Genomic DNA, 57,671 nt, shown 5'->3' with positions numbered 1-57,671 from the left:
GCACGTCGTTGGTGTGGGTCGTGGCCCGGAACCCGATGGCCCGTTTCAGGTCGGCCGCGATTTCCGGGGCGACCACGACCATGGCCGCCGCCCCGTCCGAGATCAGCGAGCAATCGGTGCGCCGCAGGGGCTGGGCGACATAGGGGTTCTTGTCGGTGACCCGGTTGCACTGCTCGACCGTGAAGGCCTTTTGCATGTGGGCATAGGGGTTCTGGGCGCCGTTGACATGGTTCTTCGACGCGATCATCGCCAGCGCTTCGGACTGGTCGCCGTATTTCTGGAAATAGGTCTGGGCGATGCGCCCGAAGAGCCCGGCAAACCCGCCGGTCACATCGGCCTCTTCGGCGCGATAGCTGGCGCCCAGCAGGATGTCACCGACCTCGGCCGTGGGCAGGGCGGTCATTTTCTCGACGCCGACCACCAGGGCGATCTTGCCCCGCCCGGCCTCGATGAAATCCAGCGCGGCATAAAGCGCGGCCGAGCCGGTGGCACAGGCGTTTTCCAGCCGCACGGCCGGGGTGTTGGCCAGGTCAGCCGCGACCATGCCGGGCAGTGCGCCGATGAAATCCTGCTTGGAAAAGCCGTTGTTCATGCAGCCGACGAAGATCCCGTCGACATCCGCCGCCGGCACGCCGGCATGGTCCAGCGCCGGCACGACAACCTCGGCCAGCAGCGATTCGGTGTCGGGGGAGTCGGATTTGCCGAAACGCGTATGCGCCCAGCCTGCGATTTGTGCGGATGTCATTGAAATTCCTCCGTGATTTCAGACGTTCTGTCGGTGGCCGGGCGCATTGCTTGGCGCCGGGCCGCGTGTGTTCTGGCGGGCGTAGAGCCGGGCCAGCCGGTGTTCGACCCCGGCCGAAGCCGCGATCAGCCGGTTGGCGATGTCGACCTGCCGGTCCGGCGTCATGCGGCTGTCGATGGCCGCGATGCTCAGCGCCCCGGCCAGCCGGCCGTCGGGCAGGTGCAGCGCCCGGCCCACGGCCCAGCTGTTGGTCAGCACCATGCCCGGGTTCAGCGCCCAACCCCGGTCGCGGGTCTGGGCCACGCCCTCGCGCAGCGATTGCTCGGTGGCGCGCGGGTAATCCTCGCGCAGCAGGCGGGCGTTCTGGTCGAGGATCTCGTCGACCTCGTCATCGGCCAGCGCGGCCAGCATCGACATCGACCCCGCGCCGACGCCCAGCGGGTGACGGAACCCGACCTGCAGGGCCTGCACCCGGATCGGAAAGCTGCCCTCTTCCTTGTGCACGCAAAGCGAAAAGGCATCGCGGCGCACGGACAGAAAGGCCGTGTCGCCGGTTTCGGCGGCCAGCCGGGCCACGGCGTCATGGGCCACGTCGAGCAGCCCGAACCGCTGCGCGGCCAGGGTACCCAGCACGTAGGTTTCCTCGCCCAGCATGTAGGCCTTGGTGCGCGGATCCTGTTCGACCATGCCGGAATGCATCAGCGACAGCAGCAGCCGCCGCGCGGTGGGCCGGCTGAGCCCGGTTTCCTCGACGATCTCGCCCAGGGCCGCGCCGCGCACCGGGTCGCGGCCCAGCAGGGGCAACAGGCTCAGCGCCCGGGTCACGCTCTGCGCGCCGGCGATCTGCCCCTGTTCGTCGGGGAGGCCTTGCCTGGGCTGTCTCATGGGGTGACCGATCCTCGCTCCCGTATCGCGCCTGGCGGCCGATACCTCCGATTCCCACTCAAAGTATCCATATCGTGGACGTGTCCAAATGATGATGGAAGGCCGCCCACCTCGTCAACAACATTTTTATGACCATGAAATACAGGGGTTTGATGCCAATTGTCGCCTCTGGTGAGGTTATTTTACCAATATGATCTTGAATCGAAGTCCACTTTATGGACACTAGGCGCAGCTGTTGGAGGACAGCTCCAGATTTCCAATCCAGGTTCACTCAAACGGGAGGAAGACCATGACCCTCATGCGTACGGCAGCCACGTTCATCGGCGTGCTGGCCCTGACCCAGTCCATCTCGGCCGCGTCGGCCGAAACCCTGCGCCTGTCGCACAACACCGGCGACACCACGACCTGGCACAAGGGGGCCGAGCGGTTCGGCGAGCTGATCAGCGACGGCAGCGACGGCGAGCTTGGCCTGCGGATCTTCCCCAATGCCCAGCTGACCGGCGGCGACCAGATGAAACAGGCCGAGATGGTCGGCCGCGGCTCGATCGATTTCGTCGTGACCTCGGCGATCAACGTCACGCCGCTGGTGCCCGAAATGGCGGTGTTCTCGCTGCCCTACCTCTATTCGAACTATGAAGAGGTCGATGCCACGACCGCCGGCGCGCCGGGCGCCAAGATGGCCGAGATCCTGGCCGATCGCGGGCTGCATGTCCTGGCCTGGGGCGAAAACGGCTTTCGCGAAGTGACCAACAACCGCCACCCGATCAAGACGCCCGAGGACCTCAAGGGCCTCAAGATGCGCGTGGCCGGGCCGATGTATATCGACGTCATGACGGCGCTTGGGGCCAACCCGCAGCAGATGCAGTGGACCGAGACCTTCTCGGCCCTGCAACAGGGGGTCGTCGACGGCCAGGAGAACCCGATCGGCGCGGTGATCATCCCGCAGCGGGTCTACGAGGTGCAGAAGTACATCACGCCCTGGCATTATTCCTACGACCCGATCTTCATCGCCGTCAGCCAGAAACGCTGGGACAGCTGGGACGAAGAGACCCAGGCGATGGTCGCGGATGCCGCACAGCAGGCGATGGACTACCAGAAGGACATCACCCGCGCGGCCACTGCCGAGGGGCTGGAAACCCTGGCCGCCGAGGGCATGGAGATCTATGAGCCCACGGCCGCCGATCTCGACGCCTTCCGCGCCGCGACGAAAGAGCCGTTCGACAAGTGGGCCGACAAGGTTGGCGCCGAGCTGGTCGAGCTGTTCCAGACCACGATCGCCGATCCCGGCGCAACGGCCACCCAGTAAGCCGACAGGGCGCGCCGCCGGTCCGTCCGGGCTGGCGGCGGCGTCATTCCCGTGGCATGGGCCACGGCATTCGGACAGGGCCCGGCCGGTCGCGAGGAGCGGCCAGCCGGGCGCGCCACCCCGGCCCCCCTGTCCGGATCGGCCGCCGTCGCGGCCGACTTGATCGGAGGGAGAGATGAAAAGACTGCTCGACAATTTCGAGGCCTGGGTCTGCACCGCGCTGTTCATCGGCATGACGGCGGTGGGATTCGCCAACGTGGTGGTGCGCTACCTGACCAGCTATTCCTTTGCCGCCACGCAGGAATTGCTGCTGACCGGCTTCCTGCTGCTGACCGTGTTCGGTGCCGCCCTGGCCGCCCGCGAAGGCCAGCACCTGGCGGTGACCTATTTTGCCTCGCTCTTCGGGCCCGGCGTGGAACGGGTGATCAAGATCTTCTCGGCCGCCGTCAGCATCATGCTGTTGCTGCTGGCCGCCTGGTATTGCTGGCAACTGGTCCAGAACCAGCTGGCCTCGGGTGTGACCTCGGCCGGGTTGCAGGTGCCGGCGTGGTATTATTCGGCCGCCCTGCCCTTTGCCTTCCTGCTGATCGCCTATCGCACGCTGGAATACGCGGTGAAGGATTTCCGCGACCCGCTGCTGGGCGAGGCCGCGGCCCTGAACGAGGCCGGCGTGCCGGCGCGGTCGGATGCGGCGACCGACGAGACCACGACGCGCAAGACCGGAGCCTATGCCGATGTTTGACATGACCGCGGGCACGCAGATGCTGGTGCTCTTCGCGCTGTTGCTGCTGCTGAGGGTGCCGGTGGCCTTTTCGCTGGGCCTGTCGGCGCTTTATGCCATGTGGCAGATGGGCTTTGGCCTGGACCTGGTGGGCGACCTGATCTCGTCGGGCATCACCAAGTTCTCGTTGCTGGCCATCCCGTTCTTCATCCTGGCCGGCATCCTGATGGGCACGGCCGGGCTGGCCGACCGGATGGTTCGGTTCTTCCGCATCCTGATCGGCTCGCTGCCCGGTGGCATGGGCGTGGTCGGCGTGGTCGTCAGCCTGTTCTGGGGCGCGGTGTCGGGCTCGGGCCCGGCGTCTGTCGCGGCCATCGGCCCGATGATCATGCGCGGCATGGTCGATGACGGCTATTCCCGGGCCTATGCCGCGGCGCTGGTCTGCACCGGGGCGGCCCTGTCGATCGTCATCCCGCCGTCGATCGGGCTGGTCATCTATGGCGTGATCGCCGAGGTCTCGATCGGCAGCCTGTTCATCGCCGCCATCCTGCCCGGCATCATCATGGGCCTGATGATGCTGGCCACCCTGCCCTTCGCGCAGCGCCACCGCCGGGCCGGCGCGCCCGAGGCCCTGGCCGCCCAGCACGCCCGCGACGTGTCCTATGGCGACCAGCCCTGGGCCACCCAGGTCTGGCTGAGCTTCCGCGAGGCCTTCTGGGGCCTGCTGACCCCGGTGGTCATCCTGGGCGGCATCTATGTCGGCATCTTCACCCCGACCGAAGCGGCGATCATCGCGGCGGTCTATGCCATGGTGCTGGGCTTCTTCGTCTATCGCACCCTGACCATCGCTTCGCTGACCGCGGCGATCCAGGATGCGGCCAAGGCCTCGGCCGTGGTTCTGATGGTCGTGACCTTTGCCAGCCTCTTTGGCTGGGTGGTCACCGTCGACGACGTGGTCGGGCGTTATTCCGAAGCGCTGATGAGCTTCTCGGACAACCCGATGCTGATCCTGATGGTCATTGCCATCGTGCTGCTGATCGCGGGCATGTTCATGGATGCCATCACCATCATGTTCATCTGCCTGCCGATCTTCCTGCCGGTCGTGCACCAGATGGGCTGGGATCCGATCTGGTTCGGCATCTTCCTGTCGATCACCCTGGCCATCGGGCTGTTCACCCCGCCGGTGGGCATCAACCTGTTCGTGGCCGCCAACATCACCGGGCTGACGCTGGAACGCATCGCCGGGGCGGCCGTGCCCTTCCTGGTGGCCAGCCTGATCGGCATTGCCGTGGTCGGCGGATGGTCGGACCTGACCCAGTACCTGCTGAACTGGATGAAATAGGCGGCAGGGCCCGGGCACACATCCCGGGCCCCGTTCAAACGCCGCCCGCATCCCGCTTGCAAACCGCCCTGAAGGGGCCCGTGCTGCCTGCGCGGGCCTCTTGCGTTACGGCACCGCATCGGTTGCGGGGCTTTCCCCATCGCCCGCCTTGCGCGATCTTGGGCCCGCTGCGTAATCTGGCGCGACGCCCGGCCAGCCCGGGGGACGGGACACGGAACGACCAGATGAGCACCACTTCGGAAACCACATCGGGCGCGCGCAGCCTGCACCGGTCGATCGGCCTTCTGCGCATGGTCGCCGCCCATGCCGCCGGGGGCATCCGCCTGGTCGAACTGTGCAAGCTGTCGGGCATGGCCCGGACCACGGTCTACCGCATGCTGATGGCCCTGCAGAACGAGGGCCTTGTCGAACAGGATCCCGACAACGACCGGTTCTACCTCGGCCGCGAGGCCTGGCTTCTGGGCCTGGCCGCCGAAAGCCGGTTCGAGATGTCGGGCATCGCCAAGGCCACGCTCTCGGCGCTCAGCCAGGCTTCGGGCGATATCTCGCTGTTCCTCGTGCGCACCGGGGCCCATGCCGTCTGCATCGCCCGCGAGGAAGGCAGCTATCCCGTGCGCACCCATACCGCCCAGGTCGGCGGGCGCTATCCGCTGGGCGTGGGCGGCGGCAGCCTGGCCATCCTGGCGGCCTGCCCCGATGACGAGGTCGACTGGCTGCTTGATCTCAACGCCGAAGAGCTGCGCCGCGACCACCCGCATTTCACGCCCGAGATCCTGCGCGAGCTGGTCGCCGAAACCCGGGCGCAGGGCTATGCGATCAACCCCGGCCGGGTCTATCCCGAAAGCTGGGGCATCGGCCTGCCGTTCTTCGACCCCCAGGGCGTCTGCCGCGGGTCGATTTCGCTGGCCGGGGTGCCCGCGCGGATCGAGCCGCGCATCGACGAGGTGGTCGGCATCCTGAAGGGCCAGCTGCCGCGGCTGGAAAAGCACATCTACGGCCGCGGCGCGACCAAGGGCTGAGCCGCGCGGCCGGGCGAGTCCTGCTGGCGGGGGCTTGGCGTCCGGCCTTGCTGGCCATCTGGCCGCTTTGCCATGTTTCTCCGGCCGCCCCCTGCCTGACCCGCCCTGCAAACCCGTCAAACAATCACGGGCCAGCCAGGTCACAAGACGCCCCGGCGCGTGTGGCAGCGCGATGGCAACCATTGCGCCCGACTCGCCCAAGCTTTCTCGTCAACCCATCGCGTCCCGACCGCCGACACCTCCGCACGGCGCGAGGTGGGTGTCCGGCGCACCAAACCTGCCAGCCCTGCCACCTCATCCTGCCCCCGCAAAGACCCGGCACACCCCATTCGCGCCACCGGCGGTCGATTTCCGGCGCGCAAATGCCGGTTGAGGTCTAGCGAGGCTGCCGCGCCGCGCTACTGTGCCCGTCAAATTCACCGGATCTAATGGAATCTGCCATGTCCTCCTTTCCTGAACGCGCCAAGGTCGTCATCGTCGGACTGGGCGGTATCGTCGGCGCCTCGGTCGCCCATCACCTGATCGAGCGCGGCTGGGACGACATCGTCGGCATCGACAAGTCGGCCATCCCGACCGACATCGGCTCGACCGGCCATGCCTCGGACTTCTGCTACGTCACCAGCCATGACCAGCTGAGCACCTGGACATCGATGTATTCCGTCGATTTCTACGAAAAGCTTGGCCATTACAGCCGGATCGGCGGGCTGGAAGTCGCCCGCGTGGGCGATGACGAGCGCATAAACGAGCTGAAACGCCGCTGCGATTCCGGCCGGGCCTTTGGCACCAACGTGCGCATGATCTCGGCCGCCGAGGCCAAGGAGAAATTCCCGCTGCTGGAAGAAGACCAGATCCAGGGCGCCATGTGGGACCCGGATGCAGGCCTTGTGGTGCCCCGGTCGCAGACCGTCGCGGGCAAGCTGGTGGATGCGGGCGAGAAATCGGGCAAGCTGCGGTCCTTCCCCAACACCCCGGCGCTGGAGCTGATCCAGGAAAACGGCCGTGTCGTCGGCGTGAAGACCCATCGCGGCACCATCATGGCCGAGCATGTCGTGGTCTGCGCCGGTCTCTGGGGCCGCCTGATCGCCGACATGGTGGGCGAAGACCTGCCCGTCATGCCCGTCGATCACCCGCTGACCTTCTTCGGGCCGTATGACGAATTCGCCGGCACCGGGCTGGAAATCGGCCGTCCGCTGCTGCGCGACCAGGGCAATTCGGCCTATATGCGCGACACGGGCGACCCGGCGACGACCGAGGGTGGCCAGATGGAATGGGGCTATTACTACGAGAAAGAGCCGCGCATGGTGCACCCGCGCGACATTCTCGAAAAGGGCCAGGCGCGGCTTGGGCCCTCGATGCGGGACCTGACGCTGGAAGACGTGATCGAGCCGCTTGAAAAGGCGATGGAGCTGACCCCGATCCTGGCCGAGCTGGGCTTCAACGAGAGCCATTCCTTCAACGGCCTTCTGCAGACCACCACCGATGGCGGGCCGTCGATGGGCGAAAGCCGCAAGGTGCGGGGCCTGTGGTACGCGGTTGCGATCTGGGTCAAGGACGCGCCGGGCATGGCCAAGCTGATCGCAGACTGGATGACCGACGGGCGCACCCATATCGACCACCACGGCATCGATTACGCCCGTTTCCAGGATTACCAGCTGACCGAGGAGTTCATCTGGGGTCGCTGCGAGGAAACCGCCAAGAAGATCTACAACCCGCCGGTCCACCCGCGCGAACCCTTCGGCAATGCCCGCGGCATCCGCCGCTCGCCCTTCTACGAGCGCGAGGTCGAGCTGGGTGGCTATTTCATGGAACTCGGCGGCTGGGAACGGGCGCATGGCTATGCGGCCAACGAGCACCTTCTCGAGAAATACGCCGACCAGGTGCCGGTGCGCGAGAACGAATGGGACAACCGCCATTTCTGGCGCGTGTCCAATGCCGAACAGCTGGAAATGAGCGCCGATTGCGGCATCATCAACCTGTCGCACTTCCACATGACCGACATTTCCGGCCCCGACCACGTGGCCCTTCTGGAATGGCTCTGTGCCGCGCGGATCGGCGGTGATGCCAATATCGGCAAGGGCATCTATACCCACATGCTCGATGACGAAGGCATGGTGCGCGCCGATTTCACGGTCTTCCGCATGGCCGACAAGTGCCGGCTGGTGAATGGCGCCGATGCCGGCCCGCGCGACCTGATGTACATGCGCCGTGTGGCCCAGGACCGGGGGCTGGACGTGACGATCACCGATGTCACCGAGGACAACGTGACCATCGGCATCTGGGGGCCGAACGCCCGCGAGACCCTGAAGAAGGTCGTGGCCGACCCCGCCGCGCTGGACCCCGAGGCCTTTCCCTTCGCCGCGATCCGGCCCATCGAGATCGGCGGCAAGCCGGTCTCGGCCTTCCGCATCTCTTATGTCGGTGAACAGGGCTGGGAGCTGCACATGGCCTATGACGACGGGCTCGCCGTCTGGGATGCCCTGCGCGAAACCGGGGTGATGGCCGTGGGCGTCGAGACCTATGCCAACTCGCGCCGGCTGGAAAAATCGCTGCGCCTGCAGAATGCCGACCTGCACACCCAGTACAATCTCTACGAGGCCGACCTGGCCCGGCCGAAGGTCAAGGAAGCCGATTTCCGCGGCAAGGCCAGGCACCTGGAATACCGGGCGCGTGAGGCACAGCCAGCGATGCTGTGCACGCTGGTCATGGTCGACAATACCGACAGCCAGGGCGTGGCGCGGTATCCGGTCAACACCATGCCGGTGCTGGACCCGGACAGTGGCGAGGTGCTGGTCGATGAGCTGGGCCGGCGGTCCTACACCTCGTCGGTGGCCTATGGGCCGACGGTCGGCAAGAACATCGCCCTGGCTTATCTGCCCGCGGCCCAGGCCCAGGTCGGCCGGCGGCTGAACGTCACCTATTTCGACGAGGTCTATCCCGTCGAAGTGGCCGGCGTGGGCTATCAGCCGCTCTACGATCCCGAGAACCTCAAGCCGCGCAGCTGAGCCGCGCCCGTAGGATGGGTGCTTGCACCCATCCTACCACCTATCCCGGATCGGCCAGCCAATCGGCGAACAGCCGGGCATTGGCCGAGGCCCGGCCATGGATGCGCAGGTAGAAAGGCGCCGGCGAGGCCATGGCCTCGGGCACCAGCTGGACCAGCCGCCCGGCCTCCAGCGCTCCGCCCAGCAGGCCCTCCCAGCCCAGCACCGCGCCGACATGGTCTTCGGCCGCCTGCAGGGCGATCAGGTAATTGTTGACGTGAAACCCCGGCCCGCGCGGCGCCGGACGGCCCAGCATGGAAAACCACTCGGCCCAGTCGGTCCAGCCATTGGCCCCCGACTGGGTATGGATCAGCGGCGCCTCGGCCAGCCCGTCGAGATCGCGCAGCCCCTGGGTCTCGGCCAGGGCCGGGGTGCCAAGCGCCAGGATCCGGTCGTGGAACAGCACCCGGGTCTCGTCGGTCTCCTGGTCGGGATCGCCGTAATGGATGCTCAGATCGACCCCCTGGGCCATGCCGCTGTCCTGGATGATCTGCGAGATCCCGACGCCGGGATAGGCCTTCCAGAAAGCCGCCAGCCGGGGCGTCAGCCATAGCCCGCTCATCGCCGTCGTCGCGGCCACCGACACCCCGCTGCGGTCCTGCCGCGTGCGGATGCGCCCGACACTGTCCGAAATCGTCTCGAACCCGCGCTGCAGTGACACGAACAGCAGCGCCCCGGCCTCGGTCAGTTCGACCCCCCGGTAATGGCGGGTGAACAGGGGTTGGCCCAGCTCGGCCTCCAGCGCCTTGATCCGGTGGCTGACCGCCGCCGGGGTCACGTTGAGCTCACTTGAGGCCAGCTTGAAGCTCAAATTTCGGGCAGCGGCCTCGAAACAGGCCAGGTCACCGAGCGAAGGCAGATCATAGGGCTTGGGCATAAGGCTTGTCGCTTTCCGGCCATGGATGTCGCTTGTGGATCAAATGGGCCATGACTTTAGCCAGGCTAATGCCAGTTGAGGTTTTTTCCAATTGCGAAATCGTGCGGGCAATGACTTCGTGCGGCCCAGCCCGCCCCTCCCGCGCCAGGATTTCCGCCATGAGTCGCCCGCACCTGTCCCAGACCCAGACGCCCCCGCTGTCCGAGCTGCTGATGCAGCACCGGCCCGGCCATGCCCTGCCCCAGCCGTTCTATACCTCGCCCGAGATCTTCGAGGCCGATATCGAGGCCTTCTTCTACCGCGACTGGCTTTATGCCTTCCCGGCCTGCCTGCTCGACAAGGCCGGCAGCTACCAGCGCATCCGCATGGGCGCCTATGACGTCATCGTCCTGCGCGACGCCCAGGGCGCCATCCGGGCGTTCCACAATTCCTGCCGCCATCGCGGATCGATCATCTGCTCGGCCGCACAGGGCCGCGTGGCCAAGCTGACCTGCCCCTATCACCAATGGACCTACGATCTCGACGGCCGCCTGCTCTGGGCCCGCGACATGGGCAGCGATTTCGATCCCTCGAAACACGGGCTGAAACCCGTGCATTGCCGCGACCTGGCCGGGCTTGTCTATATCTGCCTGGCCCCCGAGGCCCCCGATTTCGACCGCTTCGCCGAAACCGTCACGCCCTACCTGGCCGTGCACGACCTGTCGAACGCCAAGGTCGCCCACCAGTCGACGATCATCGAGAACGGCAACTGGAAACTGGTCTGGGAAAACAACCGCGAATGTTACCATTGCGCGGGCAACCACCCCGACCTGTGCCGCACCTATCCCGAAGATCCGACGATCTCGGGGGTCAGCGCCGACGGGGTCTTCCCCGAAAAGGTCGAATACCATTTCAACCGGCTCGAAGGCCTGGGCGCGCCATCGCGATTCCGCCTGGACGAGGCCGGCCAGTTCCGCGTGGCCCGCATGCCCCTGCTGGACGGGGCCCAGAGCTATACGATCAGCGGCAAGATCGCCGTGCGCAAGCGGCTGGGCCAGGTGCCGGTGCTGGATGCCGGCACGCTGCTGCTGTTCAACTATCCCACGACCTGGAACCACTTCCTGTCGGACCATTCGATCACCTTCCGCGTCACGCCCATCGGCCCGCAGCAGACCGAGGTCCAGACAACCTGGCTGGTGCACAAGGATGCCGTCGAAGGCGTGGATTACGACCTCAAGGACCTGACCGTCGTGTGGGAACACACCAATGACGAAGACCGCCGCGTGGTCGAGGACAACCAGCAGGGCATCAATTCGCCGGCCTACGAACCGGGTCCCTATTCGGCCAGCCACGAGGACGGGGTGATCCAGTTCGTCGACTGGTACCTGGGTCGCATGCGCGCGCGTCACCTGCCCTCCAGCCTGGCGGCGGAATAAGCCATGGCGCTGGACAGAACCGCCGCCGGCCCCTGGACCGACGAGGAAGAGCTGGAATGCGTCTCGGTCCTGCCGGAATCGCCCGACGTGGCCACGGTATGCTTTCAGGCGCCCTCGGGCCGGCCATTCGAATTCGAGGCCGGCCAGTTCATCACCCTGGAACTGCCGGTGCCGGGCGGGCCGCTCTACCGGACCTACACGATCTCGTCCTCGCCCTCGCGGCCGAAATCGCTGACCATCACGATCAAGGCCCAGCCCGACTCGATCGGCACGCGCTGGATCATCGACAACCTGCGCCCGGGCGTGATGGTCAAGGCCACCGGCCCGGCCGGGCGGTTCACCTCGGCCGCCCATCCCGCGCGCAAGCACCTGTTCATCTCGGCCGGGTCGGGCATCACGCCGATGATGTCGATGACGACCGAGATCTATGACCTGGGCCGGCCCTGCGACATCGTCTTTGTCAATTGTGCCCGCCGCCCGTCCGAGATCATCTTTCGCCACCGGCTGGAACACATGGCCACGCGGATCGAAGGGCTTGAGCTGAAATGGGTGGTCGAGGAAAACGACCGCTACCAGCCCTGGACGGGATACCAGGGCCGGTTCAACCAGCTGATGCTGGGCCTGATGGCGCCCGATTACCTGGAGCGCGAGGTGTTCTGCTGCGGGCCCGAGCCTTTCATGCAGGCCGTGCGCGAGGCGCTGGCCGGGCTGGGCTTTGACATGGACCGCTACCACCAGGAAAGCTTCCATGCCCCGCAGATGCCGGCGGCCGAGCTGATCGAGTTCCCCGAGGTCGAAGACGACCTGCCCGAGGAACACGTGCTGGCGGAAATCGCCTTCGAGGCCACCGGCGTGACCTATTCCTGCCCCGAGACCGAAACCGTCCTGGCCGCGGCCCGGTCGGCCGGTGTGGCGATCCCCTCGGGCTGCACCTTCGGGGTCTGCGGCACCTGCAAGGTCCGCAAGACCGCGGGCGAGGTGCACATGGTGCACAACGGTGGCATCACCGAGGACGAGATCGACGAGGGCTATATCCTGGCCTGTTGCTCCAACCCCCGGGGCAAGGTCGCGCTGGACATCTGAGATCCGGCATCGGGCCCGGGCGATGCCGGGCCCGGGCCAGCCATCAGGCCGTCAGCCCCTCGGGCTCGGGCAGGCCGTTGGCGCGGCAGCAGGCGGTCAGCGTATTGGCCAGCAGGCAGGCGATGGTCATCGGCCCCACGCCGCCCGGCACCGGGGTGATCGCCCCGGCCACCTGCGCGGCACTGTCGAACGCGACATCGCCCACCAGCCGGGTCTTGCCACCCGCGCCCTCGATCCGGTTGATGCCCACGTCGATCACCGTGGCCCCCGGGCCGATCCAGTCGCCGGGCACCATTTCCGGCCGGCCCACGGCGGCCACGACGATATCCGCCCGACGCACCACCTCGGCCAGGTCCCGCGTGCGCGAATGGGCGATGGTCACCGTGCAACTGTCGCCCAGCAGCAGCTGGGCCATGGGTTTGCCCACGATGTTCGACCGGCCGACGACCACCGCGTTCAGCCCCGACAGCGACCCCAGCCGGTCGCGCAGCAGCATGAGGCAACCCAGCGGCGTGCAGGGCACCATGGATTTCTGCCCGGTGCCCAGCAGGCCCACGTTCGACACGTGGAACCCGTCGACATCCTTGGCCGGGTCGATGGCATTGATGACCAGCTCGGAATCCAGGTGACCGGGCAGCGGCAGCTGCACCAGGATGCCATGGATCGCCGGATCGGCATTCAATTCGCCGATCAGCGCCAGCAGGCGCTCTTGCGAGGTATCGGGATCGAGCCGGTGCTCGACCGAATGCATCCCGGCCTCCTTGGTCTGCTTGCCCTTGTTGCGCACGTAGACCTGGCTGGCCGGATCCTCGCCCACCAGAACCACGGCCAGGCCCGGGGTGATTCCGTGATCGGCCTGCAACCGGGCCACATGGGCGGCCACGCGGCCCCTCACATCGGCCGCAAAGGCCTTGCCATCGATGATCTCTGCGGTCATTTCCCCTCACTTCCCTGATGTTTTGGATACCAGACTACCACGTACTGGTGTCTGAAAGCCAAAACGTCGCAGCTTAACATATTGATTATAATTGTTATTTCGCACTGATTGCGCTAGCCATTCGCCTCCGGCATAGCTGAAATGCGTCAGCATTGTTGCTTCTTTTGCCGCGATGCGGCATATCCCTTCCCAACGCTACTTCACGACTTCAAGAAAGGTGTCAGACATGGCCTTCGTTACGACTTCGACCCCCCGCACCGGCCTTGGTCACACCCTGCTGTGGCCCGTCCGCGTGCTGGCCCGCGCCATGGACTGGATCCGCGAATGCAACCGCATGGGCAGCGAATACGTGCAGCTGTCGCACAAGACCGACGCCCGCCTGGCCAAGCTGGGCCTGACGCGCCAGGACATTCCCGCCGACGTGCTGCGCCGCTCGGCCCTGTTCTGATCGCAGGTATCCCGGCGCCGGGGCGGGCCAAAGGCCACGCCCCGCGCCCACCCCTCAGGTGACCACATTGCTGGGCTCGCCACGGGCAAAATTGTCGAGGTGATCGCGGACCTGGTTCCACAGCGTCTGCATCGCCTCCTCGCTGGCCCAGGCCACGTGGGGCGTGACGATGACATTGGGCCGGTCCAGGACGGACAGCAGCGGATTGTCGGGCTGCGGCGGCTCGGAGGTCAGAACGTCGAACCCCGCGCCGGAAATCCAGCCTTCGTCCAGGGCCTTGACCAGGTCGCCCTCGTGCACCAGCCCGCCGCGCGAACAATTCACCAGCAGCGGTTTCTTCTTCATCTTGCGGAATTCCGGCTCGGCGATCATGTCCTTGGTCGCCGGCATCAGCGGGCTGTGCAGGGTGATCACATCGGCCGTTTCAAGCACCTGGTCCCAGGGCGTGTAAAGCGGGCCCAGCCCGTCGACGCCCTTGTGCGCCGCGAACAGGACCTTCATGCCAAAGGCCCGGGCCAGCGTGGCCACGCCCTGGCCCAGGACACCTTCGCCGACGATGCCGATGGTCGACTCCGACAGGTCCTTGATCGGGTGGTTGAAGAAACAGAACTGGCCGGATTTCTGCCATTCGCCGTCGATGACATCCTGGCGATAGCCGACGATCGACCGGCGCAGGGCCAGGATCAGGGCAAAGGTATGTTCGGGCACCGTGTTGATCGCATAGCCGCGCACGTTCGACACGACGATGCCGCGCTCGCGGCAGGCGTCGAGGTCGAAGGCATCATAGCCGGTGGCCGGGATGGCGATCATCTTCAGCTTGGGGCATTTCTCGATGCTGTCGCGGCGGATCGGCACCTTGTTGGAAATCGCGATATCGGCATCGGCCAGCCGGTCGGCCACCTGGTCGGGGGTCGTCTGGTCATAGACGACCCATTCGTGGTCGAAGGACGGGCGATGAAGGTCCACGGACGGCCCGATGGACCCCCGGTCGAGAAAGACGATACGCATGAATAGGGCTCTGTACTCTGGTCAGGTGGCAAGACGCGCCCCGGAGCGGGACGCGCCATGCAAAGGCTAGGGCAAGGTTACTCGGCGGCCAAGGCCGGAGCCTGTTCCGTCGCCGCATAATATTCGACGGCAGCCCCGACACCCGCGCCGGACTGGAACGGAATGCCCACGTCGCGCATGGCCAGTTCGGCGCCGGCCAGCGACTGCATGACCATCAGCTCGTTCATGTAGCCCAGGTGGCCGATGCGATAGACCTTGCCGGCCACTTTCGATAGGCCCGCGCCCAGCGACAGGTCATACTTGCGAAAGGCCGTCTGGATCACGTCATTGGCGTTGTACCCCTCCGGGACCACGATGGCACTGACGGTGTCGGAATTCCACTTGGGCTCCTTGGCGCAGACGGTCAGCCCCCAGGCCTCGACCGCGCGGCGGCAGCCCTCGGCCAGGCGGTGATGACGGGCCCAGACGTTTTCCAGCCCCTCGTCAAAGATCATGTCGAGAGAGGCGCGCAGGCCCCGCAGCAGGGTTGTCGCCGGGGTATAGGGGAAATAGCCGTCGGCATTGGTCTTGATCATGTCGTCGAAGTCGAAGAAGCACTTGGGGAAGCCATTCCTGGGCCGCTGGTCCAGCGCCTTCTGGCTGACCCCGACGATGCCCAGCCCGGTGGGCAGCATGAAGCCCTTCTGCGAGCCCGACACGGCGACATCGACGCCCCATTCCTCTTGCCGGAACTCGATCGAACAGATCGAGCTGACCCCGTCCACGAACAGCAGCGCGGGGTGGCCCAGGCTGTCCAGTACCTGGCGCACGGCCTTGACGTCACTGGTCACGCCGGTCGCGGTTTCGTTCTGGGTGACCAGGACCGCCTTGATCTTGTGATCCTTGTCGGCGGCCAGCTTCTGTTCATACAGCTCGACCGGCGCGCCGGTGCCCCATTCGCAATCGATGGCATCGACATCCAGCCCAAAGCGCTGGCACATGTCGACCCAGAGATACGAGAACTGGCCGAAGATCGAGGCCAGCACCTTGTCACCCGGCGACAGCAGGTTGGCCACGGCGCTTTCCCAACCGCCCGTGCCCGAGCTGGGGAAGACAAAGACCTGGCCCTTTTCCAGCATGAACGCCTTTTTCAGGTCCGCAAAGAGCGGCAGGGTGAATTCCGGGAAATCCGGGGCGCGGTGATCTTCCAGGGCCACGTCCATCGCCTGACGGACCTCGAAGGGCATGTTGGTGGGGCCGGGAACGGCCAGTCCTTTGAATCCAGACATTATTATTCCTCCGCTGTCCTGGTTCACATGTCACTGTAGATCGGGAAGGCCTTGCAGAGCGCCAGCGCCTCGGCCTTGACGGCCGCCTCCACGTCGCTGTTGCCCTCGGGGCCATTTGCCGCCAACCCGGTCAGGACCGTGTCGATCATGCGGCCGATCTGGACGAATTCCGCCGTGCCAAAGCCCCGGGTCGTGCCCGCCGGCGTGCCCAGGCGGATGCCGCTGGTCACCGTGGGTTTCTCGGGGTCGTTCGGCACGCCGTTCTTGTTGCAGGTGATATGGGCCCGGCCCAGGGCCTTTTCGGCCTCGTTGCCCTTGACGCCCTTGGGCCGCAGATCGACCAGCATCAAGTGCGTGTCGGTGCCCCCCGAGGTGATCGCAAAGCCCGCGTCGACCAGCGTCTTGGCCAGCACCTGCGCGTTCTCGATGACGTTGCCCGCATAGGTCTTGAACCCGGGCTCCAGCGCCTCGCCAAAGGCCACGGCCTTGCCGGCGATGGCATGCATCAGCGGGCCGCCCTGCAGGCCGGGGAAGATGGCCGAGTTGATCTTCTTCGCAATCGCCTCGTCATCGGTCAGGATCATGCCGCCGCGCGGGCCGCGCAGGGTCTTGTGGGTTGTCGTCGTGGCCACGTGGGCATGGGGGAAGGGCGACGGGTGCAGGCCAGCGGCCACGAGCCCGGCGAAATGGGCCATGTCGACCATCAGGTAGGCGCCGACCTTGTCGGCCACGGCCCGGAACCGCGCGAAATCGATCTGGCGCGGATAGGCCGAGCCGCCGGCGATGATGATCGCGGGCTTGTGCTCGGTGGCCAGGGCCTCCAGCTGATCATAGTCGATCAGGTGGGTTTCGGGATCGACGCCATAGGCCACGGCATTGAACCACTTGCCCGACAGGTTGGGCCGCGCGCCATGGGTCAGGTGCCCGCCGGCATCCAGCGAAAGGCCCAGGATCGTGTCCCCCGGGCGCGCCAGCGCGAGGAACACGCCCTGGTTCGCCTGGCTGCCCGAATTGGGCTGCACATTGGCGAAACCGCAGCCGAACAGCCGGGTTGCCCGTTCGATGGCCAGGGTCTCGACCTCGTCGACGAACTGGCAGCCACCGTAATACCGGCGACCCGGGTAGCCTTCGGCATATTTGTTGGTCAGCACGCTGCCCGCCGCATCCAGCACCGCCCGCGACACGATGTTTTCGGACGCGATCAGCTCGATCTCGTCGCGCTGGCGGCCCAGCTCGCGGCCGATCATGGCGGCCAGCGCCGGGTCTGTCTCGGCCAGGTGGCTCTTGAAGAAGGTCTCGGCCGCGTCCGGGGCCAGCGGGGTGTCCGCAAAATCTTCCATGTTCCCTCCGGGTGTTGGTGGCGCGTGCCGTTCAGGCGGCGGCGCGTTGATTTTCGGCCAGCCGGGCGGTGACGATCCCGGCGATGCGGTCCAGCTCGGGCGAGGACACGCCGACTTGGTCCGCGATCAGCTTGACCAGCAGGTCGACCCGTTCGATGGCATCCGCCCCGCCGTCGATGGCCCGTGCAGCCGACGACGGTTTCAGCAGCCCGTCCGCCGCCCGGGCGTATTTCTCAAAGGGCACCAGGTCGGCCGGATCGGCGCCCAGCCGGGTCACGATGTCATCGACCGTGGCATAGATCGCCTGCGACAGGGCCAGGTCGCCCTGCACCGCCTCGCGGATCGGACGCACACCGTCGGGCTGCACGCAGCGGTAATTGCCCGTCAGCAGCATCGACCACTTGGCGAAGGGCACGAAGAGCGACGAGAAGACCCGCAGCTTGACCGGCACCTCCTTGCCGTCGACGCGGATGGCATCGATGGCCTCGGCCATCTCGGTCAGCATGGCGGTATGTTCGGGCCGCTCGAAGGGCGCGGCCTTGAAATTCGTGGGCAGGCCGACATGCAGCACGTTGGCCGCCGCCTCGGGCAGGCGATAGGCCTGCGGATCGGGGCTGCACAGGGTCACGTTGCCCGGGGTGAAGGCATTCCAGGCCTCGGGACAGGAAAAGCTGGGTTCGAGCGGCGTGGTGTCCAGCCCCTTGATCCGCCGCAGGTAGGGCAAGGGCGGCATGTTCATGATCGACAGGCAGGGCAATTGCGCCTCGGCCACCCGCCGCAGCAGGTCGAGGATGGAATCCGTGCAATATTGCGGCTCGGACATGGCCAGGGCGCAAAGGTCATAGGCGCCGGGCTGGACCTCTTCGGGGGTCCGGGCATCCAGCCGCCCGGGCAGGTCGCCCGACAGGAAATGCCGGTGCTGGTCCTCGTCGCGCAGGCGGATGCGCACATCGGTGCCATGGGCGTTGATCAGGTCCGCGGTCTTGCGCCGGCAGACCAGGGTGACGTCATAGCCCGCCATCAAAAGCTTGGTCCCCAGCAGCGAGCCATATGACGCACCGAGGATAAGGATCTTGTAAGTCATCGTGAAAAGCCTCCCGCACGCTGCCGTTACTCGCCGTCCTACGGGTAATATAATTTCAAAGCCGATTCCCTCTACGAAAAGAGGGTTAATGTGTGTACAGTAAACGTTACTACCCACACATCTTGTAATGTTGTAAGGTTTTCCCATGTCCAAGACCCTGATCGGGCCCCGCCTGCGCCAGTTGCGCCGGGACAGGAAACAGACCCAGGCCCAGATGGCCCGGACGCTGGGGATCAGCGCATCCTACGTCAACCTGTTGGAAAACAACCAAAGATCCCTGTCGGTCCAGCTGTTGATGTCGATCGCCGACAATTACGACCTGGATTGGCGCGAGCTGACCCAGGACGACAGCAGCCGCCGCATCGCGGCATTGCGCAGCGCGGCCCAGGACCCGATCTTTACCGGCGACAAGCCCGACCTGCAGGAAATCCGCGGGGCGGTCGATCATGCGCCCCGGCTGGTCGAACAATTCCTGCAATTGCACCGGGCGCATCGCTCGGCGCTGGAAAAGGTCATGCAGATGGGCGGGTCGGACGCGGCCAGCGAGCTGCTCAAGACCTCGCCCGAAACGATGATCCACGATTTCTTCCGCGACCATCAGAATTACTTTCCCAAGCTGGAAAGCGCGGCCGAAGAGGTCTGGAACGGGCGGTTCACCACGCCCGAAAACCGCTACAACGAACTGCGCGAACGGCTGGAACAGGATCACGCGATCACGGTGGTGGTCCGGCGCATCGACGACATGGGCGATGCGCTGCGCTATTACGACGAGACGGACCGCGTGATCTACCTGTCGCAGGCGCTGAACGGGGCCAACCGGGTGTTCCAGCTGGCCCATGTGCTTTGCGCCGTGCAATTCCCCGACGTGCTGGCCGAGATCGCCGGATCGAGCGGCTTCACCTCGGCCCAGGCGCTGTCGCGGCTGCGGGTCGAGCTGGCCAATTATTTCGCCGCGGCCTTCCTGATGCCCTATGACGCCTTCTTCGCCGAGGTCGAAAGCACGGGCTACGACCTGGACCGCGTCGCCGCGGCCTTTGGCGCGTCGTTCGAACAGGTCTGCCAGCGGGTCACGGCGCTGAACCGCGAGGGCTCGCGCGGGGTGCCGTTCTTCTTCCTGCGGATCGACCGGGCGGGCAACGTGACCAAGCGGTTCAACTCGACCACCTTTCACCTGGCCGAACACGGCGGCTCCTGCCCGGTCTGGAACATCCACACGGCGTTTTACACGCCGGGGGTGATCATGCCGCAATTCGTCGAACTGCCCGATGGCGATCGCTATCTCACCATCTCGCGCACGGTGCACCGGCCGGTCTTCTCCGAGGAAACCCAGGACCGCCGGCTGACCCTGGCCCTGGGCTGCGAGGCCGGCTACGCCCACCGCATCCGCTATGCGTCCAGCTACAATTTCGACGACCCCAAGCTCTATGCCCCGGTCGGGATCAATTGCCATCTCTGCCCGCGCCAGGCCTGTTCGCAACGGGCCCACCAGCCGCTCTTTACCGAGCTGCCGATGGACGAGAACCGGCGCGGCAACACGCGTTACGAAAGCTGAGACGAAAAAGGGGGGCCCGAAGGCCCCCCGTTCAGTTGCTCCGTCAGGATGCCTATTCGGCGGCTTCCATCTCGGCGCGGCGGCGCCGCAGGAAGCCGGAAACGGCGGGATAGCTGACAAGTCCGACGGCAATCAGGATGCAGACCAGCGAGATCGGGCGCTCGAAGAAGGTCATCGCATCGCCCTGGCTGGAGATCAGCGACTGGCGCAGCGAGCGTTCCGTCAGCGGGCCGAGCACGATGGCCAGCACGGCGGGAGCGACGGGATAGTTCAGCTTGCGCATCAGGTAGCCCATCACGCCCAGCAGAAGCATCATCCAGGTGTCGAACATCCGGTCTGTCGTGGCAAAGACGCCGACGACGCAGAGCACGAAGATGACCGGAGCCAGCACGGTGAAGGGCATGGCCAGGACGCGGATGAAGATCGGGATCAGCGCGATGTTGAGCACGACGGTGACAAAGTTGGCCACGTACATCGAGCCGATCAGGCCCCAGACGAAATCCGGGCTTTCCGAGAACAGCAGCGGCCCCGGGCGCAGGCCCCAGATGATCATGCCGCCCAGCAGGATGGCCGTGGTCGGCGAACCGGGAATGCCCAGGGTCAGCATCGGCAGCATCGACCCGGTCGAGGCCGCGTTGTTGGCCGATTCCGGGGCGGCCACGCCGGCCACGTTGCCCTTGCCGAAACTGTCGCCATCCTTCGAGAACGACTTGGTCAGGCCATAGGACATCAGGGCGGCGGGGGTGGCGCCGGCAGCCGGCAGGGTGCCCACGAAGAAACCCAGGAACGAGCCGAGGAAGGTCGAGCCGATGTAATCCTTGATCTGGCGCAGGTTGTGCTTGATGCGCGCCAGCCCGAATTCGACCTTGTGCATCTGGATCGCACCCTTGGTGTGTTCCAGCGTCCAGATCATCTCGCCGATGCCGTAGATGCCGATGGCCAGGACCAGGAATTCGATGCCACGCTGGAATTCGACCATGTCGAAGAAGATCAGGCGCGGCTTGCCCGAGATGATGTCAAAGCCCACGGCGGCCAGGACCAGCCCGATCAGGATCGAGAAGATGGTCTTGGGTATGTCATCCCCGCCCAGCCCGATGAAGGTGGCAAAGGCCAGCAGCATCAGGGCGAATTCCTCCTGTGGTCCGAACTTGAGCGCAAAGGCCGCAAGCGGCGGGGCGAAGCCGGTGAACAGGATGACCGAGATCGTGCCGCCGATGAACGACGCCACGGCCGCGGCCATCAGCGCCTGGTCGGCCCGGCCCGACTGGGCCATGGGCCGGCCGTCGAACACGGTGGCCACGGCCGTCGAGGCCCCCGGGATGCCCAGGGTGATCGACGACACGGCCCCCCCGTACATCGCGCCGTAATAGAGCGCGGCCAGGAAGATGATGGCCGAGGTCGGCGGCACCAGGAAGGTGACAGGAAGCAGGATGGCCACACCGTTCACCGACCCGAGGCCCGGCATGGCGCCGATGAACAGCCCGGCCAGACAGCCCAGGAAGATCATGGCGAGGTTGAGCGGCTCGAAGGACTGAAGCAGCCCCGACGCCAGCAATGAGATTATGGAGTCCATTTGGTGCGTCCCCTGTTGGAAGACAGATTGGTTTTATGAGGGGCGGGCTCAGTACATGATCGAGTAGCGGAAATCGTCGATGTACAGGATGATGTTCTCGAAGAACGGCAGACCCCTTGGGAGGTACTTGTTCAGGGCCGCTTCGAAGAGCAGGTAGATGAGCACGGGCACGCCCAGCGTGACACCGATGGTCAGGCCCCAGCCGTGCCGGCCGATGCCCTTCACGTAGAAGAGCAGGAAGAGCATCATCGCAAAGTAAAGCCCGATGACACTGGTCAGCAGCAGCAGGAAGAAGATGGCGGCGATGGTGATCCCGACCATGAAGATGGTTTCGGGGTCGATATAGGGATCTTCGTTGCGCGATTCCGGGGTGGTGCCGTTGTACCAGCGCACCAGGGTCCAGACCGAAGCGCCGGCCATGCCGAAGGACAGCCAGAACGGCCACATCCCCGATCCCGGGCCACGTCCCGCCACCCAGCCGATGGCCAGATCGTCGCTGTAGACGGTCCACATCAGCCCCAGGGACGCCAGGAACATGGCGATGGCCATGAGCAATTCAGCCGTACGAACAGACATTTCATTCCTCCACTCCCGCACGGCCGAGTTTGTGTCGCGTCCTGTCCACGTCCCGGTTGCGCGCCGGAAAGCGCGTGGATCGGATCGGTTGCTGCGGGTTGTTGTCTGGTGGTCGCCGGGCCGCATCGGCGGGCCCGGCGGTGTTGGCGTGTTGGTCTTACTTCGACGTGATGCTGTCGGCGCCCACGGCTTCGATCAGCTCGACGTGACGCTTGAGCTGGGCATCGTGGAAGGCGGCCAGTTCGTCACCGGTGATCCACTTGTCGCAGGTCAGGCCGTCGGAGGTGCAGTAATCCTGCCATTCCTGGCTGTTGAACAGCTCTTCGAACAGGTTCTGGTACCAGGCCACGGCTTCCGGATCCATGCCGGCCGGCCCCGAGATCGAGCGTTGCATGTAATACTCGATGTCGACGCCAAGCTCCTTGGCGGTCGGCACGTCCATGAACGGCTCGGTCCGCTCGCCGTTGAACTGCACCAGCGGCTTGGTGTTCTTGGCGCGCCAGAACTCCATCTGCTCGGAGGGGTTGTTCACGGTCGAGTCGATCTGGTTGCCGACCAGGTTCTTGGCCACGGTGCCACCGCCCGGGAAGGGGATGTAGGTCACCTTGTAGCCCAGTTCCTTTTCCATCATCGCGGTCAGGATCGAATCTTCCTGACCCGACCCGGTGCCGCCGACCTTCCAGCTGCTGTCGGCAGCCTTGACGGCGGCGACGTAGCTGTCGAGATCGGTGATCTCTTCCTGTTCGGTGTTGACCCACAGCAGGAAGGTGTCCATCGCCATCCGGCCGATCGGCGCAAAGCTCGTCACGTCGATTTCCAGCTCATCCTGGATGATCGGCGTGGTGTAGAAGCTGTTGAGCGCCACGAGCAGCGTGTGGTTGTCGCCTTCCTTGTCCTTGATGTAGGACAGGGCCTCGGCGCCGGACCCGCCGGGCTTGTTGATCGGAATGAAGGGCCGCGGGCTGAGGCCCTTGGACTGGATCAGGCCCTGCAGCAGGCGGGCGATCTGGTCCGCGCCACCGCCGGTCCCGGCCATGATGATGAATTCGACGGGCTTGCGCGGCTGCCATTCGGCCATTGCCGCGGGTGCCATCATGGCCAGAGCGGCCGCACTCATCGTCAGAGTTTTCAAGAATTTCATGTAGTCCTCCCTAAGTTTCTTCCAGTTCGGGTTGCCGGGCCAAAAGGCCGGCTGCGCCATGGATATATTCGCTTATTGGTTGAACTGACGCGCCCGAAGGGTCTTCCTCGGTATTCCTGCGTATTCCTCCTTCCTGTTTATCCCATTGCCTTTTTCAGTGAACCATCACGACCGGAATGGTTGCTTCTTCTACGACTACCGCAGAATTTCCCCCAAGCAAGCTTTCCCGTTCATAGCTTTCGTGATAGGCCCCCATCACCAGCAGATCCGCGCCGATTTCGTCGGACTTGGCCAGCAGCTGACGCCCGGCCGTTCCGTGGACGTGGAATTCCACCACATCAGCCTGCACCCCCCTCCGCGCCAGGTAGTCCTGGAACTCCTCGGGCGAGGCTGAATGGTTGGACCGGCCGCCCGTCAGGATCGTGACCTTGTCGGCCTTTTCGATCAGCGGCATGGCCAGGGCCACGGCCCGCGCGGCCTGCAAAGAGCCGTTCCAGCCGATGGCCACGTTCGACCCGATGTCCAGCCCGACCTCGTCCGTCTCGGTGCAGATCAGCACCGGCCGGCCCGAGGTGAACAGCGCCTCCTTCAGCGTGTTGTAGCCGAGGTTTTCCGACGGGCTGGGCTTGGCCACGCAGATCAGGTCGGACAGGCGGCCGTAATGGCGCACGGCCTCGACCTGGCGGCCGGTGTATTCATAGAACCGGGCGGTGGGCCGCCCGAGTTCGGGTTCCTGTTCGTCGACACCGTGCCGGGCCGCATCGGCCGAGAACTTGGCCTCCAGGAAATCCTGTTCGGTATCCGCGCTGGCCTGCGACGCCTCTTCGATCTGGCGCCGCAGAAAGCTGGGGATGACCACGCCCTGGGGCATCAGGTCTTCGGTCTTGGGGTGGCAATGCACGACCTTGACATGCGCCCCGAAGCGCTTGGCCAGCGCCGCGGCGTGGGCAAAGAGCACGGGCCCCCTGCCATCGCCGCGGACCGGCATCATGATGGTATGCAACGTGCTGCCGGTCATCGGATCAGAACAACCCGTCGATCAGCCCGTCGTCATTGATGCAGATCATCTCGGCCGAGGGCACCTTGGGCAGGCCCGGCATGGTCATGATCTCGCCGCAGATGACAACGATGAACCCGGCCCCGGCCGACAGCCGCACTTCGCGCACCGGCAGGGAATGGCCCGTGGGCGCGCCGCGCTTGTTGGGATCGGTGGTAAAGGAATACTGGGTCTTGGCCATGCAGACCGGCAGGTTGCCATAGCCCTGTTCTTCCCATTCCTTCAGCTGGTTGCGCACCTTGCTGTCGGCCACGACCTCGTCGGCGCGATAGATCTCCTTGGCGATGGTCTCGATCTTCTCGAAGAGCGGCATCTCGTCGGGATAGAGCGGCGCATAGTTGGCCTGGCCGCTCTCGACCAGCTCGACGACCTTCTTGGCCAGGTCCTCGGTGCCTTTCGAGCCATTGGCCCAGTGCTTGCAGAGGATGGCCTCGGTGCCCTGGGTGGCCACGAAATCCTTGACCGCCTGCACTTCGGCATCGGTGTCGGTGACGAAGTGGTTGATGGCGACCACGGCCGGCACGCCAAACTTCTTCACGTTCTCGATGTGGCGGCCGAGGTTGGCGCAGCCGGCTTTCACGGCATCCACGTTCTCGGTGCCCAGATCGGCCTTGGCCACGCCGCCGTTCATCTTCATCGCGCGGACCGTGGCCACGATGACCACTGCCTCGGGCTTGAGACCGGCCTTGCGGCACTTGATGTCCATGAACTTCTCGGCACCCAGATCAGCGCCAAAGCCCGCTTCGGTGACCACGTAATCGGCCAGCTTCAGCGCGGTGGTGGTGGCGACGACCGAGTTGCAGCCGTGCGCGATGTTGGCAAAGGGGCCGCCATGCACGAAGGCCGGGTTGTTTTCCAGCGTCTGCACCAGGTTCGGCTGCATGGCCTGCTGGAGCAGCACGGTCATGGCACCATCGGCCTTGATGTCGCGGCAGTAGACAGGGGTCTTGTCGCGGCGGTAGGCCACGATGATGTCGCCCAGGCGCTTTTCAAGGTCGGCCAGGTCGGTCGCCAGGCAGAGGATCGCCATGACTTCGGAGGCCACGGTGATGTCGAAACCGGCCTCGCGCGGGAAGCCGTTGGCCACGCCACCCAGGTTGCAGACGATCTGGCGCAGGGCCCGGTCGTTCATGTCCATCACCCGGCGATAGGCGATGCGGCGGATGTCGACCTGCTGCTCGTTGCCCCAGTAGATGTGGTTGTCGAGCATCGCGGCCAGCAGGTTGTGGGCGCTGGTGATCGCGTGGAAATCGCCGGTGAAGTGAAGGTTCATGTCCTCCATCGGCACCACCTGGGCGTAACCGCCGCCGGCCGCGCCACCCTTCATGCCGAAGCAGGGGCCAAGCGAGGCTTCGCGGATGCACACGGCGGTCTTCTTGCCGATGGCGTTCAGGCCGTCGCCCAGGCCCACGGTCGTCGTGGTCTTGCCTTCGCCGGCGGGCGTCGGGTTGATCGCCGTCACCAGAACAAGGTGGCCGTCCTTCTGATCGGCCAGCGACTTGATGAAGGTTTCCGACACCTTGGCCTTGTCATGGCCGAAGGGCAGCAGGTGTTCGGTGGGGATATCCAGCTTGGCGCCGATCTCCTGGATCGGCTTCTTGTTGGCCGCGCGTGCGATCTCGATGTCCGAGCCCGGCTTCTTGGGGGCATCTGCGGATTTCGCGGCGGTGATCGTGTCGATGTCGTTCATGATACTCTTCCCGGTGTTGCGTTGCTTCAGTTGCCGAATGTGTCGCCGGCCTTCAGACCGACCGACGCGGCCCACTCGCTGGCAGGCATCTTGGCGCCGTCCGCAGGACGCACGCGTTTGACCAGAACACGCCCGCCCACAGCCTGGACGGAAATGCCTTCGTCGGTGATCTCGCGGACCCGTCCCGAAATCCCGTCGCCGGGCACGCGGACCGAGTCGAAGATGCCCAGCTCGTCGCCGTTGAACGTGGTCCAGGCCCCGGGCGCCGGGTTGGTGCCCCGGATCAGGTTGTAGACATGGGCCACGGGCTTGTGCCAATCGACGCGCGCATGGTTCTTGTTGCAGCGCCGCTCATAGGTCGCCTGGCTTTCGTCGGGCACGATGCGCGGCGGCTTGCCGTCGCGATAGAGGTCCACAACGGTCAGCACGGAATCGACGGCATGGGGATAGATCTTCTTGAAATAGAGGTCGATCACCGTGTCATCGGGGCCGATCTCGCATTCCCACTGCAAGAGGCTGTCGCCCTCGTCCAGCCCGTCGGACGGGTAGAACCAAGAATAGCCCGACTTGGTCGAGCCAAGGATGATCGGCCAGTTGACCGCCGAGGGGCCACGGTGCAGCGGCAGCAGCGACGGGTGAAAGCAGATCGACCCGTGGGTCGGGGTGTCGCGGGCGGCTTCGGGGACGAAGACGTTGACGAAGGCCATGACCATCAGGTCGGCGTTGAATCCGGCCAGCTTGTCCAGCGTGGCCTGGTCGTCGAAATTCGCGGGCTGCTCGACCGGCAGGCCCTTTTCCAGCGCGAATTCCTTGATCGGGTCGGCGGGCTTGCCCTCCTTGTCGGGCTCGCAATAGACCGCAACAACCTCGTCGGTCCCGGTCTCCAGTAACTTGGCCAGCACGTCCTTGCCGAACGCCTGCTGACCCATCACGATCAGTCGCATTGATGTCCTCCCTGGACATGGGGTGCCCGCTCTCCGGCGGTTCACCCCCTTTGGTTCACTTTATTCCGCGGCTTTCTTGTCCACGTTGCCCACCGCGCCGGATTCCACGACACGGGCCAGGGCTTCGCCGTCGTAGCCCAGAACTTGTTGCAGGATTTCGACCGTGTGCTCGCCCAGCAGGGGCGAACGTGTCACTTCGACCGGGCTGTCGGACAGCTTGATCGGGCAGCCGACGCTAACGTACCGCCCGCGCTCGGGGTGATCGACATCGACAATGGTCCCGGTCTGGCGCAGCCCGTCGTCTTCCATGATCTCCTTGGTCGACAGGATCGGCCCGACGGGAATGTCCAGCGGGTTGCAGATGTCCATGACCTCGAACTTGGTCTTGGTCATGGTCCATTGCTCGATCCGCTCAAAGATCGCGTCCAGCTTGTCCAGCCGCTCGGGCGGGGTGGCATAGCCCTCGGCGGTCTTCCAATCGGGCTCGCCGATCACGTCGCAGACCTTCTCCCAGACCGCGGCCTGGGTGATGAAGTAGGTGTAGGCGTTGGGATCGGTTTCCCAGCCCTTGCACTTGAGGATCCGGCCCGGCTGGCCGCCGCCCGAGTCATTGCCCGCGCGCGGCGTGGCCTCGCCGAATTCGATGCCCGCGCCGTATTGCGAATATTCCTTGAGCGGGCCGGCCGACAGGCGCTGCTGGTCGCGCAGCTTGACGCGGCAGAGGTTGATCACCCCGTCCTGCATCGGCGCCAGGACCTTTTGGCCACGCCCCGTCCTCGCGGTCTGGTACAGCGCCGTCACGATGCCAAGCGCCAGGTGCAGGCCGGTGCCCGAGTCACCGATCTGCGCGCCGGTCACGACGGGCGGGCCATCGAGGAACCCGGTGGTCGAGGCCGCGCCGCCGGCACATTGGGCGACGTTTTCATAGACCTTGCAATCCTCGTACTTGCCCGGGCCAAAGCCCTTGACCGAGGCCAGGATCATGCGCGGGTTGATCTCCTGGATACGCTCCCAGGTGAAGCCCATGCGGTCCAGCGCGCCCGGGGCAAAGTTTTCCACCATCACGTCGCAGGTCTCGATGAGGCGGGTCAGCACTTCCTTGCCCGTCTCGTTCTTCGAGTTCAGCTCGATCGACCGCTTGTTGTGGTTGAGCATGGTGAAATAGAGCGAGTCCGCGCCCGGCACGTCGACCAGCTGCTTGCGGGTCGCATCGCCCACGCCCGGCCGCTCGACCTTGATCACGTCCGCGCCGAACCAGGCGAGGAGCTGGGTGCAGGTCGGTCCCGACTGCACATGGGTGAAATCGAGGATCTTGACTCCTTCAAGGGCCTTCATTTGCGTGCCTCCCCTGTCGCTTGTGTCATTTTGCTGTGGGTCACTTGATCTTCCTGGCCTGCGGGTAACGCTGCTGCGCCACGACGGACGAGGGATTGAGATTGCCGATGTTGCCGCTTTCCTTGCCGGCGCCCTCGGCGATCACGGCGTTGATCAGCGTCGGCTTGCGGCTGTCAAAGGCCTCCTGGATGGCCTGGCGCAGGGCATCGGGGTTGTCGACCGTCACGCCGACGCCACCGAAGGCCTGGATCATCAGGTCATAGCGCGAGCCCTTGACGAAGACCGTGGTCGACGGATCCTCGCCGCCCGACCAGTTTTCACCGTCGCCGCGATAGATGCCGTTGTTGTTCATGATGACCGTGCAGACCGGCAGGTTGTAGCGGCAGACGGTTTCGATCTCCATTCCGCAGAACCCGAAGGCGCTGTCGCCCTCGACGGCCAGCACCTGGTTGCCCGTCTCGACGGCCGCCGCGATGGCCGAGCCCATGCCGATGCCCATGATGCCCCAGGTGCCCACGTCCAGCCGCTTGCGCGGCTTGTGGATGTCGACGATCGACCGGCACTGGTCCAGCGCATTGGCGCCTTCGTTGACCAGCACGGTGTCGGGGTTGGCCGCGATCATCTCCTTGATGACGCCCAGCGAGCCCTGGTAATCCATCGGCGAATTGTTGTTCTTGAGCCGCGGCGCCATCTTGGCCACGTTGGCCTCGACCTTGGCCCGCACCGCGCCGGTCCATTCGATCGACGGTTTTTCCCAGCTGCCGCCGATTTCCTTCAGCAGCGCCTCTGCCACGCTGCCGATGTCACCGATCAGCGGGGCCGTGATCTTCTGGTTGCTGTCCATCTCGGTCGGTTCGATGTCGATCTGGACGAATGTCTTGGCGCCCTTCTCGCCCCAGGCCTTGCCCTGGCCATGGCTCAGCAGCCAGTTCAGCCGGGCGCCGATCAGGAAGACGCAATCGCTGTCCTTCAGCACCAGCGACCGCGCGGCCGAGGCACATTGCGGATGGTCGTCGGGCAGCAGGCCCTTGGCCATCGACATCGGCAGGTAGGGGAAGCCCAGCGTTTCGACCAGCTCGCGCACGGCGTCGTCGGCCTGGGCATAGGCCGCGCCCTTGCCGATGATGATCAGCGGCTTCTTGGCCGATTTCAGCACGTCGACCGCCCGGGTGATTGCCGCCGGGGCCGGCACGCTGGCCGGGCTGGGATCGACCACCTGGATCAGCGACTGCGCGCCTTCGGCCGCGTCCATCACCTGGCCCAGCAGCTGGCCGGGCACGTCCAGGTAGACACCGCCGGGCCGCCCGGTCAGCGCCGCGCGCACCGCGCGGGCCACGCCCAGGCCGATATCCTCGGCATGCAGGATGCGATAGGCCGCCTTGGCATGGGGCCGGGCGATGGCCAGCTGGTCCATCTCTTCGTAATCGCCGCGCTGCAGGTCGACGATTTCACGCTCGGACGAGCCCGAGATCAGGATCATCGGCCAGCAATTGGTCGTGGCATGGGCCAGCGCCGTCAGGCCGTTGAGGAAACCGGGGGCCGACACGGTCATGCAGACACCCGGTTTCTTGGTCAGGAAGCCGGCCGCCGCGGCGGCATAGCCCGCGTGCTGTTCATGCCGGAAAGACAGGACCCGCAGCCCCTGCGCCTGGGCATAACGGCCCAGGTCGGTGATCGGGATGCCCGGGACGTTGTAGATGGTCTCGACACCGTTGAGCTTCAGCGCGTCGATCAGCAGGTGGAACCCGTCGGTCAGGGTCTCCGGCCCCGGTTCCATGCTGGTGCTGATGTCTTCTTTTGCAGTGGCAACGGCCATGTCTTTCTCCCCTTTGAGCCCGGCCGGCTGGTCCGGCCCGGACCCGCCCTTTCTAGGCGGTGTCCATCTTGTCCTTGAGATTGAATTCCAGCCGGACCCAGGTCCGGCGGACGTGTTCATGAAGACGCATCGTGTGTTCCCGCACCCGCTCGGCGGCCAGTTCGGGGTCACGCGATTCCAGTGCCTCGATGATCTCGGCATGGTCGACCAGGGACCGGCGCATGCGGTCCCCTTCCCCCATGGCCCGCAGCCGCACCGCATGCATGTGCAGGAACAGCCCGTCAGCCATGGTCTTCAGCATCGCGCATTTGGAAATCTCCAGGATGCGCTGGTGAAACTTGATGTTGTCGTCGGAATATTCCGAGATCTCGGCGCTGCCGGGCTCCCCGGAATATTTCGACGCGATCTTGCGCAGCGACGCGATCTCGTTGTCGGTCGCCCGGTCGGCGGCCAGCCGTGCGGCCATGCTTTCCAGCGCGGCCCAGGCAATGATCATCTCGAGCACTTCCTCGAGGGATTTGCGCCGGACATAGATGCCCTTGCGCGGCACGACCGATACCAGCCCGTCGCCTTCCAGCCGCGCGATCGCGTCACGCAGCGGCGTGCGCGAGATACCCAGCTGTTCGGCCAGCGACCTTTCGTCCAGCCTGAGATCGGCATCGCGTGCATAGATGTCCATTTCGGTAATGGCCTCGCGCAGGCGGTCATAGACATGGTCTTTCAGGGTGAAATTGGTCGCGATCGGTCGAAGCTTCATGCCTCTCCTCCAGTCTTGAGTGCGATCTGCGACGTGTTCCTGATCATGTGGTACACCATAGACCAGACACCTGAGGCGCGCAATTCCCTTTCGTCGCCATTCTTCGCTGCAGTTGCACAGTTTGTATTTGGTGTACCACCATAACACCGCGATATTTCAATGTCTTTCCTTCTTGGGTCATAGGACCTTTGCACATGCTGCAACGCAGAGTACCCCTTTTCACATCCATTTGATTAAAAAGGCGTAATTTTGTTTCTGCGCCTGCGGCATGACCGATTGGACAGGCAGGTGGCCGGCCGATCCTGTTGCGATGCGGCACGGATTTTTCCCGCCCCGCCGGGCGCTTTTGAACACCGGGAATCGTTGGCCGAATAGCCCGGAATTCGGACCACTTGATGTATCGCCTGCATCGTGGTATTTGGCATACCACTGCTTGCCGTTAACGCTTTAGAGCGCCAAAGCGCCATGCCCTGCGACCGGCGGCACACCAGGAAGGCCCAGGGGGAGGCACGGCACGCTCATGCTCATTCGCGCACAGGATTCCATCCTTGTCGTCATCGACATGCAGGAGCGGCTGGTGCCCGCCATGCAGGCCCCGGCCCGGACGATTCGCAACACCCGCACCCTGCTGGCCGCGGCCGGCGAGGTCGGCGTGCCGGTCCTGATGACCGAACAATATCCCAAGGGCCTGGGCGCGACGGTGCCCGAGCTGGCCATGCCCGGGGCGGTCGTGCTGCCCAAGATGCATTTCTCCTGCATGGAAGACGACGGCTTTGCCGCCGAATTCCGCCGCCAGGACCGCAAGCAGGCCGTGATCGCCGGGATGGAGGCGCATATCTGCGTGGTCCAGACCGCCGCCAGCATGATCGAAGAGGGCTACGAGGTCTTTGTGGTCTCCGATGCCACGGCCTCGCGCACGCTGGAAAGCGAACAGGCCTGCATCGCCCGGCTGAACGCCAGCGGCGTGGGCATCGTGACGACCGAAATGGTCGTCTTTGAATGGCTGGGCAAGGCGGGCACCCCCGCGTTCAAGAAGCTTCTGCCGCTCATCAAGTGATCCAACAGGAACCCCGGCCGCAAAGGCCGGCATCAAGGGAGGAACCCAAGGCGTGAACATCCATGAATACCAGGCAAAGGCCCTGCTTCGCGATTACGGAGCGCCGGTCAGCGACGGCCGCGCCGTGCTGAAGGCCGAAGAGGCCAAGACCGCCGCCAGCGCCCTGGACGGGCCGCTCTGGGTGGTCAAGGCGCAGATCCATGCCGGCGGACGCGGCAAGGGCAAGTTCAAGGAACCCAGCGCCGGCGAGAAGGGCGGCGTGCGCGTGACCAAGTCGGTCGAGGAAGCCGCCCACGAGGCGCAATGCATGCTGGGCCGCACGCTGGTCACCCACCAGACCGGGCCGGCCGGCAAGCAGGTCAACCGGATCTACATCGAGGACGGCTCGGGCATCTCGCGCGAATTGTACCTGGCGCTGCTGGTCGACCGCGTGACCTCGCGCGTGGCCTTTGTCTGCTCGACCGAGGGCGGCATGGACATCGAGGAAGTCGCCGCCGAGACCCCGGACAAGATCCTGTCCTTCTCGGTCGATCCGGCCACCGGCTACCAGCCCTTCCACGGCCGCCGCATCGCCTTTGCGCTGGGTCTGGAAGGCGCGCAGGTCAAGCAATGTGTCGGGCTGATGGGCATTCTCTACAAGCTGTTCACCGACAAGGACATGGACATGCTCGAGATCAACCCGCTGATCGTCAGCGACAAGGGCGATCTGAAATGCCTCGATGCCAAGATGGGCTTTGACAGCAACGCCGTCTATCGCCACCCCGACATCGCCGCCCTGCGCGACGAGACCGAGGAAGACGCCAAGGAGCTGGAAGCCTCGAAATACGATCTGAACTACATCGCGCTGGACGGCGAGATCGGCTGCATGGTCAACGGCGCGGGCCTGGCGATGGCGACGATGGACATCATCAAGCTCTACGGCTCCGAACCGGCCAACTTCCTCGACGTGGGCGGCGGGGCCACCACCGAAAAGGTGACCGAGGCGTTCAAGATCATCACCTCGGACCCGAACGTCAAAGGCATCCTGGTCAACATCTTCGGCGGCATCATGCGCTGCGACGTCATCGCCGAGGGCGTGGTGACGGCGGTCAAGGAAGTGGGGCTGAACGTGCCGCTGGTGGTGCGCCTGGAAGGCACCAATGTCGACAAGGGGAAAGAGATCATCAATTCCTCGGGCCTCAACGTGATCGCGGCGGACAACCTGCGCGATGGGGCGGAAAAGATCGTGGCCGCGGTGAATGGCACCGTAAAGGTCCTGGCAGCGGCAAAGGGATAAGACGAATGGCTGTACTGATCGACGAATCGACCAAGGTGATCTGCCAGGGGCTGACCGGCTCGCAGGGCACCTTTCACTCCGAACAGGCCATCGCCTATGGCACCAACATGGTCGGCGGCGTGACCCCGGGCAAGGGCGGCACCCAGCACCTGGGCCTGCCGGTCTTCAACTCGGTCCACGAGGCCAAGGCCGTGACCGGGGCCAATGCCACCGTGATCTACGTGCCGCCGCCCTTCGCGGCCGATTCGATCCTTGAGGCGATCGACGCCGAGATGGAGGTCATCGTGGCCATCACCGAAGGCATCCCGGTGCAGGACATGATGCGGGTGAAGCGCGCGCTGGTCGACAGCACCAGCCGGCTGGTCGGGCCGAACTGCCCCGGCGTGATCACGCCGGGTGCCTGCAAGATCGGCATCATGCCCGGCCATATCCACAAACGCGGCTCGGTCGGGGTGGTCAGCCGCTCGGGCACCTTGACTTACGAGGCCGTCAAACAGACCACGGATGTGGGGCTGGGCCAGTCGACCTGTGTCGGCATCGGCGGCGACCCGATCAAGGGGACCGAGCATCTCGACGTGCTGGAATGGTTCCTGGCCGATGACGAGACCGAGGCGATCATCATGATCGGCGAGATCGGCGGGTCGGCCGAGGAAGACGCCGCGCAATTCCTGGCCGACGAGAAGAAGAAGGGCCGCTGGAAGCCGACGGCCGGCTTCATCGCCGGTCGCACCGCGCCTCCGGGCCGGCGGATGGGCCATGCCGGCGCCATCGTGGCCGGCGGCAAGGGCGGCGCCGACGACAAGATCGAGGCGATGAAATCGGCCGGTATCATCGTCGCGGAAAGCCCCGCGGGCCTCGGCGAAGCCGTGCTGGAAGCCATCGGGTAAGACCAGCACGACCCAGACCACCGGGGTGTCCCGCACCAGGGGCACCCGTCACGACCAGGGATTTCAACGTGTTGCAGGGGCGCATCTGCCCCCTGCCTGCAAAACCGCCCCGTTGAAACCGACACGATCCCACCGGCCCCGACGAAAGACCAATAGTGACAACACCCCCTCGGATGAGACACTGTTGGCGCTAACAAGCAATTGCGAACGCGCACCGGGAGCCAGATCATGACCCTATCCCAAGTTCCGCAGGTCCCGCCCCAGGCCGGCACCACGCCGGCCGTGCCCAACGGCACCGGCGGACCCCATGCCGCCCGGCCGGCCGATGACGGCATCCGCTTCCTGGGCAAGATCCTGGGCCGCGTCCTGCACACCCAGGAAGGCGGGCTGGCCTATGACACGGTCGAAAGCATCCGCGTCGCCTCGGTCGAATATCACCGCAACGGCAGCGCCACGGCCTATGACAAGCTGCAGCGCACCATCGACGGGCTGGGCGAAAGCCAGACCCTGCATGTCGTGCGCGCCTTCACCTATTTCCTGCACCTGCTCAACATCGCCCAGGACCAGGAGATGCTGGCCTCGGGGCGCAACAAGACATCGCAGCTGGTCGACATGCTGGACGCCGTGCGCGCCACGGGCATGACCGATGAACAGATCCAGATGTTCTTCCGCGACGCGTTGGTCTCGCCGGTGCTGACGGCCCATCCGACCGAGATCCGCCGCCAGAGCATCATGCGCTCGGAATTCTCCATCGTCGAACTGCTGGACGAACGTGCCCGCGCCCATGCGGTGGGCGCGTCGGCCGACGACATCGACCTGGCCATCGAACGCGAGATCGCCACCCTGTGGCAGACCCACATGCTGCGCCGGTCCAAGCTGACGGTCAACGACGAGATCCGCAACGGGCTGGCCTATTTCGACCACACGTTCTTTCAGGCCGTGCCGCGCATCATGATGGCCGCGCACCGGGCGATGAACCTGGACAAGACGGCCGACGTGCCGCCCTTCCTGCGGATCGGCACCTGGATCGGCGGCGACCGCGACGGCAACCCCTTTGTCACCGAACAGGTGCTGCGCGATTGCTTCCGCATGCAATCGGGCCATGCCCTGCGCCATTACCTGGACGAGGTCGACAAGCTGGGCGGCGAGCTGTCGATGTCGACGCGCGTGGTGCCGGCCAGCGACGAGATCGAAGAGCTGGCCGCGGCCTCGCCCGACACGTCGCATCACCGCATGGACGAACCTTACCGCAAGGTGCTGGTCGGGGTCTTTGCCCGGCTGTCGGCCACGCTCAAGGACATCGACCCCGATGCCCCCCTGCCCCGGGCCACGCTGCCGGCCACGCCCTATGGCCAGCCGGCCGAATTCCTGCGCGAGCTGGACGCGATCGACGCCTCGCTGCGGGCCAACCACGGCGAGATCATCGCCAGCGGCCGGCTGCGCGACCTGCGCCAGAAGGTGCGCAGCTTCGGCTTTCACCTGGCCACGGTCGACCTGCGCCAGAACTCGGCCATCCACGAGGCAACCGTGGCCGAGCTGTTCGAGGCGGTGGCCCCGGGCACCGGCTATGGCGAGATGACCGAGGACGAGCGCATCGCCCTACTGCGGCAGGAACTGGATTCGCCGCGCTCGCTGCTGCGGCCATTCTGGGGCTATAGCGAGGCGACCGAAAAGGAACTGCGGATCTTCAACGCCGCCCGCGAGACGCTGGACCGCTTCGGCCCGCAGGCGATCACCACGGCGATCATCTCGAATGCCCAGTCGGTGTCGGACGTGCTGGAGCTGATGGTGCTGCTGAAACAGGCTGGCATCCTGGACACCGAAGGCCGCTGCACGGTGGCCGTGGTGCCGCTGTTCGAGACGATCGCCGACCTCCAGGAAGGCCCGCGCATCATGGCCGACCTGCTGGACCTGCCCGAATATGCCCGCGTGCTGGATTACCAGGGCGGGCGCCAGGAAATCATGCTGGGCTATTCCGACAGCAACAAGGACGGGGGCTTCGTGACCTCGGGCTGGGAGCTGCACAAGGCCGAGCGCGAACTGGTCAAGCTGTTCAAGGCGCGCAGCCTGAAGCTGCGGCTGTTCCACGGGCGCGGCGGATCGGTCGGGCGCGGGGGCGGCCCGGCCCGCGAAGCCATCGTGGCCCAGCCGCCCGGCGCGGTGGACGGCCAGATCCGGCTGACCGAACAGGGCGAGGTGATCTCGTCGCGCTATTCCCATTCGGTGATCGGCTATGACCATCTCAAGACGCTGGTGACGGCGACGGTCGAAGCCTCGCTGATGGCCGGGCCCGACCTGGTGGATGCCGAGGCCGAGGCGATCATGGAAAGCCTCTCGGCCCACGCCTTCCGGGCCTACCGGGCGCTGGTCTTTGAAACCGACGGGTTCGAGGACTTCTTCTGGTCCTCGACGATCATCAACGAGGTTGCGGCGCTGAACATCGGGTCGCGCCCGGCCTCGCGGTCGAAATCGCGCGAGATCACCTCGTTGCGGGCGATCCCCTGGGTGTTTTCCTGGGCGCAATGCCGGATCATGCTGCCCGGCTGGTACGGGTTCGGCACGGCGGTGGCCAAATGGCGGGCCGAGAACCCCGGCTCGGACGCGCTGGCGCGGCTTTATGCCGAGCTGCCGTTCTTCCATTCGATGGTGTCCAAGGTGGTGTCGATGATCGAAAAAAGCGACCTGTCGATCGCCGCCCATTACGCCGACCTGGTCGAGGATGCCGAGCTGCGCGAGCGGATCTTCTCGCGCATCCGCGAGGAATGGGAAGCGACGGTCGAGGCGGTCGAGCAGATCACCGGCGACCGGCCGGAATCCGGGGCCTCGGACCGCAGCCCCTACCTGGACCCGCTGAACCACATCCAGGTTGCGCTGATGAAGCGCTCGCGCTCGGGCGAAGAGGTGACCGAGCGGCTGCACCGGGGGCTGCTGCTGTCGATCAACGGGGTGGCCTCGGGGCTGCGCAACACCGGCTGAACCACCCGCCCTTTCGGGGTGTGTTGGCCCGTCCCGGCATCGGGGCGGGCGTTCTTCTGCGCCGATACCGGGCGCATCGGGCCGGCAGTCATGGCGCCAATGTGCGACCGCCAGGATCGCCCCGGCCCGGGTCCGGCATTCACCCGCCGGACACAGCGAAACCCCCGCCCGGGGATCACCCGGGCGGGGGTCTCTGCCCGCAGGGATCACTCCGCGGCGAGCAGCTCTGCCTTCTCGACCCGAACGGCAGAGAACTTGAACTCGGGGATCTTCCCGAAGGGATCCAGCGCGGCGTTGGTCAGGATGTTGGCCGCGGCCTCGACATAGGCAAAGGGCAGGAACACGTTGTTTTCCGCCACCGCCCGGTCGGCCCGGGCCATGACCGTGATCGACCCGCGCCGGGTGGTCAGCTGGATGTATTCGCCCGGCGCCACGCCCAGTTCGCGCAGCGTCCTGGGATGCAGCGAACAATTGGCCTCGGGCTCGACCGCGTCCAGGACGGTCGCCCGCCGCGTCATCGACCCGGTGTGCCAATGTTCCAGCTGGCGGCCGGTGATCAGCACGAAGGGATATTCCGGGTCCGGATGCTCGGCCGGCGGGATGACCGTGGCCGGGGCAAACCGGGCGCGGCCTTCGGACCGGGGGAAGCCGTCGCCGAAGACGATGGGCTGGCCGGGATCCTCGGGCGACAGCGACGGATAGGTGACCGCCGTGGTCTGCAGCCGGTCCCAGGTGATGTTGTCGAGCGACTTCATGTTGAGCTTCATCTCGGCGAAGATCTCGCTGGGATGGGTATAGCTCCAGTCCAGGCCCAGGCGCTTGGCCAGCTCGACCTCGATCCACCAATCCTCCTTGGCCTCGCCCGGCGAGGGCACGGCCGGGCGGCCCATCTGCACCTGGCGGTTGGTGTTGGTCACCGTGCCGGTCTTTTCGTACCAGGCCGAGGACGGCAGGATCACGTCGGCGTAATTGGCCGTTTCGGTCAGGAAGATATCCTGCACGACCAGGTGATCCAGCTTGGCCAGGGCATGGCGGGCATGGTCGACATCGGGGTCCGACATCGCCGGGTTCTCGCCCAGGATGTACATGCCCTTGATCTGGTCGTCATGGATGGCATCCATGATCTCGACAACGGTCAGCCCGCGTTCGTTCGAGAAATCCCCCGATTGCCACACATCGGTGAAGGCCGAGCGCACGCCGTCGTCGGTGACCGACTGGTAATCGGGCAGGAACATCGGGATCAGCCCGGCATCCGACGCGCCCTGGACGTTGTTCTGTCCACGCAGCGGGTGCAGGCCGGACCCGGGGCGGCCGACCTGGCCGCACATCAGGGCCAGGGCGATCAGGCAGCGGGAATTGTCGGTGCCGTGGATGTGCTGCGACACGCCCATGCCCCAGAAGATCATGCCCGCCCGCGCCGTTGCAAAGGTCCGGGCCACGTCGCGCAGGGTGTCGGCCGGAATGCCGCAGATCTTCTCCATCTCTTCGGGCGGGAAGTTCTTGAGGTGCTCCTTCATCGCCGGCCAGTTCTCGGTAAAGGCCTCGATGTACTGGCGGTCGTAGAGCTCTTCCTCGACGATGACATTCATGATGCCGTTGAGCATCGACACGTCGCCGCCGGCCTTGAACTGCAGCATGTGCGACGCAAAGCGCTTCATGCCGTGGCCGCGCGGATCCATCACGATCAGCTTGCCGCCGCGCTTGACGAACTGCTTGAAATAGGTCGCCGCGACGGGGTGGTTCTCGATCGGGTTGCAGCCGATGACGATGGCCACGTCGGCATTCTCGATCTCGTTGAACGTGGCCGTCACCGCGCCCGACCCGACGTTTTCCATCAGCGCGGCCACCGACGACGCATGGCACAGGCGGGTGCAGTGATCGACGTTGTTGTGGCCAAAGCCCTGGCGGATCATCTTCTGGAAGAGATAGGCCTCTTCGTTGGAACACTTGGCCGAACCAAAGCCGGCAATCTCGCGCCCGCGGCCCTTCATGCCATTGGCCGCGAAATCCAGCGCCTCGTCCCAGCTGGCCTCGCGGAAATGGGTCGACAGGTCGTTGGGATCGACGTTCAGCCCCTTGGCCGGCGCATCCTCGCGCCGGATCAGCGGCTTGGTCAGCCGGTGCGGGTGGTGGATGTAGTCAAAGCCGAAGCGGCCCTTGACGCACAGCCGGTTCTCGTTGGCCGGCCCGTCGATGCCCTCGGCATAGAGGATCTTGTCGTCCTTGATCTTCAGCGAGATCTGGCAGCCCACCCCGCAATAGGGGCAGACGGTGTTGACCTCGCGGTCGTAATCCTTGCTGTCGCCGACCTGTTCGTCGTCGAGCACGGCGGCCGGCATCAGCGCGCCGGTCGGGCAGGCCTGCACGCATTCGCCGCAGGCCACGCAGGACGACGCGCCCATCGGGTCGTCCTGGTCGAAGACGATCTTGCTGTCATGGCCGCGCCCGGCCATGCCGATCACGTCGTTGACCTGCACTTCACGGCAGGCCCGGACACAGAGGTTGCAGCTGATGCAGGCGTCGAGGTTGACGTTCATCGCCACGTGGCTGTTGTCCAGCAGAGGCACCCGGCTCTTTTCCAGCTTGGGAAAGCGGCTTTCGGTCACGCCGTTCAGCTCGGCCATGTCCCAGAAATGCGAGGACGCATCATGGGCCTTCTCGGGCTGGTCGGCGGCCAGCAGCTCGACCACCATCTCGCGCGACTTGCGGGCGCGCTCGGTCTCGGTCTTGACCACCATGCCCTCGGCCACCGGCCGGATGCAGGAGGCGGCCAGCGTGCGTTCGCCTTCGATCTCGACCATGCAGGCCCGGCAATTGCCGTCCGAGCGATAGCCGGGTTTCGGCTTGTGGCAGAGATGGGGGATGACCAGGCCGCGACCGTTGGCGGCTTCCCAGATGGTAAAGCCCTCGGGGACGGTCACGTCCTCGCCGTTGAGATTGAAAGTCACCGTGGCTGTCTGTGCTCCGTCGGGCATGTCAGACCTCGTCGCTGAAGTGTTTCATGGTAAGGCGGATGGCATTCGGGGCGGCCTGGCCCAGGCCGCAGATCGAGGCATCGACCATCAGGCCGCAGAGATCCTCGAGCAGGTCCTTGTCCCAGGTGTCTTCCTGCATCAGCTTGACCGCCTTCTCGCAGCCGACCCGGCAGGGGGTGCACTGGCCGCAGCTTTCGTCTTCGAAGAAGCGCAGGATGTTCAGCGCCGCGTCACGGCATTTGTCCTGGTCAGACAGGATCACGACGGCGGCCGACCCGATGAAGGTGCCGTGCGGCTGCAGGGTGTCGAAATCGAGCGGCACGTCATCAAGCGATGCGGGAAGGAGACCGGATGACGGGCCGCCCGGCTGGTAGGCCTTGAAGACATGGCCGTCCAGCATTCCACCGCAGGCCTCGATGATGTCGAGGATCGTCGAACCCGCGGGCAACAGGTGGACGCCGGGGTTCTTGACCCGGCCAGAGACCGAATAGTTGCGCAGGCCCTTGCGGCCGTTCTTCTCGGTCGAATTCATGACCTCGGGGCCGAAACGGGCGATGCGCGCGACCCAGTAGAGCGTTTCGACATTGTGCACGAGGGTCGGCCGGTCAAAGATGCCGACCTGCGCAACAAAGGGCGGGCGATGACGCGGCAGGCCGCGCTTGCCTTCGATCGATTCGATCATCGCGCTTTCCTCGCCGCAGATGTAAGCCCCGGCGCCCCGGCGCAGGTCGATATAGCCTTCGCGGACGATACCGGCCTTTTCCAGCTCGGCGATTTCATGGGCCAGGATCTTGAGCACGGCGGGATATTCGTCGCGCATGTAGATAAAGCATTTCTCGGCCTCGACGGCCCAGGCCCCGATCAGCATGCCTTCGAGGAACATGTGCGGATCGCGTTCCAGGTGGTGGCGGTCCTTGAAGGTGCCCGGCTCGCCCTCGTCGCCGTTGACGGCCAGGTAGCGCGGACCGGCCTCGGCCCGCACAAAGCTCCACTTCCGGCCCGAGGGGAACCCGGCGCCGCCCAGGCCGCGCAGGCCGGCATCCAGCAGGCTGGTCTGGACGGCCTCGGGGTCGCCGCCGGCACGCAGCTCGGCCAGCTTGCGATAGCCGCCATCGGCCTTGTACTCGGCAAAGCCCTGGTAATCGGGCAGATGCGGATGGGTGTCACCGGCATGCACCGCGGCGATGACCTTTTCGGGCGTGGCGAAATCGACGTGGTTGTGGCCCAGCTCGATCACCGGGGCAGTGTCGCAGCGGCCCATGCAGGGCGCGCGCAGCACGCGCACCTCGGCCGGGTCCAGCCCGTCTTCCAGCGCCGCCTTGAGCTGTTGCGCCCCGGCCATCTCGCAGGACAGCGAATCGCAGACCCGGATGGTCAGCGCCGGCGGCGGGGTCTCGCCGTCGCGCACGACATCGAAATGGGCATAGAAGGTGGCCACCTCATAGACCTCGGACTGGGCCATGCGCATTTCATGCGCCAGCGCACAGATGTGATCGGCCGACAGATGGCCGTAACGGTCCTGAATCAGGTGGAGAAATTCGATCAGCAGGTCGCTGCGCCGGGGTCGGTTGCCCAGCAGCGCCTGGACCTGTTCGAGCGCAAGGTCATCGACCTGGCGGCCTTTCGGCGTCCTGCGGCTTTTCCCGGTGCCTTTTTTCTTCCAGATGCCTTTTTGATCATCCAAAGGTGCCATGGTGTCCTCCCTTGCAGTGAAAACGGTGGCACCCGGCCTCCGTTTTGTAAATTTTCGACTCGTTAAGCCGCGATAAGGGCGGCTTATCGAGATTTGGTTACGACCGCCCTCAGGGCCTCCACGGTCGGCAATCCGGTGTCCCGGTTGGACGAGACGAGGCAGACCGAGCGTTCGTGGAACGGCTCGACCAGCGGCAGGGTCAGCGCGCCGTCGAACCCGCCCATCGAATCGGCCAGCACCCGGGGCAGCACCGTCGCGGCCAGGCCCTGCACGGCCAGAACGATGGCCGAGGTAAAGCCGCTGGTCTCGGCGATGACATGGGGATCGGCATCGACCTGTTCGAAGATCTGGTCGATGATCCGGCGGTTCTGCATGCCCGGTTCCAGCAGGCACAGCGGGATCGCCGCCGCCTCGGTCCAGGTGATGTTGCCCTGCGGCCGGGGCGCCAGGTGGGCCGGCACCAGCAGGACGTATCCTTCGTCATAGAGCGGCTCGACCTGCAGCATGTCGCGCGGCGCGCCGTCGGCATAGGTGATGCCCGCGTCGAAGATGCCGTCTTCCAGCCCCTGCTGGATGGCCAGCGACGAGGCGGATTCGATGCGCATGACGATATTGGGATAGGCCTGGTTCAGCTCGATCAGCATCAGGCTGGCATAGGCCACGGCCGAGGGGATCACCCCCAGCTTGAGCGCGCCCGAGACATCCCCCTTGGAATAGCGGAATTCCTGCTCGAAGACCTCGACCTCGTCCATGATCGCCCGGGCATGGCGCACGATCATCATGCCGTCCTCGGTCAGGCCCTGGAACCGGTTGCCACGCTTGACGATCGAGGTCTGCAAGCGCTCTTCGATGCGCCGGATGCGCATCGAGAAGGCCGGCTGCGAGATACCGCATTCATGGGCCGCCCGGGCAAAGTGCTTGTGACGGGCCAACACCGAGAGGCATTTCAAGTCCTTGAGATCAATCAAGTTTCCTCCTCCGCCCACGCTGGAGGACCGGGCGTTTGCAGGCTCTGCATGGCCCTTCGGTACAAGTCTGATCCGTGCCGGTTGCGTTGACATGTGACGATTTGTGGCATACCAAGTACCACATAGCAAGCATTCGGGGAGGAGTGCTGAAATGTTTTTGTCCGAGCATCAATCGAAGGAACTCCTGGCGCAATATGGCGTGCCCGTACCGTCGGGCCGGCTGGCGCGGTCGCCTGAGGAAGCGGAACAGCGGTGTTCAGAATTCCCGGCCCGCAAATATGTCGTCAAGGCCCAGATCACCGCCGGCGGCCGCGGATTGGCCGGAGGCGTGCGTTTTGCGGCCACGCCCTCGGCCGTGGCCGACGAGGCCCGGCGCATGCTGGGCACGACGCTGGTCACCGCCCAGACCGGGGCCGATGGCGAACATGTCGCGGCGGTGTCGGTCGAAGAGGCGCTGGACCTGGCGGCCAGTTTCTTCGTGGCCTTCGTGCTCGATCCGGCCAGCGGCCAGCCCATGCTGCTGGCCTCGTCGGAAGGCGGGGTCGAGTTCGAACAGCGCCAGCAGATGGACCCGGACACGGTCAAGACGATGATCCTGGACGAAGACGGCCCCGCCGCCCGCGATGCGCTGGCCGGCTTCCTGGCCCGCATCGGCATCGAGGGCGAGGCCCCCCAGGACATCCTGTTCGCCGCGCGCAAGGCCTTTGTCGACACCGACATGGCCCTGCTGGAAATCAACCCCTTCGCGCGCACCGGCGGCGGCGCCTGGGTGGCGATCGACGCCAAGATCACGCTGGATGGCAGCGCCCTGTTCCGCCACCCCGAATTCGAGTCGCTGACCGAGAAACAGGGGCTGTCGGCAACCGAGATGGAAGCCCAGAAGAACGACATCAACCTGGTGCGAATGGATGGCAACATCGGCGTGGTGGTCAATGGCGCGGGGCTGGGCCTGGCGACCAACGACATGGTCTATGACGCGGGCGGCACCCCGGCCAATTTCATGGACATCCGCACCACGGCCACCAGTTTCGACATCGCCAAGGGCGTGTCGCTGCTGCTGGACCAGCCCAGGGCGCGGGTCATCCTGCTGAACGTGCACGGCGGCGGCATGACCGCCTGCGATACCGTGGCCGAGGGCATTTCCTTTGCCTATTCGCGGTCGGATCGCAAGCTGCCCGTGGTCGCCCGGCTGGCCGGGCAGAATGCCGAATGGGGCATCCGCATCCTCAAGGACCGGCAGATCCCGGTCGAGGTCTTCGACACCATGTCCGGCGCGGTCGGCCGCGCCGTCGAACTGGCAGGCTGAGGGAGGCAACCCATGTCGATTTTCGTCAATTCCGAGACAAAGGTGATCGTCCAGGGCATGACCGGGCGGGCCGGAACCTTCTATACCGACCAGGCCGTGCGCTATGGCTCGACCTATGTGGGCGGCGTGCGCCCGGGCAAGGGCGGGCGGCGTCACCTGGACCTGCCGCTGTTCGACACGGTGCAGGAAGCGGTGAGCGAAACCGGGGCCAATGCCAGCCTGGTCATCGTGCCCGCCCCCTTTGCCGCCAACGCCATGATCGAGGCCATCGAGGCCGGCATCGGCACGCTGGTCTGCGTGACCGAACGGGTGCCCCAGCATGACATGAGCCGGGTCAAGGCCGCGCTGCGTGGAGCCGACACCATGCTGATCGGGCCCAATTCCCAGGGCATCCTGTCGCCCGGCCAGTGCAAGATCGGCGTCATGCCCACGGTCGATGCCCGGCCGGGCAACATCGGCATCGCCTCGCGGTCGGCCTCGCTGACCTCGGAAATCCTGGCGCAATGCAGCCGGGCCGGGCTGGGCCAGTCGACAACCGTCGGCGTCGGCGGCGACACCCTGCACGGGGTGGGCTTTGTCGATTGCCTCAAGCGGTTCCGCGACGACCCCGACACCGAGGCCGTCGTGCTGATCGGCGAGATCGGCGGCGCCGAAGAGGAAGAGGCCGCGGCCTATATCCGCGACAGCGGCTTTGCCAAGCCGGTGGTGGCGCTGGTCGTCGGCCGCCATGCCCCGCAGGGCCGGCGGATGGGCCATGCCGGCACGGTGTCGGCCCTGGGCCTGGGATCGGCCGAGGAAAAGATCGACCGCCTGCGCCGGGCAGGCGTGGCCATCGCCCGGACGGCCGATGACGTGGTGCAGGCCCTTGTCGGCTTCCAGAAGGCGGCGTGAAGCATCATGAAGGATCTGCCCGACACGATGCGCATCGTCGAGATGGACGGCGCCGGCGGCCCCGAGGTGCTGAGCCCCGGCAGCCGTGAAACAGTACACCCCGCCCCCGGCGAGGTGCTGATCCGCGTGGTGGCCGCCGGGATCAACGGCCCCGACATGGTGCAGCGGCGGGGCCATTACCCGCCGCCCAAGGGCGCGTCGGACCTGCTCGGCCTCGAAGTCTCGGGCCAAGTCGTCGGCCTGGGCGCAGGCGTGCAGGGCTGGGCCCCCGGCGACATGCTCTGCGGGCTGACCAATGGCGGGGGCTATGCCGAATACGTGGCCGTGCGCGCCGATCATTGCCTGCCGATCCCCGAGGGCGTCAGCGTGATCGACGCCGCCGGCCTGCCCGAGACCTTCTTCACCGTCTGGAGCAATGTCTTCCTCGACCAGGCCCTGCCCGAGGGCGGCCGGTTCCTGGTGCATGGCGGGTCCGGTGGCATCGGCTCGACGGCGATCCAGCTGGGCACGGCCATGGGGCTGGAGGTCTTCACCACGGTCGAGGCCGGCGAGGCCACCGACTTTGCCACCTCGCTGGGCGCGGCGCGCTGCATCGATTTCCGCAACGAGGATTTCGTGGCGATCTGCCGCGAGGCCGGCGGGGCCGACGTGATCCTCGACATCATCGGCGGCGATTACGTGGCGCGCAACATCAAGGCCGCCCGCCACGATGCGCGCATCGTCCAGCTGGCCTTCAACGCCGGCTCGAAGGTCGAGATCGACCTGATGCCGGTGATGCTCAAGCGCATTTCCTACACCGGCTCGACCCTGCGGTCGCGGCCCGATGGCTTCAAGGCCCGGGTCGCCGCCAGCCTGCGTGCCGAGGTCTGGCCGCTCTTTGCCAGCGGCGCCCTGCGCCCGGTGACCCATGCGGTGCTGCCGCTGGACCAGGCCGGCGAAGGGCACCGGATGATGGAAGCGGCGGGGCACCTGGGAAAGATCCTGCTGACACCATGAGACCATCGCAATGAGACACTGACCCCGACACCGGCCCGCAAAGAAGCCGGGCGGGGCACCAACCAGGGACACCCGGGACACCGCGGGGGGGGACAACATGAACAAGATCTGGAATTTCGTGGCGGAATATTCCGTCCTGCTGATCAGCGGGGCGATCCTGGCCCTGATCTGGGCCAACCTGGCCCCGGGAGCCTATCACCATTTCGTCGAGTTCGAGCTGTTCCACGGCGGACCGATCGGCCATCTGCATGACGACGGCCAGGGCCATGTCACCCGGTCCTTCACCCTGCATTTCCTGGTCAACGACGTGCTCATGGCCTTCTTCTTCGCCGTCGCCGGCAAGGAGGTCTGGGAGGCCATCGCCCTGAAGAACGGCTCGCTGCGCGGCAAGAAGGCATTCACCCCGCTGATCGCCACCGCCGGGGGCATGATCGGGCCGGTCACGGTCTACCTGCTGGGCGCGGCGGCCCTGGGCAAGTTCACCCTGCTGGCCAATGGCTGGGCCATTCCCACGGCCACCGACATCGCCTTTTCCTACCTTGTCGGCCGGCTGGTCTTTGGCCCCGGCCATCCGGCCATCGGTTTCCTGCTGCTGGTGGCCATTGCCGATGATGCCGCCGGCCTGGTCATCCTGGCCATCTTCTATCCCCAGGGCGACCTGGCCCCGGCCTGGCTGCTGATGTCGGTGCTGGCCGCCGTGGGCGCCTACCTGCTCTTCAACCGCCTTCCCCGGAGGCTGGACCGGGGGCGCCAGGACCGGCCCAATTCGACCTGGGTGCGCACGAAACTGTCCTACTGGCCCTATCTCGCGGCCGGGGCGATCAGCTGGTTCGCCTTTCACAAGGCCGGCATCCACCCCGCGCTCGGCCTGCTGCCGATCATCCCGGCAATGCCCCATGCCGAGGTCGATTACGGCATCTTTGCCGCCGAAGAGGCCCACCAGCACGATCTGCTCAACGAGGCCGAGCACAAGCTGAAAATCCCCGTCGAAGGCATCCTGTTCCTCTTCGGGCTGATGAATGCCGGGGTCGAATTCTCGGCCGTGGGCGGGGCCACGGTGCTGGTGCTGGCCGGGCTGCTGATCGGCAAGCCCATCGGCATCTGGCTGATGGGCTCGCTGGCGGCCAACACGCTCCGGCTGGGCTTGCCCGACGGCATGAAGACCACCGATCTCTTTGTCGTCGGCTGTGTCGCGGCGATCGGCTTCACCGTCTCGCTCTTCGTGGCCTCGGTGGCCTTTCCCGCCGGCCCGGTCCAGGACGCGGCCAAGATGGGCGCCCTGCTGTCCTTTGCCGCCGCCGCCATGTCCTTTGCCGCCGGCCGGGCGCTGGATGCCCGGGGCACGGGCGGGGCGCCCGCCGCGACGGACAGCGGCGCCGCCGGCCCCACCGCCGCCGAATAGGCCCGCAACCAGACCCCGTCGCGGGCCTGCCACAGGGCCCGCGGCCAATCCCCCCTTTCGGACAGGATGACCGGACATGAACACCCAGCCCCATTTCCCGCCGCAACCGCCCCAGCCCGGCGGGGCCAACCGGCTGCTGCTGGGCAATTACATCCGCCAGGCCGAGATCGGCGCCTTTGACGAGGAACGCGGCGTCGAACAGACCCTGCGCTTCAACCTCAGCGTCGAGACCACCGCGCCTGACGCGCCCGGCGGCGACGATGTCGACGGCATCCTCAGCTATGACACCCTGGTCCAGACCATCGACGCCGTGTTGGCCGGCGAGCGGCTGGACCTGCTGGAAACCCTGGCCGAACGGATCTGCGACCGGCTGCTGGAGCGTGATCGCATCAGCCAGGTGCGCCTGCGGATCGAAAAGCTCGACCGGGGGCCGTTTTCCTTGGGCATCGAGATCGAGCGCAGCCGGCCCGCCGCCACGCCCGAGTTGTGCGACCTGGCCCGGGCCATGGGCGAGGCCGCCGGTGCGCCGGTGGTGGCCGTCGTGGATGACGAGGCAGCCGGGCAGGCCCGGCTGATCGAGTGGTGCGACGCCCTGCTGGCCGAGGGCCGGCCGGTGATCCTGGCCCCCTGCCCGACACCCGGCGCCGGGGTCTATGCCACCACCCCGCGGCGGGCCGACACCGCCGCGGCACAGCGCCAGATCGACCTGCTGGCCATGGAACAGCTGGCCTGGGCCATCGCCGCCCGCGACCCGCGCTGCCGGGTCGTCGAAAGCCGGACCGAGCTGCAATATGCCATCGACAAGGCCTTCCTGGCCGTCTGGGCCCCCGCCCGCATCGTCCGCCGCGCCCGCGAGCCCGAGGTCCGCGACCGGCTCTCCGGCGCGGAGCTGGCCCATTGGTTTGCCGGGCAGCTGGGCGCCGAGCGAGTTGTCGCCCTGGGCCAGCCCGCGCGCACCAGCGGGGCCTCAACCGCCAAGGCAACCGCAGCCGCCGCCCCCGCCGCAGACCCTGCGCCCGCATCGCCCCCCGCTCCTGAATCGGCCGCGACTCCCACGTCGCCCTCCGCCCCCGCGCCGTCCGCCACCCCAGCGTCGTCCCCCGCCCCGGCGTCGGTCACCGCATCAGCCAAGGCCGGCCCCCTGCCCGCCGAATGACCCCCTCCCGCCCCGCGTCCCGGAAAATCGCGGGGCCGGGGGCAATTCCCGTTGCTTGTTCTTGGTATACCTAGTACCATGAACCTGTGAGAGCGGCTCCGCGCCGCCTTCACCGAACCGAGACCGAAAGAGAGGCCGCGGGTCTTGTCCGATCTGACCACCACCACGGGCCGGACGCCGTGTACGCCCCGGGATCTCCCCTCCTCCTTATCCTCCCGTAGCGGAGGTTTCGGAGGCGTGTGCATCCTGACCCCGGCCCGGCCTGACCGGTCCCGTACGGGCAGGGCGGCGCGACCACGACCCATCGGGTCCGGCGCGTCGCCCGACCCGACCCCAATCCCTTGCGGAGCGCCCAGATGAATACCCGCCCCCAGGATCTGCATGCTGTCCAAAACCCGGGCCAAAATTCGGGTCAAGACCCGGACCAAGGTTCAGGCCAAAACCCCAACCAACATCACGGCCAGGACCAGGACACGGGCCAGCAGGTGCGCCCCGAGTCAGCCCAGGACCCCCGCCCGAACCAGACCAACGCCCCCGCCGATGACCCCACGCGCCCGGCTGCGCCCAGGGCCGGGCCGGCCAGCCCCCAGGCACCCCAAGCCACCGCCGGCCTGTCGCCGGCCGATGCGCTGGACACGCTGCGCCACTGGCTGGCCGGCGCATCGGCGGCCGAACGCGCGGCGCTGGCCGACCACATCGCCCGGCAACCGCCCGCGGACAGGCCCGATCACACCGCCCCCGCAGCGCCGCCCTTGTCCCGCGACTACCCCGGCGATTTCACCGCCGATGCGGCCTATATCGCCCGCCTGCCCGACCTTCAGAACGGGCCGGGCAGCCTGATCCGCGGGGCCCGCGACCAGATCGCCCATGTCGGCATCTCGGGCTTTCGCCTGCCCATCCGCTACCGCCTGCGCGGCGGCGGCGAGACCACGCTGGAAACCGGGGTGACCGGCACGGTCAGCCTGGCCCCCGACCGCAAGGGCATCAACATGTCGCGCATCATGCGCAGCTTCTACCGGGCCTCGGAACGGGCCTTCAGCTTTGATGTCATCGAAGACGTCCTGGCCGATTACCTGGCCGACCATGACAGCGCAGATGCCCGGATCGCCCTGAACACCCGCTTTCCCATGCGCGTGACGGCCCTGCGCTCGGGGCTGGAAGGCTACCAGTATTACAACGTCACGCTCGAAGTCCTGGCCGATGGCGCCGCCCGCCGGCAGGTGCTGCACCTCGATTACGTCTATTCCTCGACCTGCCCCTGTTCGCTGGAACTGTCCGAACATGCCCGGGCCACGCGCGGCCAGCTGGCCACGCCCCATTCGCAACGCTCGGTCGCCCGGCTGTCGATGGTGCCCGTTCGCGGACCGGGGCCGCTGTGGTTCGAAGATGTCGTCGACCTGTGCCGCCGGGCCGTGCCGACCGAGACCCAGGTCATGGTCAAGCGCGAGGACGAACAGGCCTTTGCCGAGCTGAACGCGGCCAACCCGATCTTTGTCGAGGATGCCGTGCGGCTCTTTGCCCAGGCCCTGGCCGGCGACCGGCGGATCGGCGATTACCGCGTGCTGGCCAGCCACCAGGAAAGCCTGCACAGCCACGATGCCGTGGCGCTGATGACCCGGGGCCCGTCCTTTGCCGGGCCCAGCGTCGACCCGCACCTGTTCCAGGACCTGCGGATGCTGCGATGAGCAGCCCGCCGGCAGACCCCCGCCCGGCCCCTGCCCGCCCGACCGGCGGTGCCGGACCGGCGCGGGTGTGGCCTCGGCCGCCATGGCGCGCGCGGCCGAGGCCCCCGTTTGCCCCCTGTTCCGTGATGGCCGGCCCCAGGAGGCCGCGCCCGGGCAGAGGCACCGCCACCCGGCGGAACACGGCGGGCCGCGCCGGCCCTGCGATGAAATCCGCGCAATTGCCGGGCGGTAGGAGTATGCTTGTGGAATCACACTCGATTTTCCACCCGGCAGCAGCGCGCGCCACGATCCGCCGGGACAGCCCGGAGACCCCATGCATTCCGACGGAGCGCCGCACATGCTGATCCCCAACGAAACCGACGGCATCGCGCGCATCCAGCCCGACGCCGGGGTTGGCAGCTGGGCGCATGGCGAACGGGCGGCCGACCTGCAACGGCTGGTCGACCTGGGCCTGCCCTGCCCGGTGACCATCGCCCTGTCCTGCGCCAAGGTCCACGAGATCGCCGAGGGGCTGCGCTTCAACCCGGCCGGGGTGGTCAACGAATTCGGGCCGGACCCGCTGATGTCGGTGCAACCCTCCAGCGGCCAGAGGTCCTGGGGCGGGCCACGGGCCTTTCACGATGTCGGGCTGAACGCGGCCACCCATGCCCGCATGGCCCGACTGCTGCGCCGCGAGCGGGCCGACCGGCGGCGGCTGGCCTTCATCCTGCGCTATGCGACCGACGTGGCCTGCCTGGATGCCGAAAGCTTCGAAACGGCCGGCCGGGCCGCCGATCCCGTGGCCACGGCGCTTGCGATCTATGCCGACGAGGCGGCCGAGCCCTTTCCCGAAGACGCCGGGCTGCAGCTGTCCAGGGTGCTGTCGTCGATGGCCAAGGCCTGGGAAGGCGTGACCGCCCGGCTGCTGCGCCATGCCCAGGGCGCGCCGCTGGATGCCGGGCTGGGCCTGCTGGTCCAGGACAACGGCTGGGCCATGACCCGGGGCGAAATCGCGCTGATCCAGGCCCGCATGTTCGACCCCATCACCGGCCGTCAGCGGATCAACGGCCAGGTGCGGATCCGGGGTCGCCAGGCCCGGGACACGGCCCCGGATCCGGCCGGGGACACCCCCAAAGACACGGGCAAGGACACGGGCCATTCCCCGGCCCAAACCGGCGCCCGGATCACGGGCACGGCCGAGGAAGGGCTGGAAACCGGCTTTCGCGACCGCGCGCCCGATGCCTTCTATGAAATCGCCGGGGTGCTGGAAACCGGGCGGGGCGGCTTCCGCGAGGATCGCGACTACGACATGGCCCTGACCGATCGCGGCCTGCTGGTGCTGGACGCCCGGCCGGCGACCAGCAGCGCCCGGGTCGCCCTGAACAACGCCATCGCCCTGGTCGAAGCCGGGGTGATCAGCCGTGACGACGCCCTGCTGCGCATCGCCCCTCCGGCCCTGGCCGGGTTCCTGCATCCCCAGGTCACCCCCGATCCCGACCGCAAGCCCCTGTTTTCCGGCGTTGCCGCCTCGCCCGGCGGGGCGACGGGCACCATCGTCTTCACCCCCGATGCCGCCGCGGCCTGCGCCGCGCGGGAAGAGCCCTGCATCCTGGTCCGGCGCGAGACCAATCCCGAGGACATCCGCGGCATGCACCTGGCCCAGGCCATCGTGACCGAACGCGGCGGCATGACCAGCCATGCGGCGGTCATCGCCCGGGGACTGGGCGTGCCCTGCATCACCGGGGCCTCCAGCGTGACCGTCTCGGCCGACAAGGCCCGCATGACCCTGCGCGACGGCCGGGTGCTCTGTGAAGGCGACCGGCTAACCATCGACGGCACCAATGGCGAGGCCTACGAGGGCGAGATCGCCATGACCCCGCCCGACACCGATGCCTCCTTCCAGGAATTCATGTCCTGGGCCGATGCCGCCCGCGACATGGGCATCCGGGCCAATGCCGACACGCCCGAGGATGCCGCCCTGGCCCGGTCGTTCAAGGCCGAGGGCATCGGCCTGTGCCGCACCGAGCACATGTTCTTCGAACCCTCGCGCCTGATCGTCATGCGCGAGATGATCTTTGCCGGCTCGGAACAGGATCGCCGCGCGGCGCTGGACCAGCTCTTGCCCATGCAGCGCGCCGATTTCACCGCGCTCTTCGAAACCATGGCCGGCCTGCCCGTCTGCATCCGCCTGTTCGACCCGCCACTGCACGAATTCCTGCCCGCCGACCGCGAGGGCCGGATGAACCTGGCCCAGTCGCTCGACCTGTCGCTGACCGAGGTGACCAAGCGGATCGAAACCATTTCCGAGTTCAACCCGATGCTGGGCATGCGCGGCGTGCGGCTGGGGCTGATGCATCCCGAGATCTACGAGATGCAGGTGCGCGCGATCTTCGAAGCGGCCATCGAGGCCGGCGAGGCCGCCGGCACGCGGGTCGAGCCCGAGATCATGATCCCCCTGGTGGCCGGGCGCAGCGAGGTCCGGCTGGTCAAGACACGGATCGACAGCGTAGCCGCGGCGGTGCGCGTGGCCACCGGCAAGGACGTGACCTATCGGCTGGGCGTGCTGGTCGAAACGCCCCGCGCGGCGCTCTGTGCCGCCGAGATCGCCGAATATGCCGAGCTGCTCAGCTTTGGCACCAACGACCTGACACAGATGACCTATGGCCTGTCGCGCGACGATGCCAGCCGGTTCATGAAATCCTATGTCCAGCAGGGCGCGCTGACCCTGGATCCCTTCGAAACGCTGGATTTCAAGGGCGTGGGCGAGCTGATCCGCATCGGGGCCGACCGGGGACGGGCGGCCAACCCGACGATCGACCTGTCGATCTGCGGCGAACATGGCGGTGACATCGACACCATGGCCTTTTGCCGCGAGGCCGGGTTCAGCTATGTGTCATGTTCGCCCTTCCGCGTGCCCATCGCCCGGCTGTCGGCCGCCCAGCTGGCCATCCGGTCGCGGATGGAATGAGCCCGGAGCACGGCCCCCGATGACACCTGCCCCTGCCGCTTCCTCATCATGATTGCGCCTGGTTCGATAGGAATTTTCAATCATGCTCGACAAACTTGAAATGTTCATAGCCGTGGCGCGCGAAGAGCATTTCGGCCGGGCGGCCGGCGCCCTGGGCATCACCCAGCCCACCCTGTCCGCCGGCATCCGCCAGCTCGAAGACCAGCTGGGCGTGCAGCTGATCTTTCGCGGCTCGCGCTACGGCGGGCTGACGCCCGAGGGCCAGAACGCCCTGCAATGGGCCCGCCGGATCGTGGGCGACGCCCGCCAGCTGAAGGAAGAGATGCGGTTCAAGCGCCACGGGCTGGCCGGTCAGCTGCGGATTGCAGTGATCCCCACGGCCCTGACCTGGGCCGCCCGGCTGTCGGCCCGGTTCACGCGCAAACACCCCAATGTGCGCATGACCCTGCTGTCGCGGGCCTCGGCCGAAATCCTGTCGATGATCGAAGATTTCTCAGTGGATGCAGGCATTTCCTACCTGGAGAACGAACCGATGGGCAAGGTCAGCACCGCCCCGCTCTACCGCGAGCGGTTCATGGTGATCTGCCACCGCGACGCGCCGATGGCCGCCCGTGACCGGGTCGACTGGGCCGACCTGGCCGGCGAACGGCTGTGCCTTTTGACCCCCGACATGCAGAACCGGCGCATCATCAACCGCCATTTCCTGGCCGCCGGGGTCAGCGTCGAACCGGGGATCGAGGCCAATTCCACCGTCGTGCTGATCGCCAATGTCGAGGAAGGCGACTGGATGACCGTGCTGCCCGCCGACATGGCCCGGTTCCTCTGCGCCGGCAAACCGCTGCGCATGGTACCCGTGGGCGCGGCCGAAGTGTCGGAAACCGTCGGGCTCGTGGCGCCCTGGCGCGAGCCCCACACGCCGGTGATCAAGGCCCTGTTGAGCGAAGCCCGGCGCATGTCCGAGCTGGATTGATAGAAATCCTCTATCGAACAACGGATCTGCATTATTGATTCTGGTATACCACACGTGGTTCTGTGGTCTCAGCAGACGGCCGCTCGCCACGCGATCCGGCCAGCCCCCGCGCCACACCCTGAGCCAGCCTGCCGGCCCGTTCCGCCGGCCATGGCCGGGGTCGCGCCGAGACACGGAGAGACACATGCCCATTCTTGATCCGATCCTCGACCCCGCCCTCCGGGGCACCGGCACATCCGCATCCGCCCCCGTCACGCCGGCACAGGGCCGACAGACCCCGGCGCGCGGCACCGCGCGGGCCCTGGCCCGGGCCCTGTCGCAGGGCGCTGGCTGGCGTCGCTTCATGGCCCATGACGAGGCCGGCGGCGCCGGGCTGGACCGGCTGATGCAAGCCGCCCGCGACGGCAATTGAGATACTGAAGTCCGGGGACGATCTCCCCCTGTCCCGGCCGGCGGTGCGGCCGGCGGGTCCGGCCTCCCGGCCCGTCAGCCGCTCCGCCGCTTTTCCATTCCGCGGGCCAGCGCATCCATCGCCCGGTGCAGCCCGATCGTCAGCAGGGCGACAACCAGCACGGCGGCGAACATCAGGTCGATCTTGGCCCGGCCATTGGCCAGCAGCATCAGGTAGCCCAGCCCGCGCGACGCGCCGACCCATTCCCCGATGATCGCCCCGATGGGCGCATAGACGGCCGCCAGGCGCAGGCCCGACAACAGGCCCGGCAGGGCCGCGGGCATGCGCACGTGCCACAACATGCGCAGCGGCCCGGCGCCCATCACCCGGGCCTGTTGCAGGTAGGCCGGGGGCGTGTTGACCAGGGCATCGTGAAAGGCCGAGGTCACCGGGAAATAGATGATCAGCAGGGCCATGGCGATCTTGGACGCCAGCCCATAGCCGAACCACAGGGTAAAGATCGGGGCCAGGGCAAAGACCGGCACCGACTGGCTGAGCACCAGCAACGGGCGCAGCAGCCGCGTGGCGGCGGGCGACAGGGCCAGGCCGATGGCCGTGATCCATCCAAGCGCCGCCCCCAGGGCCAGGCCGACCAGGATCTCGGCCAGGGTGACCAGGGCGTTCTCGGCCAGCAGGGCGCGGCTGGTCCAGGCGGTTTCGGCCACGCGCAGCGGGCCGGGCAGGATGAAGGGCGGCATGTCGAACAGGCTGACCAGCCCCTGCCACAGCACCAGGATCAGCACGACAGGCAGGGCCGGCAGGCCGGCGCGCAGCAGGGCGGTCATGCGGCCTCCAGCAACAGGCGGGTCAGCCGGCCGGTGACCTGCAGCGTGGCCGGCGCATCGGGCGGGCGGGGCATCGGCGGGGCATCGGGCGGCGTGGCGTCCTGCAGGCCGCCGGCGGTCAGGATCAGGATGCGCTCGCCCAGCCGGGCAGCCTCGGACGGATCATGGGTGACATGCAGCACGGTGCGCCCGCGCAGGGCGGCGGCGGCCAGGTCCTGCATCCGGGCGCGGGTGGCCACGTCGAGCGCCGAGAAGGGCTCGTCCAGCAGCACCACGGGCCGGTCCTCGTAGAGCGTGCGGGCCAGGGCCGCGCGCTGGCGCTGGCCGCCCGACAGGGCGCGGGGCCGGCGCCCGGCCATGTCGGCCAGGCCAACCCGGGCCAGCAGGGCATCGGCCCGGGCGGCATCGGGCCGGTCGCCGCGCAGCCGGGCGCCCAGCATGACATTGTCGCGCAGATCCAGCCAGGGCAGCAGCCCGTCCGACTGGCCCATCAGGGCCACCTGCCCGGCGCTGGCCGTGACCCGGCCGACGACGTCCAGCCCGGCATCCAGCCCGGCCAGGCAATGCAGCAGGGTCGACTTGCCCACGCCTGACGGCCCCAGCAGGCAGGTCCAGCGCCCGGCCTCGGCCCGCAGGTCGACCGGCCCCAGCAGGCGCGCGCGCCCGGCCATCACCCGGCCCGAAAAGACCAGCGCCGGGGCCGGCCCGCCGGATCCGGCCACAACGACCGGCCCGGCATCGACCCCGTCGCGCATCACGGGGCCAGCCCCATGTCCCAGAACCCGACCTCCAGCCGGGTGGCCGTGGTGAACCGCCGGCACAGCCCCGGCCAGCGCGGATGATCTACCGGATCGGCGCCCAGCCGACGGGCCACCGCCCCGTCGATCAGCCCGGCCACCTCGCCGCAGACGGCCTGGTAATCGGCCCCGGCATAGGTGTCGATCCAGGCGCGATAGGGCGTGTCGCCGGCCTCGGCCGCCAGCCGCGCGCCGATCTCGCCATAGCCCATGACACAGGGCGCCAGCGCGGCCAGCAGATCGGCGAAATCACCTGCATGGCCGGCATCGAGCACGTAGCGCGTATAGGCCAGGTTGCCCACATGCTCTTCGGCCGTGGCCAGCTGGGCCTCGGTGATGCCGGCCTCGGCGCAGATGCCCACGTGCAGGCGCATCTCGTCGTCGATCAGCGCCCGGGTCGTCGCCGCGCAGGCGCGCATCTCGTCGATCGTGTCGGCCTTGGTCACGCCAAGCGCCCAGGCCCGGGCGAAATGGACAAGGAACAGGTAATCCTGCACGAGGTAATGCAGAAAGGCCGCCCGGGGCAGCGAGCCATCGCCCAACCCCCGGACAAAGGCATGGCGCGTATAGGCGCCCCATGCCGGACCTGCCGCCGCCCGCCAGAGCGGAAAGACCAGACCTTCGGTCATCCGTCGGCCCCGGGCACCAGCGCCAGCTGGCCGACCGGGCGGATCCCTTCGGTCAGCCCGGCCTCGTTGAGGAACCGTTCGAACCGCATGTAGCGCCCGGCATCCAGCGCCGCCGGGCGCAGGGCAAAGCGGGGCAGCGTGTCGACCCAGGCCCGGGCGTTCAGCTCGTCGTCCAGCTCGGCCGAGGTGTCGCGAAAGATCTCCCAGCTTTCGACCGGGTGGTTGACCATGTATTGCACGGCCAGCTCGGTGGCGGTGAGGAAGCGGGCGATCATGTCGGCATCCATCGTGGCGGGATTGGCCACGTAGATCAGCTCGTCATAGGCCGGGATGCCATGTTCCTCGGGGTAGAAACAGCGCCCGTCGACGCCTTCGATCTGCATCTGGTTCAGCTCGAAATTGCGGAAGGCCCCGATCACGGCATCGACCTGGCCGGACATCAGCGAGGGCGAGAGCGACCAGTTGACATTGACCAGCTCGACATCGTCGACGCCCAGGCCTTCGGGGGCCAGCATGGCCGTCAGCAGGGCCTCTTCGACCCCGGCCACGGAAAAGCCGATCTTGCGGTCCTTGAGGTCGGCGAGGCTGGCGACCGGCCCGTCGTCGAGCACCAGCAGGCAGTTGAGCGGCGTGGCGACCAGCGTGCCGACCCGGGCCAGGGGCAGGCCCTCGGCGACCTGGAGGTGCAGCTGGGGCTGGTAGGAAATCGCCAGGTCGGCCCGGCCGGCGGCGGCCATCTTGGGCGGATCGGCCGGATCGGCCGGGGCGATGATCTCGACGTCCAGCCCGGCATCGGCGAAATAGCCCAGCTCGTCGGCAATGATGATCGGCCCGTGATCGGGATTGACGAACCAGTCCAGCACG

47 protein-coding genes (2 of these 47 running past the window's edge) are annotated in these 57,671 nt (G+C 66.6%); 22 read left to right on the top strand and 25 right to left on the bottom strand.

The features are described 5' to 3' along the window. Both ACK3BB_RS22210 and ACK3BB_RS22205 read right to left on the bottom strand, forming a co-directional pair. Positions 1-745, bottom strand: partial view of an acetyl-CoA acetyltransferase gene (locus ACK3BB_RS22210; RefSeq protein WP_428928830.1) — the 5' portion only. It extends 428 nt beyond the left edge of the window; only the first 745 of its 1,173 coding nucleotides appear in the window; its start codon is at positions 743-745; its stop codon lies off the left edge, out of view. An 18-nt stretch (positions 746-763) separates the two neighbouring features. Beyond that, positions 764-1,630 (bottom strand): IclR family transcriptional regulator, encoded by an 867-nt coding sequence (locus ACK3BB_RS22205; protein ID WP_428928829.1) that lies wholly within the window; start codon positions 1,628-1,630, stop codon positions 764-766. Positions 1,631-1,919: 289 nt separating this feature from the next. Here ACK3BB_RS22205 and ACK3BB_RS22200 point away from each other — a divergent pair, with 289 nt between their 5' ends. The 5 genes from ACK3BB_RS22200 to ACK3BB_RS22180 all read left to right on the top strand — a co-directional run bounded on the left by ACK3BB_RS22200 (position 1,920) and on the right by ACK3BB_RS22180 (position 9,020). Next, a complete protein-coding gene (locus ACK3BB_RS22200; protein ID WP_428928828.1) occupies positions 1,920-2,936 on the top strand; it encodes a DctP family TRAP transporter solute-binding subunit in 1,017 nt (338 codons plus the stop codon). Between the two features lie 175 nt (positions 2,937-3,111). After that, positions 3,112-3,678, top strand: coding sequence for a TRAP transporter small permease (locus ACK3BB_RS22195; protein WP_428928827.1), 567 nt, complete (start codon positions 3,112-3,114; stop codon positions 3,676-3,678). Then, positions 3,671-4,999, top strand: a complete 1,329-nt coding sequence (locus ACK3BB_RS22190; RefSeq protein WP_428928826.1) for a TRAP transporter large permease — start codon at positions 3,671-3,673, stop codon at positions 4,997-4,999. The genes ACK3BB_RS22195 and ACK3BB_RS22190 overlap by 8 nt, the downstream gene beginning before the upstream one ends. A gap of 224 nt (positions 5,000-5,223) precedes the next feature. Next, a complete protein-coding gene (locus ACK3BB_RS22185) occupies positions 5,224-6,018 on the top strand; it encodes an IclR family transcriptional regulator (protein WP_428928825.1) in 795 nt (264 codons plus the stop codon). 440 nt (positions 6,019-6,458) lie between these two features. Continuing rightward, positions 6,459-9,020: a GcvT family protein gene (locus tag ACK3BB_RS22180; RefSeq protein WP_428928824.1), complete on the top strand. Its 2,562-nt coding sequence runs from the start codon at positions 6,459-6,461 to the stop codon at positions 9,018-9,020. A 40-nt stretch (positions 9,021-9,060) separates the two neighbouring features. Here the strand turns inward: ACK3BB_RS22180 and ACK3BB_RS22175 are convergent, their stop codons facing one another. Together ACK3BB_RS22175 and ACK3BB_RS22170 are read right to left on the bottom strand one after the other, a co-directional pair. After that, positions 9,061-9,936 carry a LysR substrate-binding domain-containing protein gene (locus ACK3BB_RS22175; protein ID WP_428928823.1) on the bottom strand — a complete coding sequence of 292 codons (876 nt, stop codon included), beginning with the start codon at positions 9,934-9,936 and terminating at the stop codon, positions 9,061-9,063. Beyond that, the gene (locus ACK3BB_RS22170; protein ID WP_428928822.1) at positions 9,920-10,096 is read right to left on the bottom strand and encodes a hypothetical protein; all 177 of its coding nucleotides are present in this window, start codon (positions 10,094-10,096) and stop codon (positions 9,920-9,922) included. Before ACK3BB_RS22170 ends, ACK3BB_RS22175 begins: the two co-directional genes overlap by 17 nt. On the opposite strand from ACK3BB_RS22170, the gene ACK3BB_RS22165 reads away from it, so the two are divergent. Next, on the top strand, positions 10,095-11,351 hold the full coding sequence (locus ACK3BB_RS22165; RefSeq protein ID WP_428928821.1) for an aromatic ring-hydroxylating oxygenase subunit alpha: 1,257 nt from the start codon (positions 10,095-10,097) through the stop codon (positions 11,349-11,351). The two genes, ACK3BB_RS22170 and ACK3BB_RS22165, sit on opposite strands and share 2 nt — an antisense overlap. 3 nt (positions 11,352-11,354) lie before the next feature. Beyond that, a complete protein-coding gene (locus ACK3BB_RS22160) occupies positions 11,355-12,434 on the top strand; it encodes a 2Fe-2S iron-sulfur cluster-binding protein (protein WP_428928820.1) in 1,080 nt (359 codons plus the stop codon). 43 nt (positions 12,435-12,477) lie between these two features. On the opposite strand, the gene folD is transcribed toward ACK3BB_RS22160, so the two are convergent. Next, entirely contained in the window at positions 12,478-13,371 is an 894-nt protein-coding gene (gene folD, locus ACK3BB_RS22155) for a bifunctional methylenetetrahydrofolate dehydrogenase/methenyltetrahydrofolate cyclohydrolase FolD (protein WP_428928819.1), read from the bottom strand. Between the two features lie 226 nt (positions 13,372-13,597). Here folD and ACK3BB_RS22150 point away from each other — a divergent pair, with 226 nt between their 5' ends. Beyond that, positions 13,598-13,819, top strand: coding sequence for a hypothetical protein (locus ACK3BB_RS22150; RefSeq protein ID WP_428928818.1), 222 nt, complete (start codon positions 13,598-13,600; stop codon positions 13,817-13,819). Positions 13,820-13,873: 54 nt separating this feature from the next. On the opposite strand, the gene ACK3BB_RS22145 is transcribed toward ACK3BB_RS22150, so the two are convergent. From ACK3BB_RS22145 to ACK3BB_RS22130, 4 genes are all read right to left on the bottom strand, one after another. Further along, positions 13,874-14,827, bottom strand: coding sequence for a D-2-hydroxyacid dehydrogenase (locus tag ACK3BB_RS22145; protein WP_428928817.1), 954 nt, complete (start codon positions 14,825-14,827; stop codon positions 13,874-13,876). Between the two features lie 77 nt (positions 14,828-14,904). Further along, a complete protein-coding gene (locus ACK3BB_RS22140) occupies positions 14,905-16,095 on the bottom strand; it encodes an aminotransferase class V-fold PLP-dependent enzyme (RefSeq protein ID WP_428928816.1) in 1,191 nt (396 codons plus the stop codon). Positions 16,096-16,118: 23 nt separating this feature from the next. Next, positions 16,119-17,342 (bottom strand): serine hydroxymethyltransferase, encoded by a 1,224-nt coding sequence (glyA, locus tag ACK3BB_RS22135; protein ID WP_428929045.1) that lies wholly within the window; start codon positions 17,340-17,342, stop codon positions 16,119-16,121. 124 nt (positions 17,343-17,466) lie between these two features. Beyond that, positions 17,467-18,519 (bottom strand): ketopantoate reductase family protein, encoded by a 1,053-nt coding sequence (locus tag ACK3BB_RS22130; RefSeq protein WP_428929043.1) that lies wholly within the window; start codon positions 18,517-18,519, stop codon positions 17,467-17,469. Between the two features lie 145 nt (positions 18,520-18,664). Here ACK3BB_RS22130 and ACK3BB_RS22125 point away from each other — a divergent pair, with 145 nt between their 5' ends. Further along, entirely contained in the window at positions 18,665-20,071 is a 1,407-nt protein-coding gene (locus ACK3BB_RS22125; protein ID WP_428929042.1) for a helix-turn-helix domain-containing protein, read from the top strand. 52 nt (positions 20,072-20,123) lie between these two features. Here ACK3BB_RS22125 and ACK3BB_RS22120 read toward each other — a convergent pair whose 3' ends face one another. The 9 genes from ACK3BB_RS22120 to ACK3BB_RS22080 all read right to left on the bottom strand — a co-directional run bounded on the left by ACK3BB_RS22120 (position 20,124) and on the right by ACK3BB_RS22080 (position 30,960). Beyond that, positions 20,124-21,644: a tripartite tricarboxylate transporter permease gene (locus ACK3BB_RS22120; RefSeq protein ID WP_428929041.1), complete on the bottom strand. Its 1,521-nt coding sequence runs from the start codon at positions 21,642-21,644 to the stop codon at positions 20,124-20,126. A gap of 48 nt (positions 21,645-21,692) precedes the next feature. Continuing rightward, entirely contained in the window at positions 21,693-22,220 is a 528-nt protein-coding gene (locus ACK3BB_RS22115; protein WP_428929040.1) for a tripartite tricarboxylate transporter TctB family protein, read from the bottom strand. Between the two features lie 157 nt (positions 22,221-22,377). Continuing rightward, positions 22,378-23,361: a Bug family tripartite tricarboxylate transporter substrate binding protein gene (locus ACK3BB_RS22110; RefSeq protein ID WP_428929039.1), complete on the bottom strand. Its 984-nt coding sequence runs from the start codon at positions 23,359-23,361 to the stop codon at positions 22,378-22,380. Positions 23,362-23,515: 154 nt separating this feature from the next. Beyond that, the gene (locus tag ACK3BB_RS22105) at positions 23,516-24,319 is read right to left on the bottom strand and encodes a universal stress protein (protein WP_428929038.1); all 804 of its coding nucleotides are present in this window, start codon (positions 24,317-24,319) and stop codon (positions 23,516-23,518) included. 64 nt (positions 24,320-24,383) lie between these two features. Further along, positions 24,384-26,108: a formate--tetrahydrofolate ligase gene (locus ACK3BB_RS22100; RefSeq protein WP_428929037.1), complete on the bottom strand. Its 1,725-nt coding sequence runs from the start codon at positions 26,106-26,108 to the stop codon at positions 24,384-24,386. A 26-nt stretch (positions 26,109-26,134) separates the two neighbouring features. Next, the gene (locus ACK3BB_RS22095; protein WP_428929036.1) at positions 26,135-27,052 is read right to left on the bottom strand and encodes a methionyl-tRNA formyltransferase; all 918 of its coding nucleotides are present in this window, start codon (positions 27,050-27,052) and stop codon (positions 26,135-26,137) included. Between the two features lie 60 nt (positions 27,053-27,112). After that, the gene (gene frc, locus ACK3BB_RS22090) at positions 27,113-28,387 is read right to left on the bottom strand and encodes a formyl-CoA transferase (protein ID WP_428929035.1); all 1,275 of its coding nucleotides are present in this window, start codon (positions 28,385-28,387) and stop codon (positions 27,113-27,115) included. Between the two features lie 40 nt (positions 28,388-28,427). Beyond that, a complete protein-coding gene (oxc, locus tag ACK3BB_RS22085) occupies positions 28,428-30,203 on the bottom strand; it encodes an oxalyl-CoA decarboxylase (RefSeq protein ID WP_428929034.1) in 1,776 nt (591 codons plus the stop codon). Positions 30,204-30,255: 52 nt separating this feature from the next. After that, positions 30,256-30,960, bottom strand: coding sequence for a GntR family transcriptional regulator (locus ACK3BB_RS22080; RefSeq protein WP_428929033.1), 705 nt, complete (start codon positions 30,958-30,960; stop codon positions 30,256-30,258). A gap of 520 nt (positions 30,961-31,480) precedes the next feature. Between ACK3BB_RS22080 and ACK3BB_RS22075 the strand changes: the two genes are divergently transcribed. The 4 genes from ACK3BB_RS22075 to ppc all read left to right on the top strand — a co-directional run bounded on the left by ACK3BB_RS22075 (position 31,481) and on the right by ppc (position 37,156). Continuing rightward, entirely contained in the window at positions 31,481-32,017 is a 537-nt protein-coding gene (locus tag ACK3BB_RS22075) for a hydrolase (protein ID WP_428929032.1), read from the top strand. 52 nt (positions 32,018-32,069) lie between these two features. After that, the gene (sucC, locus tag ACK3BB_RS22070; protein ID WP_428929031.1) at positions 32,070-33,293 is read left to right on the top strand and encodes an ADP-forming succinate--CoA ligase subunit beta; all 1,224 of its coding nucleotides are present in this window, start codon (positions 32,070-32,072) and stop codon (positions 33,291-33,293) included. Between the two features lie 5 nt (positions 33,294-33,298). Continuing rightward, positions 33,299-34,180 carry a succinate--CoA ligase subunit alpha gene (sucD, locus tag ACK3BB_RS22065; protein WP_428929030.1) on the top strand — a complete coding sequence of 294 codons (882 nt, stop codon included), beginning with the start codon at positions 33,299-33,301 and terminating at the stop codon, positions 34,178-34,180. Positions 34,181-34,408: 228 nt separating this feature from the next. Then, positions 34,409-37,156: a phosphoenolpyruvate carboxylase gene (ppc, locus tag ACK3BB_RS22060; RefSeq protein WP_428929029.1), complete on the top strand. Its 2,748-nt coding sequence runs from the start codon at positions 34,409-34,411 to the stop codon at positions 37,154-37,156. A 206-nt stretch (positions 37,157-37,362) separates the two neighbouring features. Here the strand turns inward: ppc and fdhF are convergent, their stop codons facing one another. From fdhF to ACK3BB_RS22045, 3 genes are all read right to left on the bottom strand, one after another. Further along, positions 37,363-40,131 carry a formate dehydrogenase subunit alpha gene (fdhF, locus tag ACK3BB_RS22055; protein ID WP_428929028.1) on the bottom strand — a complete coding sequence of 923 codons (2,769 nt, stop codon included), beginning with the start codon at positions 40,129-40,131 and terminating at the stop codon, positions 37,363-37,365. A gap of 1 nt (position 40,132) precedes the next feature. Next, positions 40,133-41,824, bottom strand: coding sequence for an NAD(P)H-dependent oxidoreductase subunit E (locus ACK3BB_RS22050; RefSeq protein ID WP_428929027.1), 1,692 nt, complete (start codon positions 41,822-41,824; stop codon positions 40,133-40,135). An 83-nt stretch (positions 41,825-41,907) separates the two neighbouring features. Continuing rightward, positions 41,908-42,792: a LysR family transcriptional regulator gene (locus ACK3BB_RS22045; RefSeq protein WP_428929026.1), complete on the bottom strand. Its 885-nt coding sequence runs from the start codon at positions 42,790-42,792 to the stop codon at positions 41,908-41,910. A gap of 151 nt (positions 42,793-42,943) precedes the next feature. Between ACK3BB_RS22045 and ACK3BB_RS22040 the strand changes: the two genes are divergently transcribed. The 9 genes from ACK3BB_RS22040 to ACK3BB_RS22000 all read left to right on the top strand — a co-directional run bounded on the left by ACK3BB_RS22040 (position 42,944) and on the right by ACK3BB_RS22000 (position 54,557). Beyond that, complete coding sequence (locus ACK3BB_RS22040; RefSeq protein WP_428929025.1) at positions 42,944-44,098, top strand: succinate--CoA ligase subunit beta; 1,155 nt, start codon at positions 42,944-42,946, stop codon at positions 44,096-44,098. 12 nt (positions 44,099-44,110) lie between these two features. Continuing rightward, positions 44,111-44,989 carry a succinate--CoA ligase subunit alpha gene (gene sucD, locus ACK3BB_RS22035; RefSeq protein ID WP_428929024.1) on the top strand — a complete coding sequence of 293 codons (879 nt, stop codon included), beginning with the start codon at positions 44,111-44,113 and terminating at the stop codon, positions 44,987-44,989. Between the two features lie 6 nt (positions 44,990-44,995). Further along, the gene (locus ACK3BB_RS22030; protein ID WP_428929023.1) at positions 44,996-45,985 is read left to right on the top strand and encodes an NAD(P)H-quinone oxidoreductase; all 990 of its coding nucleotides are present in this window, start codon (positions 44,996-44,998) and stop codon (positions 45,983-45,985) included. Between the two features lie 97 nt (positions 45,986-46,082). Next, on the top strand, positions 46,083-47,387 hold the full coding sequence (locus ACK3BB_RS22025; RefSeq protein ID WP_428929022.1) for a Na+/H+ antiporter NhaA: 1,305 nt from the start codon (positions 46,083-46,085) through the stop codon (positions 47,385-47,387). A gap of 76 nt (positions 47,388-47,463) precedes the next feature. After that, positions 47,464-48,543, top strand: a complete 1,080-nt coding sequence (locus ACK3BB_RS22020; RefSeq protein ID WP_428929021.1) for a dihydroneopterin aldolase — start codon at positions 47,464-47,466, stop codon at positions 48,541-48,543. Between the two features lie 611 nt (positions 48,544-49,154). Continuing rightward, on the top strand, positions 49,155-50,228 hold the full coding sequence (gene folE2, locus ACK3BB_RS22015) for a GTP cyclohydrolase FolE2 (protein ID WP_428929044.1): 1,074 nt from the start codon (positions 49,155-49,157) through the stop codon (positions 50,226-50,228). Between the two features lie 313 nt (positions 50,229-50,541). Beyond that, the gene (locus ACK3BB_RS22010; RefSeq protein ID WP_428929020.1) at positions 50,542-53,175 is read left to right on the top strand and encodes a putative PEP-binding protein; all 2,634 of its coding nucleotides are present in this window, start codon (positions 50,542-50,544) and stop codon (positions 53,173-53,175) included. Between the two features lie 82 nt (positions 53,176-53,257). After that, positions 53,258-54,145 (top strand): LysR family transcriptional regulator, encoded by an 888-nt coding sequence (locus ACK3BB_RS22005; protein ID WP_428929019.1) that lies wholly within the window; start codon positions 53,258-53,260, stop codon positions 54,143-54,145. 184 nt (positions 54,146-54,329) lie between these two features. Continuing rightward, positions 54,330-54,557: a hypothetical protein gene (locus ACK3BB_RS22000; protein WP_428929018.1), complete on the top strand. Its 228-nt coding sequence runs from the start codon at positions 54,330-54,332 to the stop codon at positions 54,555-54,557. 74 nt (positions 54,558-54,631) lie between these two features. On the opposite strand, the gene ACK3BB_RS21995 is transcribed toward ACK3BB_RS22000, so the two are convergent. The 4 genes in view from ACK3BB_RS21995 to ACK3BB_RS21980 are tightly spaced (each overlapping or abutting the next) and all read right to left on the bottom strand, a layout consistent with a single transcriptional unit that may run on beyond the window. Continuing rightward, a complete protein-coding gene (locus ACK3BB_RS21995) occupies positions 54,632-55,381 on the bottom strand; it encodes an ABC transporter permease (protein WP_428929017.1) in 750 nt (249 codons plus the stop codon). Beyond that, on the bottom strand, positions 55,378-56,136 hold the full coding sequence (locus ACK3BB_RS21990) for an ABC transporter ATP-binding protein (RefSeq protein WP_428929016.1): 759 nt from the start codon (positions 56,134-56,136) through the stop codon (positions 55,378-55,380). The genes ACK3BB_RS21995 and ACK3BB_RS21990 overlap by 4 nt, the downstream gene beginning before the upstream one ends. After that, a complete protein-coding gene (locus ACK3BB_RS21985) occupies positions 56,136-56,807 on the bottom strand; it encodes a TenA family protein (protein ID WP_428929015.1) in 672 nt (223 codons plus the stop codon). The genes ACK3BB_RS21990 and ACK3BB_RS21985 overlap by 1 nt, the downstream gene beginning before the upstream one ends. Continuing rightward, positions 56,804-57,671, bottom strand: partial view of an ABC transporter substrate-binding protein gene (locus ACK3BB_RS21980; RefSeq protein ID WP_428929014.1) — the 3' portion only. The gene runs 86 nt beyond the window's last position; 868 of the gene's 954 nt are visible here — the last part of the coding sequence; its start codon lies off the right edge, out of view; it ends in the stop codon at positions 56,804-56,806. Before ACK3BB_RS21980 ends, ACK3BB_RS21985 begins: the two co-directional genes overlap by 4 nt.

The sequence above is a fragment of the Marinibacterium sp. SX1 genome (assembly GCF_050389775.1).
Taxonomy (GTDB): Bacteria; Pseudomonadota; Alphaproteobacteria; order Rhodobacterales; family Rhodobacteraceae; genus Marinibacterium.
Note: the sequence above shows the minus strand (reverse complement) of the source record. Positions and strands in the feature narration are given on the sequence as shown.

Excerpts from the sequence above, each read along its gene's own strand:
- ACK3BB_RS22205 (WP_428928829.1), bottom strand. The coding sequence starts at position 1,630 with ATGAGACAGCCCAGGCAAGGCCTCCCCGACGAACAGGGGCAGATCGCC.
- ACK3BB_RS22200 (WP_428928828.1), top strand. The coding sequence starts at position 1,920 with ATGACCCTCATGCGTACGGCAGCCACGTTCATCGGCGTGCTGGCCCTG.
- ACK3BB_RS22195 (WP_428928827.1), top strand. The coding sequence starts at position 3,112 with ATGAAAAGACTGCTCGACAATTTCGAGGCCTGGGTCTGCACCGCGCTG.
- ACK3BB_RS22190 (WP_428928826.1), top strand. The coding sequence starts at position 3,671 with ATGTTTGACATGACCGCGGGCACGCAGATGCTGGTGCTCTTCGCGCTG.
- ACK3BB_RS22185 (WP_428928825.1), top strand. The coding sequence starts at position 5,224 with ATGAGCACCACTTCGGAAACCACATCGGGCGCGCGCAGCCTGCACCGG.
- ACK3BB_RS22180 (WP_428928824.1), top strand. The coding sequence starts at position 6,459 with ATGTCCTCCTTTCCTGAACGCGCCAAGGTCGTCATCGTCGGACTGGGC.
- ACK3BB_RS22175 (WP_428928823.1), bottom strand. The coding sequence starts at position 9,936 with ATGCCCAAGCCCTATGATCTGCCTTCGCTCGGTGACCTGGCCTGTTTC.
- ACK3BB_RS22165 (WP_428928821.1), top strand. The coding sequence starts at position 10,095 with ATGAGTCGCCCGCACCTGTCCCAGACCCAGACGCCCCCGCTGTCCGAG.
- ACK3BB_RS22170 (WP_428928822.1), bottom strand. The coding sequence starts at position 10,096 with ATGGCGGAAATCCTGGCGCGGGAGGGGCGGGCTGGGCCGCACGAAGTC.
- ACK3BB_RS22160 (WP_428928820.1), top strand. The coding sequence starts at position 11,355 with ATGGCGCTGGACAGAACCGCCGCCGGCCCCTGGACCGACGAGGAAGAG.
- folD (WP_428928819.1), bottom strand. The coding sequence starts at position 13,371 with ATGACCGCAGAGATCATCGATGGCAAGGCCTTTGCGGCCGATGTGAGG.
- ACK3BB_RS22150 (WP_428928818.1), top strand. The coding sequence starts at position 13,598 with ATGGCCTTCGTTACGACTTCGACCCCCCGCACCGGCCTTGGTCACACC.
- ACK3BB_RS22145 (WP_428928817.1), bottom strand. The coding sequence starts at position 14,827 with ATGCGTATCGTCTTTCTCGACCGGGGGTCCATCGGGCCGTCCGTGGAC.
- ACK3BB_RS22140 (WP_428928816.1), bottom strand. The coding sequence starts at position 16,095 with ATGTCTGGATTCAAAGGACTGGCCGTTCCCGGCCCCACCAACATGCCC.
- glyA (WP_428929045.1), bottom strand. The coding sequence starts at position 17,342 with ATGATCGGCCGCGAGCTGGGCCGCCAGCGCGACGAGATCGAGCTGATC.
- ACK3BB_RS22130 (WP_428929043.1), bottom strand. The coding sequence starts at position 18,519 with ATGACTTACAAGATCCTTATCCTCGGTGCGTCATATGGCTCGCTGCTG.
- ACK3BB_RS22125 (WP_428929042.1), top strand. The coding sequence starts at position 18,665 with ATGTCCAAGACCCTGATCGGGCCCCGCCTGCGCCAGTTGCGCCGGGAC.
- ACK3BB_RS22120 (WP_428929041.1), bottom strand. The coding sequence starts at position 21,644 with ATGGACTCCATAATCTCATTGCTGGCGTCGGGGCTGCTTCAGTCCTTC.
- ACK3BB_RS22115 (WP_428929040.1), bottom strand. The coding sequence starts at position 22,220 with ATGTCTGTTCGTACGGCTGAATTGCTCATGGCCATCGCCATGTTCCTG.
- ACK3BB_RS22110 (WP_428929039.1), bottom strand. The coding sequence starts at position 23,361 with ATGAAATTCTTGAAAACTCTGACGATGAGTGCGGCCGCTCTGGCCATG.
- ACK3BB_RS22100 (WP_428929037.1), bottom strand. The coding sequence starts at position 26,108 with ATGAACGACATCGACACGATCACCGCCGCGAAATCCGCAGATGCCCCC.
- ACK3BB_RS22095 (WP_428929036.1), bottom strand. The coding sequence starts at position 27,052 with ATGCGACTGATCGTGATGGGTCAGCAGGCGTTCGGCAAGGACGTGCTG.
- frc (WP_428929035.1), bottom strand. The coding sequence starts at position 28,387 with ATGAAGGCCCTTGAAGGAGTCAAGATCCTCGATTTCACCCATGTGCAG.
- oxc (WP_428929034.1), bottom strand. The coding sequence starts at position 30,203 with ATGGCCGTTGCCACTGCAAAAGAAGACATCAGCACCAGCATGGAACCG.
- ACK3BB_RS22080 (WP_428929033.1), bottom strand. The coding sequence starts at position 30,960 with ATGAAGCTTCGACCGATCGCGACCAATTTCACCCTGAAAGACCATGTC.
- ACK3BB_RS22075 (WP_428929032.1), top strand. The coding sequence starts at position 31,481 with ATGCTCATTCGCGCACAGGATTCCATCCTTGTCGTCATCGACATGCAG.
- sucD (WP_428929030.1), top strand. The coding sequence starts at position 33,299 with ATGGCTGTACTGATCGACGAATCGACCAAGGTGATCTGCCAGGGGCTG.
- ppc (WP_428929029.1), top strand. The coding sequence starts at position 34,409 with ATGACCCTATCCCAAGTTCCGCAGGTCCCGCCCCAGGCCGGCACCACG.
- fdhF (WP_428929028.1), bottom strand. The coding sequence starts at position 40,131 with ATGCCCGACGGAGCACAGACAGCCACGGTGACTTTCAATCTCAACGGC.
- ACK3BB_RS22050 (WP_428929027.1), bottom strand. The coding sequence starts at position 41,824 with ATGGCACCTTTGGATGATCAAAAAGGCATCTGGAAGAAAAAAGGCACC.
- ACK3BB_RS22040 (WP_428929025.1), top strand. The coding sequence starts at position 42,944 with ATGTTTTTGTCCGAGCATCAATCGAAGGAACTCCTGGCGCAATATGGC.
- sucD (WP_428929024.1), top strand. The coding sequence starts at position 44,111 with ATGTCGATTTTCGTCAATTCCGAGACAAAGGTGATCGTCCAGGGCATG.
- ACK3BB_RS22030 (WP_428929023.1), top strand. The coding sequence starts at position 44,996 with ATGAAGGATCTGCCCGACACGATGCGCATCGTCGAGATGGACGGCGCC.
- ACK3BB_RS22025 (WP_428929022.1), top strand. The coding sequence starts at position 46,083 with ATGAACAAGATCTGGAATTTCGTGGCGGAATATTCCGTCCTGCTGATC.
- ACK3BB_RS22020 (WP_428929021.1), top strand. The coding sequence starts at position 47,464 with ATGAACACCCAGCCCCATTTCCCGCCGCAACCGCCCCAGCCCGGCGGG.
- ACK3BB_RS22010 (WP_428929020.1), top strand. The coding sequence starts at position 50,542 with ATGCATTCCGACGGAGCGCCGCACATGCTGATCCCCAACGAAACCGAC.
- ACK3BB_RS22005 (WP_428929019.1), top strand. The coding sequence starts at position 53,258 with ATGCTCGACAAACTTGAAATGTTCATAGCCGTGGCGCGCGAAGAGCAT.
- ACK3BB_RS22000 (WP_428929018.1), top strand. The coding sequence starts at position 54,330 with ATGCCCATTCTTGATCCGATCCTCGACCCCGCCCTCCGGGGCACCGGC.
- ACK3BB_RS21995 (WP_428929017.1), bottom strand. The coding sequence starts at position 55,381 with ATGACCGCCCTGCTGCGCGCCGGCCTGCCGGCCCTGCCTGTCGTGCTG.
- ACK3BB_RS21990 (WP_428929016.1), bottom strand. The coding sequence starts at position 56,136 with ATGCGCGACGGGGTCGATGCCGGGCCGGTCGTTGTGGCCGGATCCGGC.
- ACK3BB_RS21985 (WP_428929015.1), bottom strand. The coding sequence starts at position 56,807 with ATGACCGAAGGTCTGGTCTTTCCGCTCTGGCGGGCGGCGGCAGGTCCG.